Origin of the sequence: Bradyrhizobium sp. CCGB01 (assembly GCF_024199795.1) — a bacterium.
Taxonomy (GTDB): Bacteria; Pseudomonadota; Alphaproteobacteria; order Rhizobiales; family Xanthobacteraceae; genus Bradyrhizobium.
In genome coordinates this window covers 6,119,112-6,175,095 of the sequence record NZ_JANADK010000001.1, presented here as the reverse complement: position 1 = coordinate 6,175,095, position 55,984 = coordinate 6,119,112, and the positions used below count along the sequence as shown (strand labels likewise).

The window sequence follows — 55,984 nt, the reverse complement described above, 5'->3', positions numbered from 1 at the left end:
GGAACCAGCTCGAGGCGGCCTCGGGCACGATGCCGCGCTGGGAGAACACGAAGCCGAACCGTGCGGCGTCCGAAGCAATGCGGATGTCCATCGCGAGCTGCATGGTGACGCCGATGCCCACGGCAGGGCCGTTGATCGCGGCGATCACGGGCTTCAGGCATTTGAAGATACGCAGGGTCACCTGGCCGCCGCCGTCGCGCACCTGCGGATCGCTGTAGTCGACCTTGCCGTCGGCGAAGCGCTTTACGGGCCCGCGCCGCGCGTCGCGGTCGAACGTATCGGCGCCCGACGACAAATCGGCGCCCGCGCAAAAACCGCGGCCAGCGCCTGTCACGATGATGGCGCGCACGTTGTCGTCCTTGTCGGCTGCGTCGAACGCGTCGATCAGCTCGGTCTGCATCTGCGCATTGAAGGCGTTGAGCTTGTCGGGCCGATTCAGCGTGATGGTGAGGATCTGCTCGGCGACCTCGTATTTGATCGTCTCATACGCCATGGGGTTTCCTTCCTTCTTGAACGCAGTCTCGTTGAAGACGTCATGCATGCACGCCGCCGTCCGTCTTGCGCGGACTGGGCATGTCGTCTCTCCTGAGTATCCAAACGACAATGGCCGGGGCAAGCCCGGCCATGTCGCAGTCTGATGGAATTGAAGCGGTCAGTGTGCCGGCGGGCTCGGCCAGGGCCGCTGCAGGGCGCGCAGGCCCTCGAACGCCTTGGCCATGCCGAGCACGCCGGTATCGTCGAAGCGGCGGCCGACGATCTGCACGCCGATCGGAAAACCTTTGGCATCGAAGCCGCCATTGAGGGAGACGGCGGGGTTCTCCGACATATTCCATGGCACGGTATAGGCGATGTGCTCGAACGGCTTCATGGGATCGTTGGTCGGCGAGGCCCAGTCCGCGGGGTAGTTCACGTTCGGAGCGGTCGGCGAAATCACATAGTCGAGCTCGCAGAACAGCTTTGAAGCGGCCGCGCGGATCGCCATGGTCTGGTTGAAACCGCGGATGACGTCGAGGCCGGAGAGTTTCGCACCGGACTCGCCCCATGCGAAAATGTAGGGCAGCACCTTTGCCTGTTCCGCCGGCGTCAGCTTCGACAGATCGTCCCACATCCGCGCGCGCCAGAAATTGTCGAGGCCGTCGAGCATCTCGCGCGTCAGGATGCCGTCGACCTCGGTGACGACGGCGCCGGCGGATTCGAAGGCTTTGGCCGCCTTCACCGCGACCTCGCGCACCGGTTTCTCCAGCGCCAGGCCGGTGCCGGGATCGAGCATCAGGCCGATGCGCAGTTTGCGCGGCGACTTCTCCAGCCCCTTCCAGTTGAGCGGCTCGGCGGGCAGGCTCATGCCGTCGCGGCGGTCGGGCTTTGCGATCACGCTCATCATCAGCGCGCAATCGTCGACGGTGCGGGTCATGGGACCCGCGACGCGGCCGACATAGACGGGATCGATCGGCACGCGGCCGAAGCTCGGCTTCAGCCCGACGAGGCCGCACCAGCCCGCGGGCAGGCGCACCGAGCCGCCGATATCGGTGCCGAGATGCAGCGGACCGTAGCCGGCCGCCGCAGCAGCACCGGCACCCGCGCTGGAGCCGCCGGGATTCTTGGAGAGGTCCCAGGGGTTGCGCGCCAGCGCGTGAAAGCTGGAGAGCCCCGAGGACAGCATGCCGTAATCGGGCATGGTGGTTTTGGCGAAGATGACGGCGCCGGCCTCGCGCAGCCGCGCAGCGGGCGGGGCGTCCTTCTCGGCCGGAACGAGCTTGACGCTGGCGGCGCCCAGCGGCACCGGCACGCCCTTGGTCGCGATGTTGTCCTTCACCGTGACAGGCACGCCGTCGAGCGCGCCTGACGGTTCGCCCCCGGTCCAGCGCGCGGTCGAGGCCTTGGCGGCCTCGCGCGCGCTGTCGGGATCGTACGCATAGAGCGCCTTCAGATGCGGTTCCCACGCAGCGACATGCGCAAGCACGTCCTCCAGCACCTCGCTCGGCGAGAATTGCTTGGCCCGATAGCCCGCGATCAGATCGACCGCGGAGAGATCGTGCAGCGAGGTGACCGCCTCTTCGACGCTCTTTTTCTGCATTGCTAGCCCACCGGCATGCGCGTTTCGATGATCCGGGCGAACATGCTGGCGCCGATCGGCAGGATCTTGTCGTCGAGCACGAAGCCGGGATTGTGCACGGGCACGGAGCCGTCATGGCCGACCCAGAAATAGGCGCCGGGAATGGTCTCCAGCATGTCGGCGAAGTCCTCGCTGCCCATCTTCGGCTGGGCGCGGGTGATCACCTTGGCGGGATCGACGATGGTGCGCGCGACGTCCTCGACCACCTTGGACTGCTCGACCTGGTTGACCAGCACGTTGAAGGTGTCGCGGATGTCGACGTCGATCACGCACTGATAGGCGCTCGCGATGCCGGCGCAGATCGTGCGGATGCGTTCGCTGATCAGGGTGCGGACTTCCTTCGAGAAGGTGCGGATGGTGCCGCAGAGATGCGCGTCGCCGGGGATGACGTTGTAGGCGGAGCCGGCATGGATCTGGGTGATCGAGATGACGGCGGCCTGGAGCGGCTCGACGTTGCGGCTGACGATGGTCTGGATCGCCTGCGCCAGCGTTGTCGCGATGATCACCGCGTCCTTGGAACGCTCGGGCATCGCGCCGTGCGCGCCGTAGCCGGTGATGCGGAGGTCGAAGAAGTCGGCGCTGGCCATCGCAGGGCCGGGCAGGATCGCGATCTCGCCGTGGTTGAGGTCGGGCGCGTTGTGCAGGCCGTAGAGCTCGTCGCAGGGAAATTTCTCGAACAGCCCGTCCTTGATCATCGCCCGGGCGCCGCCGAGGCCTTCCTCGGCCGGCTGGAAGATCAGATGCACGGTGCCGTCGAAGTTCTTGGTCTCGGCGAGGTAGCGCGCGGTGCCGAGCAGCATGGTGGTGTGGCCGTCATGGCCGCAGCCGTGGAAGCGGCCGGGGATTTTCGAGCTCCATTTGAGATTGGTGTTCTCTTCCATCGGCAGCGCGTCCATGTCGGCGCGCAGCCCGATGCGCTTGCCGCTCGTACCCTTGCCCTTGATGACGCCGATCACGCCGGTGCCGCCGAGACCGCGATGCACCTCGATGCCCCAGCTCTTCAGCTTGTCGGCGACGATGCCGGAGGTGCGCACTTCCTCGAAACCGATCTCGGGATGGGCGTGGAGGTCGCGGCGGATGGCGGTGAGTTCGTCGGCGTAGCCGTCGATGCGCTCGATCGTGGGCATGTGTTCCTGTCCGGTTAGCGTGAAGGGGGATTGAAAACGGGGCCGTTCGGCTTGATGCGGATGCCCGGCCGCAGGCGCGTCCAGGGCAGGGTGGCGGTGTCGGCCGGCATCGCGCCCGGCGCGGCGCAGATCATCAGCTTTTCCGCGATCGGCTCGAAATCGGCGCGGAAGTGCACCGAGCTCTTGTTGACCAGGATCTTCTGCGCGGTCGGCTCGATGCCGACATAGCGATACATCGCTTGATCGGCGAGCTGGGCCTTGTGCGAGCTCACGACCACGCGGACGTCGCCGATGCGCAGGCAGGCGGAGGGGCCCATCTCCATCTCGCGGCCGCCATAATAGGGGCCCGGCGCGATGAAGCGGCCGTCGGAGAGCTTTTCGACGACGAACGTCTCGCGATAGGGCTCGTCGCCGGGAATGCCGGACTTGCCGCCGAGCGACAGCGTCACGGTGGCACCGACGCCGGCCGCATGCGCGGCCTTAGCCGACACCGGATCGTAGATCGCGCCGGTCGCGGCGCTCGCCTTGTTGCGCACCAGCGCGCGCAGCATGCCGGTGGTGTCGGAATCGCCGCCGGCGCCGGGATTGTCCTGGGTGTCGGCGATGATGATCGGCTTGCTCGCGCTCTTCGAAAGTTCCATCGCATGGCGCACGCCGTCGTCGGGCGTCCAGATCTTGCCGTCGAAATCGTCTTCATGGCTTTCGATCAGCTTGACGATCGCATCGGCCGCGCGGTCGGCATCGGCTTGCGTCTTGCCATAGGCGAACACGCTCGGCCCGCAATCGCGGAAATCGGCGGCGGGGAAACCGGGCGCAAAGGACAGCGTCGGAACCGCGTCGCTCTCCAGCGCGGCGAGCTTCTCGTAGATGCCCTTGGTGGGATAGTCGTTGGTGCATTGCCAGCTGATTGCGATCAGGAACGGCAATTGGCGGAACGACTTCGCGAAACGCTGCCTGGTCTTCAGAAGCAAAGCGAGGTGCCTTGCGGAGGCGCGGCCGGTCTCGGCCATGTCGACGTGGGGGTAGGTGCGGTAGGCGATCAGCGCGTCCGCCTGTTCCATCATCTCCGGCGTGACGTTGGCGTGCAGGTCGAGGCTCGCAACCAGTGGAACGTCCTTGCCGATGACGCGGCGCACGCGCGCCAAAATCTCGCCTTCGCCATCGTCGAGATGCTCGGTCACCATCGCACCATGCAGATCGAGATAGACCGCATCGAGCGGGCCGGCGGCTGCGATGCCGTCGACCATGACCTTCACGATGCGCTCGAAGGCATCTTTGGTCACGTGCGCCGACGGGCTCGCACCGCAGGCGATGGTCGGAATGAGTTCCCAGCCGTTGGCTTCGGCGCTGTCGACGAAGCCGGCGAGGCCGACATTGATGCGGCGCATCACCTTCAGCACGTCGGCACCTTCAGTCATCGCCGGCCAGCCGCCGCCATGCTGGAAGTCCGCAAATGTCGCCTTCGTGGGAGCGAAGGTGTTGGTCTCGTGCAGGAAGCCGCCGACGGCGATACGTGTCATCAACTCAAGTCCAGGCGATTGAAAGTGCGCGACGTTAGCCCTGTGCTTGCGGCGAGAGCAAGCCGGGAAGCAATCGCGCCGTGCATAGGCTCAAGCTGTTTTGGGAATGCTGCGGATGCGGTGGGTGTAGTGAGCGCTCCGCCAACCACGCTCTCGGTGTCGTCCCCGCGAACGCGGGGACCCATAACCCCGGGGAGGAGTTTGGCGAAGATTGGTCGCTCGGGACTCGTACCACGCGCTATCGATAGATTCCGCGGTATGGGTCCCCGCGTTCGCGGGGACGACAGCGGAGGATGTCGTTACGCCGTGGCCGCCACGCCCTCCGACACCGGCCGGAAGTTCGCAAAGTCCCAGTTACGCCCCGGAGCCGCATCCAAAAGCGCCTTGGTGTAGGCCTCCTTCGGATGCGTCAGGACTTCGGCGGCCGGACCCTGTTCGACGACGCGGCCGTGCTGCATCACCACGACCTCGTCGCAGATTTGCGCTGCGACACGCAGATCGTGGGTGATGAACAGGATCGCGATGCCGAGCCGCTTCTGGATCTCGTCGAGCAGTTCCAGCACCTGCGCCTGCACCGAGACGTCGAGTGCCGAGACCGCTTCATCCGCGACCAGCACGTCGGGGTCGAGCGCGAGCGCACGCGCAATGGCGATGCGCTGGCGCTGGCCGCCGGAGAACTGGTGCGGATAGCGCGACACCGCGTCGGCCGGCAGGCCGACCAGCTCGAGCAGCTCGCGCGCCCGCTTCATCGCCTCGGCATGCGGTGTGCCGTAGTTGATCGGACCTTCAGCGATGCTCTCGCCGACCGTGATGCGCGGGTTGAGCGAGCGGTAAGGATCCTGGAACACGATCTGGATCTTCTGCCGGTGCGGCTGGAGCAGGCGGCGCGAGATGTCGGCGATCTCGCGGCCGGCAAGGCGCACGCCGCCGGAGGTCGGATCGATCAGGCGCACGATGCAGCGTGCCACCGTCGACTTGCCCGAGCCGCTCTCGCCGACGATGCCGAGCGTGCGGCCCTTGCGCAGCGTCAGCGTGACCTTGTCGGCGGCGACGACCTCGCGGCCTTTGCCGAAGAACGCGCGCTCCTTATAGACCTTGCTGAGGTCGTTGGCCTCCAGCACCACCGGTTCCTTGCTTTCCTCACGCGGAGCGCGGGGCACCAGGCTCGGCACCGACGCCAGCAAATTGCGGGTGTACTCCATGGTCGGATTGCGCAGCACCGTTTCGAGCGGACCGGTCTCGACCAGCCGGCCCTGCCGCATGACGGCGACACGGTCGGCGATCTCGGCCACCACGCCCATGTCATGGGTGATGAACAGCACGGCGGTGCCGTGATCGCGTTGGAGCTCGCGGATCAGGGACAGGATCTGCTTCTGCGTGGTGACGTCGAGCGCGGTGGTCGGCTCGTCCGCGATCAGCAGCTTCGGCTCGAGCACGAGGGCCATCGCGATCATGATGCGCTGGCGCTGGCCGCCGGAGAGGCGATGCGGGTAGGAGGCGAAGATGCGTTCGACCTGGGGCAGGTGGACCTGTTCCATCATGTCGAGGATGCGCTTTCTCCGCGCCCTGGCGTCGAGCTTGGTATGGGCGCGCAGGACTTCGTCGATCTGGCGGCCGACCGGCACCACCGGATTGAGCGCGGTCATCGGCTCCTGGAAGATCATCGCCATCTGCGTCGCGCGAAGCTGGCGCAGGCGGCGATCGGTCGCGGTGAGGATCTCCTCGCCGACCAGCTTGACGCTGCCGCCGGTGGGCACCAGCGTGCCCTTCGGCAAGAGGCCCATCGTGGTGAGCGAGGTCACCGACTTGCCCGAGCCGCTTTCGCCGACGAGACACAGCGTCTCGCGCTCGCGCACCTGGATCGAGATGCCGTCGATGATGTTCGCGGCCTTCGGCTTCTTGCCGACGGACACGACGAGGTTGTTGATGTCGAGAATGGTGTTAGTCATCACTTGATCGGTCATTATTTGCCTTCCCGCTGCTTCATGCGGGGATCGAGGGCGTCGCGGGCAGCGTCGCCGATCAGGTTGATGCTGAGGATGGCGATCGAGAGCAGCAGGCCCGGCCAGAAGATCAGCATCGGCTTGAGCTGAAAATACTGGCGGCCCTCGGCCATGATGTTGCCCCAGGTCGGCGTCTCCGGCGAGATGCCGGCGCCGAGGAAGGACAGGATGGCCTCGGTGAGGATCGCAGACGCGCAGACATAGGTGCCCTGGACGATCAGCGGCGCGATCGTGTTCGGCATCAAATGCCGCCACATGATCTTCGGCAGCGACGAGCCGACCGAGATCGCCGCCTCGACGTAAGGCTCTTCGCGCGCGGATAGCACCACCGAACGCACCAGGCGCGCCACGCGCGGAATTTCCGGGATGGTGATCGCGACCAGCACGGTCCAGATGCTGGCGCCGGACAGCGAGACCACGGCAATCGCGAGCAGGATGCTCGGCATCGCCATCAGGCCGTCCATGACGCGCATCAGGACCGCATCGACCAGCTTGAAGAAGCCGGAGACGAGGCCGATCGCAAGGCCGATGACGATCGACAGGATCGCCGAGCCGATGCCGATCAGGAGCGAGATGCGGCCGCCATAGATGACGCGCGACAACAGGTCACGGCCATAGGCGTCGGTGCCGAGCAGGAACTGCGCCGAGGCCGGCTTCAGCCGCTGCGAGGGCGCAAGCTGGACGGGGTCGTGCGGCGCGATCAGCGGCGCCAGGATCGAGACCAGCACGATCAAGGTGAGCAGGACCGTGGCCGCCGCGATGATCGGCGTCGAGGTCAGGAATCCGAAGCGCGGCCGCAGTGGCGACGTAATCGGAATGGAGGACTGGGGAAGGGTATCGACCGACATGGGTGTTCTTAATCCTTAGCCCTAGTACCGGATCCGGGGATCGAGCAGCGTATAAGCGACGTCGATCAGGAGATTGACGACGACATAGATCAGCGACGTCAGCAGGATCATCGCCTGGATCACCGGATAGTCGCGCGCCAGCACGGCGTCCACGGTGAGGCGGCCGATGCCCGGGATGTTGAACACGCTCTCGGTGACGACGACGCCGGAGATCAGCAGCGCAAAGCCGGTGCCGATCACGGTGATGACGGGCACCGCGGCGTTGCGCAGCGCATGGCGCATCATCACCGCGACCTCATTGATGCCTTTTGCGCGCGCGGTGCGGACGTAATCCTCGCCGAGCACGTCGAGCATCGCCGCGCGCGTCATGCGCGCGATCAGCGCGATGTAGATGAAGGAGAGTGCGCAGGTCGGCAGGATGATGCGTTCGAAGAACGGGCCAAAACCGTTCGAAATGCTACGGAAGCCCTGCACCGGCACCCAGCGCAGGTCGATCGCGAAGATCTCGATCAGGACATAGCCGACCACGAACACCGGCACCGAGAAGCCGAGCACGGAAAGGCCCATCACGAAGCGGTCGATCCACGTGCCGTGCTTCCACGCCGCGATCACGCCGAGGGGGACGGCGACGACGACGGCCAGGACGATGGTCGACAGCGCGATCGAGATCGACGGCTCGACCCGCTGGCCGATCATCTTCATCACCGGCAGGTTGGAGATCAGCGAGGTGCCGAGATCGCCGTGCAGCAGCTTGTTCACCCAGGTGACGAACTGCACGATCAGGGGCTCGTTGAGGCCGAGCGAGGCGCGGATGCGTTCCAGCCGTTCGGGCGTGGCGTTGTCGCCGGCGAGAATCGCGGCGGGATCGCCGGGCGTCAGCCGCAGCAGCAGGAACACGAACAGCGCGACGACGCCCATTACGGGCACGGCGGCGAAAATTCGGCGAACGAGATATCCGAGCAAGTTGGATCCGTCAGTTTAGAGTCAAATCGTGGCAACACCTTCAACAGGTTGCCATCAGCCTAACATTTCAGCAATTCCCATGCCATCCGGGCCACAGATTTTGCAGTGCGGCCCCCTTGGTTTTGGTGACGTGGCTCGCCTCACTCCAGCGTCGCCAGCAGCCCCGCCATCAGGCGGCCGCGTTCCACCAGGCTTTCGACCTCGATATACTCTTCAAGCGTGTGGCCATTGGCTCCACGCACGCCCAGGCCGTCGAGAGTCGGGATTCCCATTGCGCCGGTAAAGTTGCCGTCGGAGCCGCCGCCGGAACTCGCATGCGGCAGCTCGGCGCCGAGCGATTTTGCGATGCTGCGCGCCTTTTCGTACAGCGCCATGGTGCCGGCATCCGGCTCCCAGACCGGACGCGTGACGCCACGCGTCACCTTGAAGGCGACATCATTGGTTGTGCCCGACAGCGCCAGCATCCGCTCGACGCCGCGGTCGAGATCGGCCTGGCGCTTGGCCATGGACAGCGCCTCGCCGGTCGCGGTCGTTGCAACGCAATTGACCCATTGTCCGCCATGCACGACGCCGACCGAGAAGGTGCAATCCTCCGTCGTCATCGCGTCGATGGCGAGGATCTGCCGCGCCATCTCGCGGATCGCCGAGCGTCCCGCCGACAATGTCGCGCCGGCATGGCTCGGCCGTCCCGTCGCCTCCAGATTGAAGCGTGCGATGGCGTAACGTCCGGTGGTGACGCCGTTGTCCGCGCGGCCGGGCTCGGGCACCAGCACATATTTATTGCGCGCGGCTTCCGCTTCGATGATGTCGCGCGTCGAGGGGGTGCCGACTTCCTCGTCCGGGGTGAACAGCACGGTGATCGGCAGGGGCGTGGTGAAGGACGCGCGCGCCAGCTGCCGGATCGCTTCGAGCGAGAGGTAGTTGCCACCCTTCATGTCGTAGATGCCGGGGCCGTAGCACTTGTTGCCCTCGCGCCGCCATTTCAGCTTCTCGATGGTGCCGACCGGGTGGACGGTATCCATGTGTCCGGCGATCAGGATGCCCGGCTCCCCCTGCTTCGGATGCGGGAAGCGCGCGCGGATCACGCCGCCGAAGCCTTGCCGGCCGGCGATGCGTTCGATCGTCGCACCCATGATCGCCATATCCCGCGCTGCGAAATCGAGCATGCGGTTGACCGCATTTGCGTCCCAGGTCGGGCTCTCGCATTCCACCCAGGTGCGCAGGCCCTGGAGCATCGCCTCGGAATCGAAGGGAAGATTGGCTGGATTCATCTGAATGTCTCTCAAGCTGCGAAAGATGGAACGCGCATTGCATCGGCACGGCAGGACTGGTGGAGAGCGTTGTAGAGCCAAACCGAGCTTTGTGGAGCCCGTGCGTGCGCCGCGAGGGGCTGCAGCGAAACCGGATTGACGCGCTCAACGCTGTCTGCAAGTCTCGAAAGATGAAGGCATTGCATGAGGTTAGTTCGCCTAAAGAACGAACCTGATGCTTAATCAATAACCTGCCTTTGAACAGTTTCACGTCAGGAGAAGTTTTTATGTTGAGCTTGATGCGCCGGGGGCGTCGCGCGTTCGCCTCCAAACTTGCGCTGTCGGTCGTTGCGCTATCCACGGCGATGGCCTCGCCGGTATTTGCGGCCGGCAAGACCATCACCGCGGTGATGCATTCGGATCTGCGCATCATCGATCCGATCTTCACCACCGCCTACATCACGCGTGACCATGGCTACATGATCTACGACACGCTGATCGCGACGGATTCGAACTTCAAGATCCAGCCCCAGATGGCGGACTGGAAGATCTCCGACGACAAGCTCACTTACACCTTCACGCTGCGTGACGGCCTGAAGTGGCACGACGGTGCGCCGGTGACGGCGGAAGACTGCGTCGCTTCGCTGAAGCGCTGGGCCGCCGTCGACGGCATGGGCCAGCAGATGATGACCTTCACAGCCAGCCTCGAGGCGACCGACCCCAAGACCATCACGCTGAAGCTGAAGGAGCCCTACGGCCTCGTGCTCGAGTCGATCGGCAAGCCGTCCTCGCGCGTGGCCTTCATGATGCCGAAGCGTCTCGCCGAGACGCCGGCGGACAAGCAGATCCCGGAGCAGATCGGCTCGGGTCCCTTCAAGTTCGTGCAGTCGGAATTCCAGCCGGGCGTGAAGGCGGTCTACGTCAAGAATACCGATTACGTGCCGCGCAAGGAGCCGGCGAGCTGGACCTCGGGCGGCAAGGTGGCGAAGGTCGACCGCGTCGAATGGATCACCATGCCGGACTCGCAGACCGCCGTGAACGCGCTTCAGTCGGGCGACATCGACTTCATGGAAAACCTGCCGTACGACATGCTGCCGTTGCTGGAGGCGAACAAGGAGATCACGATCGAGGTCTCGAACAAGTTCGGCTTCCAGACGCTCGGCCGGATGAACTTCCTCTATCCGCCGTTCGACAACGTGAAAGTGCGCCGTGCGGCGTTTCTGGCGATGAACCAGAAGGACGTTCTCGACGCGCTCGTCGGCAACGCCAAATATCAGAAGATCTGTGGCGCGTTCTTCGTATGCGATACGCCGCTCGCGACCGAGGTCGGCGCCGAGACCCTGGTCAAGGGCAACGGCATGGCGGAAGCCAAGAAGGCGCTCGCCGAATCCGGCTATGACGGCACCCCCGTGGTGGTCATGGCGCCCGGCGACGTCACGACGCTCAAGGCGCAGCCGATCGTCGCGGCCCAGTTGCTGCGCGAGGCCGGCTTCAAGGTCGACCTGCAAGCGACCGATTGGCAGACGGTGGTGAGCCGCCGCGCCAGCCAGAAGCCGCCAAAGGAGGGCGGCTGGAACATGTTCTTCACCAATTGGGTCGCGGCCGACGTCTCCAACCCGATCGCCAATCTCTCGATCGGCGGCCAGGGCAAGAAGGGCTGGTTCGGCTGGGCGGAAAACGCCAAGATCGAGCAGCTCAAGGACACCTTCGTCCGCGCGTCCTCGATCGACGAGCAGAAGAAGATCGCCGCCGAGATCCAGAAGGAAGCCTATGAGCAGGTGATCTACATTCCGCTCGGGCAGTACCTGCTGCCGAGCGGCTGGCGCAAATCGCTGAGCGGCGTGCTCGACGGCCCGGCAACGCCGCTGTTCTGGAACGTCGACAAGTCGGAGTAAGGAGAGGGCGCATTCCTGCACCTCTTATCCCGATCAATCACGCGGCGCCGCTGCCATCAGCGGCGCCGCTCGCCAGGAGAAACTTCCCAAGGATTTTCAAGAAACGTTCCAGGAGAACTTCAGTGTTCCAACTCATGCGGCGCCGGACGTTCGTTTCCACATTTGCAATTTCAGCTTTGTCGCTTTCAGTCCTGGGGCTTTCGGTACTTGCCTCGCCGGTTCTTGCCGCAGGCAAGACCATTACCGCGGTGATGCATTCGGATCTGCGCATCCTCGATCCGATCTTCACCAGCGCCTATATCTCGCGCGATCATGGCTACATGGTCTACGACACGCTGATCGCGACGGATTCGAACTTCAAGATCCAGCCGCAGATGGCGGACTGGAAGATCTCCGACGACAAGCTGACCTACACCTTCACGCTGCGCGACGGCCTGAAGTGGCATGACGGTACGCCGGTCACCGCGGAAGATTGCGTTGCCTCGCTGAAGCGCTGGGCCGCTGTCGATGGCATGGGGCAGCAGATGATGCTGTTCACCGCGAGCATCGAGGCGACCGATGCCAAGACCATCACGCTGAAGCTGAAGGAGCCGTACGGGCTCGTGCTGGAATCGATCGGCAAGCCGTCTTCACGGGTCGCTTTCATGATGCCGAAGCGTCTCGCCGAGACACCGGTGGACAAGCAGATCCCCGAGCAGATCGGCTCCGGTCCCTTCAAGTTCGTGCAGGCTGAATTCCAGCCCGGGGTGAAGGCGATCTATGTCAAGAACACCGATTACCTGCCGCGCAAGGAGCCGTCGAGCTGGACCGCCGGCGGCAAGGTGGTGAAGGTCGACCGCGTCGAATGGATTACGATGCCGGACGCTCAGACGGCGTTGAACGCGCTTCAGTCGGGCGACATCGATTTCATGGAAAGTCCCGCCATCGAGATGTTGCCCGCCATCGAAGCCGACAAGGCGCTCAAAATCGAAATTCTGAACAAGTTCGGATTCCAGACGGGTGCACGGATGAACTTCCTTCATCCGCCCTTCGATAACGTCAAGGTCCGCCGCGCAGCATTCCTGGCGATCAAACAGAAGGACGTGCTCGATGCGCTGATCGGCGATCCCAAGTACTACAAGACTTGCGCCGCGGCCTTCATCTGCGACACGCCGTTCGCGACAGAAGTCGGCGGTGAGACCCTGGCGAAGGGGGGCGACATGGCTGCGGCCAGGAAGGCGCTGGCCGAGTCCGGTTACGACGGGACACCCATCGTGCTGATGGCGCCGGGCGACGTGCTGTTGCTGAAGGCTCAACCGATCGTGGTGGCCCAGCAGCTGCGCGAAGCCGGTTTCAAGGTCGACCTCCAGGCCACCGACTGGCAGACGGTGGTTAGCCGGCGCGCCAGCCAGAAGCCCCCGAAGGAGGGCGGCTGGAACATGTTCATCACAAACTGGGTCAGCGCCGACGTGGACAACCCGATCTCCAACGTCGCCGTCGGCGGGCAGGGCAAGAAGGGCGGCTGGTTCGGCTGGGCGGAGGACGCCAGGATCGAGCAGCTCAAGGACGGCTTCGTTCGTGCCGCCTCGCTCGACGAGCGGAAGAAGATCGCGGCCGAGATCCAGCAGGAGGCCTACGATCAGGTGCTCTACATGCCGCTCGGCCAGTATCAGGCACCGAGCGCCTGGCGCAAGTCGCTCTCCGGCGTGATCGACGGCCCGGCGACGCCGGTGTTCTGGAACGTCGACAAATCCGAGTAAGGTGAGGGCGCGCCTCGCGCCTTCAGTCCCGGTCAATCAATCGGCGCCGCTGTCACCAGCGGCGCCGTTTTTCGTTTTGTCAGCCTCGCGTCAGCTTTGAACCCTTCCAGTTTCCAATTGTTGCTATTTGTTTCTATCCTGAAATAGATGTGCGCAGCTCGCACATCACTTGCCGTCTTTCATTTTGATTCCCTTGCCGATCGATTTTGCATTCCAGGCGATGGCCGAACGGTCCGATCGCGCTCCGGCAGGGTGGCGCCGGCCTTTCCTGCGCTGGCTCGATGGTGTCGAGGCGGGCTGGGCCGCACCGCTTCTCATCGCGTGCTTCGTTGCGATCTGGACGCTCTATCTCGCCATCGCCTATGCCGGCGGCGGCCTGCATCCCGATACGCTCGAAGCCTGGACGCTGGGACGGAATTTCGCCTGGGGCTATCACAAGCACCCGCCACTGATGGGCTGGATTGCGGCCGGCTGGACCTCGGTTTTTCCGCTCAGCGACTGGTCGCTGCAATTGATGGCGATGGCCAATGCGGGGCTTGCGCTGTTCTTCGTCGACCTGATCGCGCGGCGCTTCGTGACGGGGCACAAGCGCATCCTCGTGCTGCTGCTTTTGATGCTGACGCCGGCCTATCAATTCCACGCCCAGCGCTTCAATGCCAATGCGGTGCTGCTCGCGGTCTGGCCACTGGCGACTTATTGCTTCCTGCGCGCGTTCGAGACCCGCAGCCCGCGGTGGGCGGTCGCGGTGGGATGCACGACGGCGCTGGCGATGGTCGGCAAGTATTATTCGATCTTCCTCGTCGCGAGTCTTGCTTTTGCCGCGCTGGCGCATCCGGCGCGGCGCGCCTATTTCACCTCGGCTTCGCCCTGGATTTCGATTGTCGTCGGGCTCGCGGTGCTGTCGCCGCATATCTACTGGCTCGCGACCACGGGCGCCTCGACCTTCACTTATGCAATGAACCACGCCAACGGAAACGCCGTCAGCTCGCTCGGTGAGGTCAAGAATTTTCTGTTGGGGCTGGCGGCAGCGATGAGCGTATCGGCCGTGCTGTGGGTGTTCATCGCCGGCACGCGGCTGAAGCAGTTTCCGGCCGATTTCGTCGCGATGAGCCCGGGCCTGCGGCTTCTCTTCTATGTTGCGATCGGCACGATCGCGCTGCCGATCATCACCTCGCTCGCGATGGGCACGGATCTGCCGTCGCTCTGGGCGTTGCAGGGGCTGTTCCTGTTCGCGGTTCTCGTGGTCTGCGGCACGCGCTATCCGATCGAGCGCTTCTACACCGTCAACCTCACGGCGATTGCGGCCGGCGTCGCGCTCGCCGCCGTCCTCGTCGCCGCGCCGATCCATGCCGTCTATCGCAACAATCACGGTTACGAAGAGGGCCGGAATTTCTATGCCCAGGCGGCGAACGAACTGACGCGCGAATGGCGTGAGCTGACCGGCAGGCCGCTCAGCGCCGTGAGCGGCGATGATTCGCTGGCCTTCGCGACGGCGTTTTACAGCCCGGACCACCCGCATTATGCGCGACCGCTCGAGTACCAGTACACCTGGGGCCTGCCGCGCAAGACGACGCTGGACCGCGGCTGGGCCGCGCTCTGTTTCCGGGGCCAGGACCATTGCAATCAATGGATGGAATCGGTGTCCGGGCGCGCGGGATATTCCGTCAAGCATGAGTTCACGGTGCAGGCGACGCTGTGGGGTCGCGCCGGTGTCACGCGGGACGTGGTCGTGCTGATGGTTCCGCCACGCGGAAACAGCGCGGCGCCCGAGAGCGCTGCGGACGATTTCAGCGCAAGCAGACGTAAGATGGACTAGGCTTTGCACTCAGCAATTGCTGTCGCGCAGTCCTTCGAGCCCTTCGCTTGCGAAAGGCGCGGTGAACGCGTCCTGGTCGGTGTTCGGCACTGATGGCTCCGTCGCGGGCCGATCCGAGGCAGGTTGGTCTTCGCGGTGTTCCGGTTCCATAGAGCGGCCTTTCGAATTGCTGCAGTACAACATCGAAGTCGCCGCTATGTTCCTCACGCGATGGCGCGATGATGCGGCTTGAACAGCCGTCCCTTTTCCACCACCAGCACGATCGCCAGCGCCACCAGCGTCGACAGGAAGAAGCCGACCGAGAACGGCAGCAGCGTGCCGTCGAAACTCTGCCCGATCGCCATGCCGACGACGATGCCGATCAGCGTCGTGATCGAGCCGTAGAGCGAAGAGGCCGTGCCGGCGATGTGGCCCTGCGGCTCCATGGCGAGCGCAGTGAAGTTCGCGACCATCATGCCGAACGAGAACATCATCAGGGCCGAGAGCACCATGAACAGGGAGAGCGGCAGCATGCCGAGGCTTTCCGTCAGCAGCATCACGCCCGCGACCGCGGTGTAGAGCGTCAGTGCGCCGTGCGAGATCACGCGCATGCCGAGGGTCCCGACAAACCTTGCGTTGAGGAAGCCGGCAATGGCGGTGCCGGCCGCGATCGCGGCAAAGGCGAGCGGGAAATAACGGCCAAGGTGATAGATGCCGACAAAAACCTGCTGCGCCGAGAACACGTAGGCGAACAGTGCGCCCATGACGCTGCCGGCGGCTGCCGCATAGCCGATGGTCTGGCGATTGCTCACGGTCTGCCAGTAGGCCGCGAGCACGTCACGCGGCGCGAGCGACCTGCGTTCGCTTTCCGGCAAGGTTTCCGGCAGCCGCAGTACGGACCATGCGAGCGCGAGCAGGCCGTAGAGCATCAGCACGACGAAGATGCCGCGCCATTGCGTCACCAGCAGCACCGCCTGTCCGAAGGAGGGCGCGACCACGGGGACGGCGATGAAGATCATCATCGCAAGCGACATCACGCTCGCCATGCGGCGGCCGACGTAACAGTCGCGCACGATCGACGTGGCGATGACGCGCGTCGCCGAGGTGCCGAAGCCCTGGAACGCGCGCGCCAGCAGCAGCGTCTCGAACGACGGCGCGGCAATCGCCAGCACGCTCGCCACGGCGTAGACGGTCATCCCGCCGAGCAGCACGGGGCGCCGGCCAAAGCGATCCGACAGCGGCCCCATGATGAACTGACCCGCGCCGAACCCGATCAGGAAGGTCGACAGCACGAGCTGAAGATGATTGGCGTTGGGAATGTTGAAGGCCGCCCCGATATTGGGCAGAGCCGGCAGCATCATGTCCATCGCAAGCGGATTCAGCGCCATGATGGACGCGATCACGATGACGAATTCTGGAAAACCCATGGGGCGGTGTCCCGAGGACACCCAATCGTCGGCATTGACGTCGGACAAGAAGCTCACCTCTGAAATCTGAGGCTTTTCTAGCGCTTATGCTGCGCCGCACAACCCATGTTTCGGGATGGCTGGCAGGCGGGCGGACAAGAATTGGTGAAGTGGCCGCGGGTCGCTGCTGCGTCGAAGGCGGGCGGCCGGTTCATCGGACCCGGGCCGCAGTCAACAACCAGGGATTCACCATAAGACCGGGCGCGGTGCCTCGGGGAGATGAATCCGCAACCCATCCTGTCCATTGTGGTCGGACCGGCGCCCGCGCAGCGCGCCAGAGGAAATTTAGGAATTGAACCCCGACGACAGGTATTTCGCGGTGTCCGACGCTACCGATGCAGCACGATGGGTGGGCCCCTCAGCCGGCATGGCTGGGCGGCGGAACACCTGGCTTGCCTGCCTGATCGCGCTGATTGCGCTGCTGGTGCTCGGCAATCTCGCCAACGACGCCGCGCTCGACGTGAAATATGGCTGGGACGTTCGCGTCAATTGCGCGGCGGTCGATGCGCATGCCGACGGGCTCGATCCCTATTTCGTCAAGAACCTGAAGGGCACCAGGCTCTCTTATCCCTATTTGCCGGTGACGCTCGACGTCTTCCGTCCGCTGTGCGGCGGCACCTTTCTGGTCGATCATTACAGAGGCATCTTTCTCGCTCTCGCCGTGCTCTGCGCGCTTCTGCTGCCCGCTCTCGGCCGAGCGCGCACGAGCGTGCGCGATGTTGCGCTGAGGGTGCTTTGCGCGCTCGGCGCGTTCGTCGGGTTCGAGTGGGTGCAGGCGTCGGGCAATTTCGCGATCCTGAGTGGCCTGTTCACTGCAATCGCGCTGGCGCTCCTGCTTGGTCCACCCGCATCCGGAGCGTGGCACGACCGTAGCTTTCCCTTACGGCTTGCCGGTGCAGCGCTGCTCGGCCTCGTGACCTCGTTCAAGCTGGTGTTTTTTCCGGTGCTGGCTGCGCTCTATTTCCTGCCGCTGCCGCGCGGCCGCAAGCTGGTGCTGATCGCGGCGGCGACGTTCGCATTCGCATTGCCAATTCTGGTATCGAGCCTGTTCTACCCCGATCTGTTCGGGAGCTGGCGGCTTGCGATCGCGGGGCAGATCCCCAACCAGCACGCCGTCGATCTCGTGGAGATCAATCCGTCGCTGCTGCTGCTGGCGCGGAGCCTGATGGAACATGCCGGCCTGGGTGACAGCAAGCTGGCGATGTTCGCGACCTATGCGCTCGCGGCGTCCGCGCTCGTGCTCGTGCCGTTCGCCTTGTCCGTCCTGCGCGTGGTCGCGAGCCAGCCGGCGCGGGAAGGGGGATCGTTCTTGACGCGGCTGGATCGCTGGCTGATGCAACATCCCCGCGCGGCCATGCGCATCACGGTGCTTGCCATGTTTGCGCTCTATCTCAGCTCGCCCCGCCTCAAGGAGTATGCCTTCTTCGAGCTCGCGGTCTACGCCGCGATCCTCGTCGTCGATCTTCCGGCGCTGGCACTTGCCGCATTTCTCTCCGTCGGTGTCCTTGTTCCTGCACTGATCTCGCTTGTCGGAACGCCGCTCGAGGGCAGTTTCATGCTCCTCATCGTCGCGCTGATATGCTTCTGGATCCTGCTGCTCGACTTCCGCGCCGAGCCGAAACGCCTCGAGATGGAGCTCGCGCAACCATGACGGATATCGCCGCGTCCGCAGATGCCGGAGCAGAACGGACCTTGATCGCCGAAGCGCCGGGGAGGAGCTGGATGACCCGTTTCATCCTGGCCCTGGCGGTGCTCGTCGCCACGGCCGTCGCCATCGACATGGGCATGGACGACACATTTGGCTGGGATGCGCGCGTGAACTGCGCAGCGGTCGACGCCCATATCGCGGAGCTCGATCCCTATTTCGTCAAGAACCTGAAGGACACCAAGCTCTCCTATCCCTATCTGCCTGTTACCCTCGATGCCTTCCGACCGCTTTGCGCCGGCGGCTTTCTCGTCGCGCATTACAAGCCGATCTTCCTCGTCCTTGCGCTGCTCTGCGCGCTGCTGTTGCCGGGTCTCGGCAAGACCCGTCCGGCCTCGCGGGACGTCGTGCTGCGCGGCGTGTTCGCGCTCGGAGGTCTGCTCGGTTTTGAATGGATCGTGGCGACCGGGAACTTTGCGATCCTGAGCGGGCTGCTGACGGCCGCATCGCTTGCGCTGCTGCTGCGTCCCGCCCGGCCGGCGAGCTACGTGCCGCAGCTCGCCGGTGCGGCCGTGCTCGGCCTCGTCGCCTCGTTCAAGCTGGTGTTCGTCCCGGTTCTAGCGGCGCTGTATTTCCTGCCGCAGCCGCGACGTCGCAAGCTCGTTCTGGTCGCGGTGGCGGCCGGCATGTTCGCACTGCCGATCCTGGCGTCGATGGCGTTCTACCCCGATCTGTCCAGGAGCTGGCTGAGCGCGATCCTCGGCCAGATTCCCGGACAGCATGCGCCGGGGAACGAGGTCAATCCGTCGCTGCTGTTCCTCTCGCTCACACTTGCGGACAGCGTTGGGCTCGCCGGCAGCAAGCCAATCGTTGTCGCGCTCTATGGGGTCATCGCGATCGCACTGGTGCTCGCGCCGTTCACGATCTCCGTGTGGCGCATGATCCAGGCGCAGCGCCCGGCTCGCAGGGGCTTGCGGCTTCGGGTGCTCGACGACTGGCTCATGGAGCACCCTGATGCCGCGATGCGCATCACCGTGCTCACGATGTACGCGATCTATCTCTGTGCGCCCAGGCTGAAGGAATATGCCTTCTTCGAAGTGGCGCTCTACGCGGCCGTTCTCATCGTCAACCTGCCTGCGGCGACGATGGCGGCGGTGCTGACGGTCGGGGTCGCCATCCCGACCCTGGCATCGATCTCGGGCATCACGTTCAGGGGCGGGTTCGGCCAGCTCACGTTCGCGCTGATCTGCTTCTGGCTGCTGCTCCCACGGGAGTCTTCAGGCCGCCTGGCGCCGCAGCAGACTTGATCCTCTACCGGGAAGCGGCCGGTTGCCTGGTGTAGAGGCTCACATAGGCTCCGGTATATTGCTCGCTCCAGCCCCTCTCGTGGACGAGGAACTGCCTCAGCTGCTCGTGCCCTCTGACCCAGAGCACTGCGTCGATCTTGTATTTGCTGATCACCTTGTCCCAAGTGGTCTCGTCGATTTCCCATCGAACCAGCTTGAGATAGTCGTGCAACAGCTCGTCCGGATAGGCGGTCGCCGCGCGGCCGTCCACGAACAGCGGCACCGAGCCCTGCGTCCGGAAGATCAGGAGCCCGCCGATATTCCAGTGGTTCAGCAGGCGGGCATGCGCAGCATGCGCCTTGAGATAATTGGCGTCGTCTTCCGAGAGCATGTCGGGCAATGCCAGCGCCGGTCTCGCCTGCATGAACGTGAGCGGCAGCAACAGCACGCCGACGACGCCGGCTGCCAGCATCGCGCGCTGGACCTCGAACTTCGCAAGCCGTTCGGGCAACAGCCGGTCGATGTGGAGCGCCATCGGAACGCTCGAGAAGATGAAGAAGAACGCGGCGTACCTGAACTGATAGAGCCCCAGGAACAGGAACAGCCACGCCAGCAGGCGCGCCTCCGGCGGAACCCGCGTTGAGCTTCGGTACCACAGCTCGAGCACGACGAACGTCAATGCATAGGCGATGCCGGGAATGCTCCCGGGCATGACCATGTTGTGGAAGTAGGGACGCCACTCGCCGATGTCGGCCTGGACGAAATGACCCAGCGTCGCCCTGACGCCGTCATAGACATGCCATCCGAGCGGATTGACGAAGATCGCGATGAAACACCCGACGCCCGCGAGGAGGTAGTTCCGGAAGTTCACCCAGTCCCGTCGCAGCAGGGCGACGCCGCAGAAGACGCCGATGATGGGAAAGGCCAGCATGAAGCCGCCATGCAGATTGACCCAGAGCACCATCATCGGCGGCAACAGGAACCATGCGCGCCGTCGCAAACATTCGCCGTAGAAGACGACTGCGAACAGCATCGTCGCGATGTTCGGCGACGCCGCCAGATACATGTTCGGCGAGGCTTCGTAGCAGGGATAGAGCAGACACGCCGCGAAGACCGCGATGCAGACCGCGGGCGCGGATGCGCCGCTGCTCAAGCCGCAGAAGGCGAGGTATCCGGCAATGGTCGCGCCGGAGGCGACGACCATCAGGACGATGCCGGCGAAGCCCGCGTGCTGAAAGACCACGCTGGCAATCACGTCCCAAAGCCACGACAGATTATACCAGCGCTTGTCGCCCAGGGTGAACGCCCAGGGGTCCTGAAAGGGGACTTCGCCCCGCTCCCTGATCAGGTCTCCGGCGGCGAGGTGCCAGCCCAGATCGTAGTGGCCGAGCAGAAGCGGCCCGTTCGACAAATAGAACACGCCGAGGAAAGCGATCAGGAAGACGTAGACTTCGAAGCCGTGCAGGCGATGTCCCGACGCCGCGGACGCTTCGCCAATCCCCGACCGGGACCAATTCTCGCGCGCGTCCATTGGAGCTCTCACCATCGCAGCCAGCCGCTCCAGGCCCTGCATGTTCTTGGTCTGCGTCGATCGGCGGCAGACATCGTTCGCTTTAGGGGAAGACGGCCTAAAGCCGGGTAAAGGCCGGCTGCGCCACGCCGGTTCCGGGCGGGCAGGGGCGGGTTGGTGAACGAATGATTGCGTTGAGCGGCGCTGGCATGGACCGGCCAACGATCTTCTCCGATACAAGTTGACAAATAAATCATTTTTTGTCAAAGTATGTTCGGATAGCACGCAGCCCATGACCAGCAAACTCACCCCGAACGAAGCAGAAGCGCGTCGCCACAAGATCCTGGTGGCCGCGCGCTGGTGCTTCCTCAACTTCGGCTTCTCCAAGACTTCGCTCGACGACATCGCGAAGCGCGCGGCGATTTCGCGCACGCTCCTCTATCGGACGTTCAAGGATAAGGAGGACATCTTCACTGCTGTATTTGCTGATTGGCTCATCTCTCGACATCCGGCGGCGAAGCAGGCGGCGGCGGGCACCAAACCGCCGCGCGAGCTTCTCGTCGATGTGTGCAGGCTCATGGTGATCCAGCCCTGGGCCGACATGGTCGGTGCGCCGATGGCAGGTGAGTTCTTTGACGTCTGCGAACGCATAGATCCCGAAATCGAAGCACTACATCGCGGTGTGGCGGCGGAATGCGTTGCGGCAATTCTTGACGGTGACGAATCCGCCGCTGAGGTTTTCCTGCTCGCGCTCGATGGACTGCTCAGCGATGAGCCCACCCCAGCGGTGCTGGAGCAGCGCGTTCAGCTTCTCGCAACGCGGTTCGCACCGTCTGCCAACAAACGAAAGTAGCGAGTATGAGTAAAGCGTGGACGGTGAAGGATATTCCTTCGCAAGCGGGAAAGCGCATCATCGTGACCGGTGCCAACAGCGGCATCGGCTGGCATGCGGCGTTGGAGCTGGCGCGCGCGGAAGCAGAAGTGACAATCGCTTCTCGCAACGAAGCCAAGGCCGCTGAAGCGGCTCGCCGCATCCTCGCCATCGCGCCAAACGCCAAGCTGAAGACCGGTAAACTTGACCTCTCGGATCCGGCGTCGGTGAAGGCCTTTGCAGAAAGCCAACTGGTGCTATCCGGGCCGATCGACGTGCTGGTCAACAATGCAGGTGTCATGGCGCTGCCTGATCGCCGGGAAAGCGTAGACGGTCACGAGATGCAGTTTGCGACGAATGTCCTGGGCCCATACCGGCTGACGGCTTTACTGCTTCCTGCACTGCTTCGATCTGCTGCACCACGTCTCGTTACGGTGGCATCCGGTACCCACGCGATGGGTGGTCCGGTCCCCATTGCAGACCTCGACTCCAGGCAGGGCTACAAGCCCATTAAAGCCTACGCGAAAACGAAACTGGCAAACGTGCTGGTCGCGAGGGAGTTGCAACGGCGCGCCGGGGACCGGTTGCTGTCGGTTATCTGCCACCCGGGTGCATCAAAAACGAACCTGTTCGGCGACACCAGCGCGCTGATGCTGCTGGCGGCGTTTGCCATCTATCCGCTGATTCAGAATGCTGCCATGGGGGCGGAGCCGACGCTCATGGCCGCAACCTCGAAGGATGTGAAGCCGGGTGGCTATTATGGTCCCGGCGGCTTCATGCGACTGCGTGGGCATCCCGCCGAAGATAAGACCGCCTCCCTTGCGGACGATGCGGAGGCCGGTCGCATTCTCGTTGAGGAGCTCGAACGCATGTCGGGAATTCGCTTCGAGTTCTGACATCGACAATCGGAGGCCTGATATGACCGCTACGACATGCAACGATTTCGTTGGCTTTTTTCGCGCGTGGATTGCCAATCCGAGGCGAGTCTCCGCCATCGCGCCCTCCGGCCAAAGCCTGGCTCGCCTCATGACCGGTGAGATCAAGCCCGGCGACGGACCCGTGATCGAGCTGGGACCGGGCACCGGCGTCTTTACCAAGGCGCTTCTCCGTCAGGGCATCGCAGAGTCGGATCTGCTGCTGATCGAATATGGCTCTGATTTCATGCGGCTGCTGCAGCAGCGTTTTCCGAACGCGCGGGTGCTTTGGATGGATGCTTCCCAGCTGAGCCAGTATGCACCGTTTGTCGCGCCGGCCGGCGCTGTTGTGAGCGGCCTTCCGTTGCTCTCGATGACGCCGCGCAAGGTGATGGCGATCCTGGCGGGAGCCTTCCGCCACATGCGGGAAGGCGGCACCTTCTACCAATTCACCTATGGCATGAGCTGCCCGATCCCTCGGCCGATTCTCGACCGCCTTGGACTGAAGGCGAGCCTGGTCGGCCGACCGCGCTCAATGTCCCGCCTGCGTCGGTCTACCGTATCCGTCGTCGCCAGCCGATCGCCTGCACCGCTGAATACAGTTGGGACCAATCATGAAAAAACTTGCTGCTCCACCGTCAGCTCCGATGGTGCGGGCAGCCGGGGTCGAACCGGCACAGCGCTTGCGCGCCGAGGGATTTTAAGTCCCTTGCGTCTACCAATTCCGCCATGCCCGCTTGATCCAACGAGATCAAACACTTAAGTCCCATCCCGGCGGTCTGGAATTGGTGCTTTGCAGGCCGGGTGGGCGGTTCTTCCTTAAGCGAGCCGGCCGCGCAAGGCAAAGCCTCAATCCGGACATCTGTTGTTGCTTTAGGCATTCTCAATCCACGGGGACTATTCATCCGGCATGGCTGTTTCGTTTTCCTACCGCCCGCGCGGCTCGGCCGCGCTTCTGGCTCTGCTCGCGGCGGGCGCTGTGCTGTCCGGCTGCGCCGGCATGAGCGAGACGATCGCTCCGGCCTTTGCCGATCCCGGCGCCTATGAATTGTACGACTGCAAGCAGCTGGAGACCGAGCGCAAGTCGCTCGCCGCCCGGACCGCCGATTTGCAGAAGCTGATGGACAAGGCGGAGACCGGAGCCGGCGGTGCCGTCGTGTCCGAGCTCGCTTATCGCAACGATTACGTCGCGGTACGCGGCCGGGCGCAGCTCGCCGAAGACGCCTGGCGCCGCAACAGGTGCCGGGAGACGCCGCCGGGTGCGCCGACGCCGGCCTCTGCGCCGCAGCGGCCGGACATCAAGCCCGCCCCAAAATCAGGCGGCACCAATCGGTAAGTCGACGCGGCTGCGTCCGTCTCAAACGCGCCAGCCGTAGATCCAGTCCTGCCGCGCCAGCATGCGCTCCGGGCCGAGCGCGCGGATCGCAACATCCCGCGCGAGCGCGAGCGGCCCATTGAGATGATAGATGCGGCCCTGCTGCCGCGCCGTCCGCTGCACCCGCCGCACCCGCGCCTGCCGCGCGCGGCCATATTGCTTCAGCGCCGCGGTGACGCCGGCCGCGCTCTCGGCGGCCTCAGGGCTCAGATGCTGCGCGAGCACGGCGGCATCCTCGATCGCCATGCCGGCCCCCTGGGCCGCGAACGGCAGCATCGCGTGCACGGCGTCACCGAGCAGGCCGACCGGTCCCTGGCTCCAGGGGCAGCCGTCAGGCACGCCGAACAGCGCCCATTTGCGCCAATTGTCGACCGCGGTGAGCATCATCCTGGCCGGCGGTGGCCAGCGCGGCGCCGCGAAGGCATCCATCACCTCGAAGGGGTCGCCCGGCGTGCTCCAGCCGGGCCTGTTCCAGGTCCCGGGCAGGACCGCGACAACGTTGATCTGGCGCCCGCCGGCGATCGGATAAGCCACGAGATGGGCGTTCGGACCCATCCAGAGCTGCACCCGCCGCGCGGTAAACTCCTTCGGCAGTTGCGTGGCATCGAGCGTGCCGCGCCAGGCGATCAGGCCGGAGAAGCGCGGCTGCACCTCGGGAAACAGATGCTGGCGGACCGTCGACCAGATGCCGTCGGCGCCGATCAGCGCGCTGGCGAGATCGCTGCGGCGGATCGTGCCGCTGCGATGGACCACCGTCAGGCCCTTGGCGTGGGGCGCAACGTCCTCGAAGGTCGCCCCCAGCTTCAGGTCGATATCGGGATGGTCGGAGACCGCACCGGCCAGCGCGGATTGCAGGTCCGCGCGGTGCACCACCCAATAGGGGGCGCCGGCCCGCGCGGACGCGGCGTCGCCGAGCGGCATGCGCAGCAGTTCGCCGCCGGCCCGCGCGCTCATGACGCAGAGCGCCTCAGGCGTGACGGCGCGCAGCTTGAGCCGATCGGTGAGGCCGAGCTCGACCAGCACGCGGCTGGCATTGGGGGAGAGTTGCAGGCCGGCGCCGACTTCCTCGAGCCGCTCGGCCTTCTCCAGCACGACGATGCGGAAGCCGCGGGCGGCGAGCGCAAGCGCAGCCGTCAGTCCACCGATGCCGGCACCGGCGATGACAATCGTTCGGGAGAGCGCCACCCCTGACCGATGGGAACGGTCAGGCCACCTTGTCCTTCAGCACGCATTCCGGCGGACGGGCTTCGCCCGGCTTCAGGTCTGCGGCGAAACGGTACAGCGTCGAGCAATAGGGGCAGATGATCTCGTTGTCGTTGCCGAGGTCCAGGAACACGTGCGGATGATCGAACGGAGGATTGGCGCCGACGCACATGAACTCTTGCGAGCCGATCTCGATGACGGGGACACCGGCATCGTTATGGAAGTGCGGGACGACATGGTCGGACATCGTAGTTCATCCTGGAGTGGCAATGGCGGCAGACACAATCAAGAACTGACGCGGCATATTTGAGGCGCCGCGGACCATACTGGTGGGTGCTGATGATTGCTAGTCCAGCGGAACCGAAAGGTTCGCAATTGCCCCATGCTCATTTGCTCATGCAAATTCGACACAATCTTGCGGCCAGAGAGAAGCCCTTCTTTCGTCGGGGACGTTGTGTCGCAATTTTGGCATACTATGTCTGTGGACGCGCGGAATTGCGACGAAATGCGAACCATCAGGCGCAGATGATCTCGAGACAGATCTTTGGACCGTCCAGGCTCTTGGCATGAAGTGGCTGCGAATCAGCACGGCGTTGACCGGTATCGCGGCCTGCAGCTTCATGCTCGCGCAGGTAGCGCCGCATGCCCGCGAGGCCGGCGCGATCCTCTCGGCCCAGGACGATCCGGCGGCGCTCTCCGAGCTCAAGCTCGATGCGTTGCTGCGGCAGAACGACCACCTGGTTCAGGACAATATCGAGGCCGCGCTCGCCACGGGCGATGTCGATCTCGCCGACAGCTTTGTCGCGCTGGCGCGTGAGCGCAACATCGCGCTGCCCGACGACCTCCTCAACCGCGTGAGCGATGCGGTCAAGGAAGAAAATTCCACCGGGCATTTCGCCAAACGGTTCGCCACCGGCCTCGTCACCGGCAACGCCGACGATGTCGCGAGCCTGTCCGGGACGGTGGCCGGCGATCTCTTCGTGATCGGCGACATCAGGGACGTCGTGCGCGAGGGCAAGCATCTCGCCATGGGCGAGGACACCGATCGCCTGGTGTTGGGACTTGCGACCGCAGGCCTTGCGGTGACGGCCGTGACCTACGTCTCCGTTGGCGGTGCCGCGCCCGTTCGTGCCGGGCTGACGCTGGTGAAGGATGCCCGCAAGGTTGGACGGCTCGGCGAGGGGCTTGCCGCATGGGCCGGCCGGTCGGCGCGTGAGGTGGTCGATGGGCCGATGCTCCAGAACGCGGTCGCCAAGGGTTCGGTGTTCCGCCCCGGCGAGACCGTCAGCGCGATCAAGGCTGCGTTCCGTGCCGAGAAGGCCGGTGCGCTGGTTCGCCTCGGCAAGGACGTCACCCGCGTTGCCGAAAAGACCGGCGCGCGCGGCGCCATGGATAGCTTGCGCATCGCCGAAGGCCCGAAGGACGTCGCGCGCGCGGCGCGGCTCGCTGAAGCGCAAGGGAGCAAGACCCGCGCGATCATGAAGCTGCTCGGCCGCGGCGCGCTGCTGCTCGTTGGCGGCATGTTCGATCTGGCGCTCTGGCTGTTCGGCGCGGCGCTGACGCTGTTCGGCCTGTTGTCATCCATCAAGGCGACGACGGAGCGCCTGACCCAGGCCTGGTGCGATCGCAAACGGGCGCGGCGGCTCCGCCGTGCCCAGGTCGCTGCCCAGGCCGCTGCCGAGGCCGCTCTGGCGAACGAAGCCGTCTCGGCTTAAGATCAACCTTCCCCCCTCAAGACTGCGGAACTGCTGATGCCGAGCTTTCACAACGGCGCCGTTGAAATTGCCTATCTCGACGAAGGCGAGGGCGATCCGATCATCCTGGTGCACGGCTTTGCCTCGAGCAAGAACGTGAACTGGGTCTATCCGACCTGGGTCTCGGAACTGCGCAAGAACGGCCGCCGGGCCATCGCGCTCGACAATCGCGGCCATGGCGAAAGCGCAAAACTCTACGAGCCCGCGCAGTACTCGATCCCGACCATGGCCGGCGACGTGCTCGCGCTGATGGATCACCTCGCGATCCCGCAGGCCGACATCATGGGCTATTCGATGGGCGGGCGGATGACGGCCTGGCTTTCCCTCAACGAGCCGCAGCGCCTGCGCTCGGCGATCCTGGGGGGCATCGGCATTGGCGGCCTGATCGAGGGCACCGGGCCCGGCGAGAACGTGGCGAAGGCGCTGGAGGCGCCCTCGCTCGATGACGTCACCGATCCGGTCGGCCGCACGTTTCGTGCGTTTGCAGACCAAACCCGTTCCGACCGCCGTGCGCTCGCCGCCTGCCTGCGCGGCACGCGCGACCTCATGACGAAGGAGGAGGCCGCGCGCATCGACGTGCCCGTGCTGATCGCGGTCGGCAGCACCGACGACGTTGCGGGATCCGCCAGCGCGCTCGGCGCGATCATTCCCGGCTCGGAAGTGCTCGACATCCCGGGCCGCGACCACATGCGCGCGGTCGGCGACAAGGTCTACAAGACCGGCGTGCTCGACTTCCTGTCACGCCGCGGCTGAGGTTTCGTCCGCGTCGTCGCCGAACGACCGGAACAGCGCCATCAGCACCACGAAGGTCGCGACCCACACCATCCGCGCGCCGTAGCGGTCGTGCGGGCCCGAGATCACGCCGCAGATGAAGGCGTTGCCGAGCAGCGCCAGCGTGACGGTCGCCGCCAGCAGCGTCAGATCGTCGAGCCTGCGGTTCGCCAGCGCCTGCGCGAGCAGCACGACCAGCGCCAGCATCGAGGCCAGCGCGACGGGGACGTGCAGCCAGTTGACGTAGTTGAAATTGAGCTCCCAATTCTGCTGGCGCGCCGCGCGCATGTGCGCGACTTGCGCCGGGATGTAGCGCTCGATGATGCCGTAGGTGTGTCCGATCCAGACGCTGGCGCCTTCGCCGGTGGCCACATGCAGCAATTGCTGGCCCATCGCCCGCAGCGCCGCGCCGGCCTGCCAGGCCGGATAGTCGGCGAGCGAATGCACGACGATGATGCCCATCTCGTCGTTCATGCCTTCGAAGCGGCCGAGCGTGTTGAACATGCTCTTGCCCCACAGGAACTCGTCGGCGGTCGCTGGCAGTTCGTTGCGATAGGGACAGAGCTTGTAGTGCTCGCGGGGGCAGTGGTCGTTGAGAAAGCGCGCAACGATGCCGTCCTGCATCATGCGGCCGAACGCGACGCCGTAGCCGCCGGGCGTCCAGGCCCATTTCCCTGATAGCGCATGGTTCGCCGACACCAGCATCAGGCCGCCCGCGACGATGGTCAGGCTCGCCTGCGCCAGGCCGGCAACCGGGAGACGACGCCCCAGGAATGGCCGCGCCATCCAGCCGACGATGCAGAGCCCGAGCAGCACGCCGAGCGTGGCGCTGTGGGTCGCGGCGGCAAAGGCCGTGAAGACGAACAGCGAGATCTTTTCGAGCGTCGAGATTCTGCTTGCACCAACGATCAGCAGGAACAGCGACAGGATCGAGAGCCCGGCAAAGATGTCGGTGAGCAGCATGCTCGCGAGCCAGGGCAGCGCGGTCGACACAATCAGCAGCAGGCTGATCGCAACGAAGCGGAAGGTCTGCATCAGGCCAAGTACGCGCAGGGTGAGCTGCAACAGCCATAGCGTCGCCAGCGACTGGACCGCGAGGTTGATCCAGAAACCAAAATTCTCGCCGTAATGCAGATAGAGGCCGAACACGGTGGAGCGGCTCGGGACCAGATAGCCTTCGTACCAGCGCGCCAGATAGCCGCCGGTATCCCATTGCAACAGCGGATAGCGGTTCCAGAATGCCGGCGCGATCAGGAGGAGGGGCAGGGCCCCCGCCGCCAGCCGCAGCCAAAACGAGCCCGCGGCGCGCGCGCGCAATTGTTCGGTGGTGATGCTCAAAACCGCTCCGTCTCGTCCGGACCATGCCCGCAATAGCCGGTGCGACGGAATTCACCAATAGTTTGACGCCACCGGCTTGAATTTGGCGAAACTCTGACCACTTTGAAGCGACCTTGCCGCCTGGGGGCGTCCTGAGAAATTGTTGTGTTTCAAGGCGTTGGCGTGCTTTCGCGGGGCAAGGCACTGTTCACTCTCAGGCAAGCCCGTCGGGACTTTGTCACCTAGACTGTGTTATAGAGCCAGCAAAACGAGCCAATTCGAAAGAGCAGATCCTATGGCAGTGCATCAGGTCAATCCGGGAGGAAAGCTCGCAACGCTCGATCCGATCTGGGATCGGATCCGCGGCGAGGCGGAAGACATCGTCCATCGCGAGCCGGAGCTTGCGACCTTCATCTACTCGACGGTGCTGCATCACAGTCGCCTGGAAGATTCGGTGATCCATCGTCTCGCCGACCGGCTCGATCATTCCGCACTGTCGGGCGATCTCGTTCGCCAGACCTATGACGAGGCGCTGCGCGAGGCCCCCGATCTCGGCAACGCCTTCCGCGCCGATCTCGTCGCCGTCTACGACCGCGATCCCGCGACCTCGCGCTTCATCGACCCCTTGCTCTACTTCAAGGGCTTTCACGCCATCCAGACCCATCGCCTCGCGCACTGGCTCTATCTGAAGGGCCGCAAGGACTTTGCGTATTATCTCCAGAGCCGCGCGTCGGCGGTGTTCCAGACCGACATCAATCCCGCCGCGCGCATCGGCCGCGGCATCTTCCTCGACCACGCCACCGGCTTCGTCTGCGGTGAGACCGCGGTGATCGAGGACGACGTCTCGATCCTGCACGGCGTCACGCTCGGCGGCACCGGCAAGGAGAACGAGGACCGCCATCCGAAAATCCGTCACGGCGTCCTGATCGGCGCCGGCGCAAAAATCCTCGGCAACATCGAGATCGGCCATTGCGCGCGCATCGCCGCCGGCTCGGTCGTGGTCAAGCCGGTGCCGCACAACGTCACCGTTGCCGGCGTGCCCGCCAAGATCGTCGGCGAAGCCGGCTGCGCCGAGCCGTCGCGCACCATGGATCAGATGATCAACGCGATGGGGCTTTGAGCTCGCGCGAAGGGCCGGATTCTCCGGCCCTTTTCGTCCCCAAATTCTTTGGCAATTCATGCTGGCGGTTCGTCGCGTCTCGTCCTAAAACCCCGCCAACCCAGATTTCGATTGGAGACTTGCCGTGGACGTCAAGGAAGTAAGGAAGCTCGACGCGTATCTGAAGCGCGTATTCGGCAATCCCAAGATCCGCGTCGTGCCGCGGCCGAAGAAGGATGATTCCGCCGAGGTCTATATCGGCGAGGAATTCATCGGCGTGCTCTTCGTCGACGACGAGGATGATGATCGCTCGTTCCAGTTCCAGATGGCGATCCTCGAGGACGATCTCGTCGATCAGGAATAGTCTCGCGCCCGACGGCGTCGCGCGCGTCGCGACGCTGTATCTATTTCTTTGACAGAATGCGCAGCCGCGCCGTGGCATCAGCGACAGTGATGCCCTTCGTATCGATGAGCTCGGCTTGCACGACCATGTCGCGCTCCGTCTGCTCCATCACCCGCGCCCGTGCCGTGATGGGTCCAACCGCTGCAGGCTTGAGGAATCTTGTGTCGAGGCTCTTGGTGACCACAGTCAGGTCAGGTGAGAGTTTTGCGAGCGCGCAAATCCCGGTCGCGGAGTCCAGCATCGCCGCCAGGAAGCCACCCTGGACAGTCCCGTGCCTGTTGGTGAAGGCGACCTGAGCCTGGAAGCGGATCAGAGCGATCTGGCCCGTCTCGTCGAAGCCCAGCCACTCGCGCCCCAGCAATTGGGCACCGGGTGGGAGATGTGTTGCCGCATCGTTCAAGTCGATCGCCCCATCATGACACCATACCCCTGTTTTGCCCGACGGGTCAAATTGACTTCGAAAAATACGAAGTCATGACAGGCGCTTGGCTACTGTGCATGGGGTTGTTTTCGATGTTTTTGTCGGGAGGCTGCGGCCCGTCCCCGCAAGCCGCTCTCGCGGCGGGGCGGAGAGGCGCCGCTCAGCCCTTTGGCCCGCGCAGCTGCGCCGTCAGGCGGTCCATCGCGTCCGCCGCATCGCGCCACTGCGACAGCCAGCTGCGCGGAAAGCGGAAGGTGAGGTCGGCGCCGCCGACGCGGCGTTCGGAGAGGCACATGCCGGGCGTCGCCGCATCGCGCGTGCAGCGCGCGCTCAGCGTGGGGTTTGCAGCGGAATAGAAGTCCTCGCTGCCATAGGGCGTATCGCTGCGGAACGTCCGCATCGTCAGCCCGTCCTGCGGCATGGTCGCGGCCTGATCGAGATAGCGCGGATAGATCGTGGCCGTTCGCTGCTCGGGCGCGAGCGCATCGCGATGCGCCGCGATCGACAGGAAGATGCGGTCGATCGGCTGCATCGCCTCTTCGACGGTGTCGGCGGTGACGTGTTTTGGCGCGCCCGGCGGCTCCAGGGACGGATAGAGGAAGTCGAGATCGATGCGCTCCTGCGGCCCGGAGTGCCGCTGGATCTTCATCCGGATCGCCGACGTCGGCACGTTGAACAGAGTGCCGCCGACGCTCACCGGCAGCCTGTCCGGAGCGTTCGCGCCGCCCGAGCCCCAGGTCGGCCACAGCAGGTAGGCGACGAACGCGACCGCGGCCACCGCAGCAACGCCGCCGAGCACGATCGGGACGACATGCGCCCATGCGCGGGTCCTGCGGGACCGGGGGGAGACTGCTGAAAACATCGTCATGAGCTTGCGCAAGTCGAGCCGGGAGGTCGGCCGATGGCCGACGAATCAGCCGCGAATATGCCACGTGGCGGCGAATTCGCGCAGCGGTCCCGGCTGCCGGGATGAGGGAGGGCCCTGCGCGGACCGGCTGGCGATGTTAACCTTCCCTTAAGGATAATGTAGCGTTAACCGGCACTCTTTGTCACAGGAAGGCTCCGGCGTTGCGTAAGGGCGGACCGTTCCGATGACACCTGAGGCTTTCAATTCTCTCTTCTCGATCTGCATCGGATTCGCGCTCGCGGGCGCGCTCGTGAGCGGATATCAGGCGGTCGCGCAGCGCCCCGCCGGCTTCGGCTTGTTGCAGGACGGCGTGGCGCCGAGGACTTTTGCGGCGGTGCCGTTCCTGGTGTTCGCGGCGCCCTTCATCATCATGCGCAACACCCTGCGCGGCATGCGGCTGGAAAGCCGCCGCTTCGAGTTCGTGATGATGGCGACCGTCATCGCCGGCTTCTGGAGCATGATGAGCGGCACCTTCTTCCTGATGACGCTGCGCGCGACCGGCGTCCTGGGCTGACGCTCTGCAGGGCTGCGTGGCGCGGCGGGCCTTTGCCTCCGCGCCGCCGTTTCGCTATGGCTGGGGTTGACGCGACAGGAGAACCCCATGGCGATCTACGAGCTCGACGGACAGGCACCCGATCTTCCCGCCGATGGGAACTACTTCATCGCCGAGACCGCGACCGTGATCGGCCGCGTGCGCCTGAAGCCGGGCGCGAGCGTCTGGTTCGGCGCCGTGCTGCGCGGCGACAATGAATGGATCGAGATCGGCGAGGGCGCCAATGTGCAGGACGGCTCGACCTGTCACACCGATCTCGGCTTTCCCATGGTCATCGGCAGGAACTGCACCGTCGGCCACAACGTCATCCTGCACGGCTGCACGATCGAGGAGGGCGCGCTGATCGGGATGGGATCGATCGTGATGAACGGCGCGAAGATCGGCCGCAACAGCATCGTCGGCGCGGGCTCGGTGATCACCGAGGGCAAGGAATTTCCCGAACGCTCCCTGATCATCGGCTCGCCCGCGCGCGTGATCCGCACGCTCGATGATGCCCAGGTGCAGAAGATGGGGAGCGCGGCCAGGTTCTACGTGGCCAACGGCCCGCGCTTCAAGAAAGGCCTGAAGCGCATCGGTTGAGAAGGGCTGTGGGCCGCCTCCGGTCCGCGCACCATTGAGCCGGCGGCCTGCGAGATCGCCATGAACTCGCGCGGCGCGTCAGCTTCCCTCGGATTCGCGAGCTTCGCTTGCGCCCGCGACCTTCTCGTGGCCTGCCGACCACAGCGCATGCTCGTCGCTGCCGTCCGAGTAGGGGTTGGCTTCGGCCGGGATGTTTTCGCGCGCGGCGCGTTCGCCCTCTGCAAAAGGATCGCGATCGGTCATCGTGATTTTGCCTTTCTGGCTTTGGAACGCGCAGCCGGCTTGGCAGGGTCCTTGTTGGCGCTGATCGCGCCTTCATCCTCGCTTTCAAGCTGATGTGACGGGATTTGTTCCGGAACGGGTCCTGGTCGGGGCCGTTGACAGCCAAAGGAGCATTCCGATGGCCACATCGCCTCCAACCATTTCAATGAAGACGTTGATGGTGATCCTCAGTCTTGCGGCGATGCCGGCCGTGTCGTTCGCGCAAGCGACCGGCGGCGCAACCGGCTCCAGCGGATCGACCGGATCGACCGGAGGCGTCGCCAACGCTCCGGCTCCGCCACCCGGCACCAACAGCCTGGGGACGGCCCAATCATCCGGCGCGAACACCGGCTCCGGAGTCACCACCGGCACCGGCACAGGTGAGGCGGCTGATGCCGCCGTCAACACCGAGAACCGGTTGCTCGACAAGAAGATGAAGAGCATCTGCCGCGGCTGCTGATGGCTCGCGCGGAAGTGAGACAGTGAGGCTGTCAGGAAAGCGCGGGTGGCGTTAGCTTGGTCCTGCTTTGAAGCGTGGAACGTCTCCACGCGGAGGATCGAGTGATGTTACGCAAGATGATGATGGCGGCCGTGGCCGTTGCGGCGGTGGCGCTGTCGGCACCGCAGGCGGCCCAGGCGAGGGGCGGTTTTGGACATGGCGGAGGCGGCTGGGGCCACGGTGGCGGCTGGGGTCATGGCGGCCACTGGCGAGGCGGCGGCTTCTGGCCGGGCGTCGCGATCGGAGCGGGCCTCGCAGGCGGCGGCTATTACGGCTACGGTTACCCCTATTACGGCAATCCCTATTACTATGGTACCGGCTACGACGATGGCGGTTATGGTGGATGCTATGTCGCGCGGAAGCGCGTCATGACGCCGTCGGGCTGGCGTGTCCGCCGCGTGGATGTCTGCGAATAACGTCCACAACGCCAGATCAGGCTACCAAGCCAGACCTGCCAAAACCTGGACCACTAAAAGAACAAGGCCGTTGACGCAGTATACCGTCAACGACCTTGCCAGCCCCGGACATTGAAATCGGCTCACGCCATCCGGTACCGGAGAGCATGAAGCGGAATCATACGGGGGAATGTGATCCAGTTCACAAGTCAGAAAATTTAAAGCGCCGGCCGTGACCCGGCTAGCCGCGCGAGCGCTTGCGGGCGCTGGCGTGGACACGGTGCCGCGCCGGTTTCCTGCGGGTAACCGAGGGGGTCTCGGCCTCCGTAGCCCGGGCGCTGGCAAAGGACTGCCGCAGATTGTCGATGGACTCGTTCAGTGTCGTGACCTGCTCGGACAGGCGCTTGGTGTCGGCTTGCTGCGCCGCCATCAGTCGCTTCATGGTCTGGAGCTGGTCCTGCACGAGCTGGAGCTGGTCGATCGATTCCTGCTGGGTCGCCTCCAGCCCCTTGGTCTTCTCGACGAGTTGCTCGGACGCCTGGGCCGTGCGGGCCTGGAGCTGCCGCGATGCCACGACCCGGTCGGCCTCGGGAGCTGAGCCGGTATAGGCGCGCCAGATCGCGATCGAGGTCACGCCGGCGACCAGCAAGAGAAGGGCAGCGGCGGTCAGCGCGATAGGCTGGGCGCCCAAGCGAAGGAGGGGATTGGACGGCGTGTCCCGTGCGAGATCGATCATCGCTGACAAAACCCAAATTGAAACTTGGTGCGTGGCGAAGACCGGCTACCTATGGGCGGCCGGGGGTCCCGAAAACGTTAGATTTCGGCAAGGAATGGGACCAAAAAGAGGCTAAGGGCAAAAAATCCAGCAATCAGCTGGCCTTGAGGCCTCCAGAAGGCCCCAAAGAGGACGTGATCAGGGCTGAAACGGCGAAAACGGCCCGGAATAGGTCTTCGCGCGCGGCGCCGCGTAGGGCCCGAGCCGGGACGTCTTCAGCCCCAGCCGCACGGCTGATTCTGCCAGCGTGACCGCCGCGGCGACGCCGTCGACCACGGGCAGGCCGTGTGTGGCGGAAAGCTCGGCGGCGAGGTCGGCCATGCCGGCGCAGCCGAGCACGATGGCCTCGGCACGGTCGTCGCGGATTGCCGCCGTGATCTCGGCGGAGATCTTGTTGAGCGCATCAGTGTTGCGCTCCTCGAGCGCGAGCACCGGCACCTCGGCGGCGCGGACGCGGGCGCAGCGCTCGGCGAGACCGTATTTCCGCAAATTATGTTCGATCGGCACGATGGAGACACCGAGCGTCGTGACCACGGCAAAGCGCGCCGCGATCAGACTCGCCATGTGGAAGCCGGCTTCGCCGATGCCGATCACCGGCGCTTTCGCAGCGGCGCGCGCGGCATCCAGGCCGGTGTCGTCGAAGCAGGCGATGATGTGCGCGTCAGCGCCGTCGCGGTCGGCGTCGCGGATGCAGCCGAGCATACCGGGGACGGCGAAGGCCTCGTCGTAAAATCCCTCGATCGAGACCGGGCCCATGCTGGGCTGACGTGCATCGATCACGGTGTCGGGGAGCGCAACCGCTCGCGCGGCGGCAGCGATCTTCGCCGTCATCGACGCGGTTGTGTTGGGATTGACGACGTGAAGTCGCATCGGATCAGACGAGTCCTTGGCCGGCGTCCGAGCCCTTGGCCGCCTGCCGCTTGTTGAGCACGTGGATGGTGCCGAGCGCAAGCGTGATCACCGTGAACGAGACCGCCGAGATCACGGTGCCGAGCGCATAGATGTCGGGGTTCGTCACGGTGGTGGTGAGGCCCTGGAGATCGAGCGGCAATGTATTCACCGCCCCGATCGCCTGGCTGGAGCGGGCAAGCTCGTCCCAGGACAGCGTGAAGCCGAACAGGCCAATGCCGATCACCGAAGGCAGGATGATCGGCAGCACGACATGGCGGAAGGCCTGCCATGGCGTCGCGCCGAGATCGCGCGCGGCTTCCTCGAGGCGCGGATCGAAGCGGTTGAAGATCGCGAACATGATGAGCAGGCCGAACGGCAGCGTCCAGGTGAGGTGTGCACCTAAGCCTGACGTGAGCAGGCCCATCGAGGTCTCGAAGTTCTCGTTCCAATGCGCCTTGATCAGGTCGTCGATGATGCGGAATTCAAGCGAGATGCCGAGCGAGGTGATGATCGAGGGCACGATCAGGCTCGCGATCGCCGAATAGAACAGGATGCCCTGCGCCTTGAACTTGCGGCGGAAGGCCATGCCGGCAGCGACCGACAGCACGACGGTGACGATCATCACGATAATGCCGAGCAGCAGCGAGCGGCGGAAGGCCGCGCCAAGATCGACGATGCCGGTGCCCTGGAACAGTTTTGCGATCCAGAAGGTCGACACGCCGTTCATCGGGAAGGTGAGGCCGCCCTGCGGCCCCTGGAACGACAGCACGTAGATCGCGATCATCGGGCCATAGAGGAACAGTACATAGGCCGCGAAGAAGGTCGCGAGCACGTAGAACGAGCGCGGGCGTCCTTCCTTCATGCTCTAGAGCTCCTTCTTGATGTCGACGATGCGCGACATCATGGTGATGATCAGGAAGGTGATCGCGAGCAGGATCACGGCGTTGGCCGCTGCCGCGGGGAATTGCAGCGCGTTGACCCGCGTCTCGATGATCTTGCCCGCAGCGGCGATCTGCTGGCCGCCCATCACGCCGATGGTGATGAAGTCGCCCATCACGATGGTGATGACGAAGATCGAGCCGATCACGATGCCCGGCTTGGCGAGCGGAATGATGACGTTGACCAGCGTCTGGAAGCCGGTGGCGCCGGCGTCATAGGCCGCCTCGATCAGCGCCTTGTCGATGCGTATCATCGAGTTGAAGATCGGCACCACCATGAAGAACGTGAAGAGGTGGACCAGCGCCAGCACCACGGAGAATTCGGAGAACAGCAGCCATTCGATCGGGTGGTTGATCAGCCCCGCTTTGACGAGGCCGGAGTTCACCAGCCCGTTGCGGCCGAGGAGGGGAATCCACGCGATCATGCGGATCACGTTGGAGGTCCAGAACGGGATCGTGCAGAGCAGCGACAGCCCCATCTGCCAGGTCTTGGACTTGACGTGGAAGGCCAGGAAGTAGGCGACCCAGAAGCCGATGAAGAGCGTGATGACCCAGACCAGGAAGCACAGCTTCAGCGTCTTCAGATAGGTCTTGGCGATGGTGCAGAGATCGGGGAGCTGCGCGATGCAGCCTTCGAACGTGTCGGTGTAGCCACGGCCGGAGAAGGCCGGCAGCAACTGGTATTCATTGTAGTCCCAGAACGAGACGATGACGACGAACACCAGCGGGATCAGGAAGAAGGCGAGAAACACCAGCATCATCGGCCCGGCCTGAAGCCAGGAGATGAAGGAGGGCGACAGGCGCGTCACTTTCGCGGCGCGCGCTGTGCCCGACCCCGGGATCAAGCCCGGGGACGCCTGTTGCAGGATGTCCTCTGACGTGTCCATCAAATTACGCCGCGATGAACTCGTTCCACTTGCGGACCATGTAGTCGTTCTCGTCCATCACGGCGTTCCAGCAGGCGACGCCGCCCATGCGGTCCTCGTAGGAGCCGCCGTCGCGCACCGCACCGGCCTTCTCGAGCAGCGAGCCGTCTGGCGCCTTGATGTCCTTCTCGGCCGCCTTGCCTTCCATCCAGTACGCCCACTCGTACGGCTCCATGTGCGCCTTCGCGGTGGAGAGCACGGCAGAGTAGTAGCCCTGGCGGTTGAGATAGGCGCCGGCATAGCCGGACAGGAACCAGTTGACGAACTCATAGGCCCATTCGAGCTTGGCACCCGAGACGCCCTTGGAGACGCAGAAGCCCGAGGCCCAGGAGCGATAGCCTTCCTTCAGCGGCTGGAAGGTGCAGGGGATGCCCATCGAGCGCACCTTCGTCACCGCCGGCGACCACATCGACTGGATCACCGTTTCACCTGAAGCCATCAGGTTGACGCTCTCGTTGAAGTCCTTCCAGAAGGCGCGGAACTGACCGGCCTTCTTGGCCTCGGTCATCACCTTCATGGTGAGATCGATCTCTTCCTTGGTCATGTTGCCCTTGTCGGCATATTTGTACTTGCCGGTGGCTTCCACGACCATGGCGGCATCCATGATGCCGATCGAAGGGATGTTGAGGATCGAGGCCTTGCCCTTGAACTCAGGATTGAGCAGCTCGGACCACGAGCTGATCGGCCGCTTGATCAGGTCGGGGCGGATGCCGAGCGTGTCGGCGTTGTAGACGGTCGGGATCAGCGTGACGAATTCGGTCGCCGAGGTCGCGAACTTCTTGGAGTCCTTGCCTTCGAGATAGAGCACCTTCCAGGGCGCCGTGCCCTGGCCGCCGATCTTCTTGCCGCCGGGGGTCTCGCCCTTGGTGAAGACCGGCGTGATGTTGTCGAACTCCTTGATCTTCCTGGCGTCGAGCGCAAGGATGTTGCCCGACGGCACGATCTTCTTCAGCGAGAAATATTCGGTGTCCAGCACGTCGAAGGAGTTCGGCTGGGTCATCACGCGCTTGGTGACGTCGTCGGTGGTCGCGGTGATGTATTCGATCTTGATGCCGGTGTCCTTCAGGCACTGCTTGGAGATGTCGTCGCCCTCGTTCACGGCGGTGCCGAGATAGCGCAGCACCTTGGTCTCTGCCGACTTCACATAGGGAAAGCCGGTGATGGCGCCGGAGCCGGCGGCGAGGCCCGCGATACCAGCGCTGCCCTTGAGCAGGGTGCGGCGGCTGAGGCCCTTCTTGGTCGTCTCGGTCATATCAGTCACTCCTCTGTTGCGCATTCCACTGATCGATCGGCGCTATTGCAGACGCTGCGCCTTGGCGGGATCCCAGGTGGCCAGCACGCGATCGCCCGGACGGAACGGGTGGACGTCGAAGGCGGCCTCGGGAAGGTGGGAGAACAGGGCGGTGCCGTCGTCGAGCGTGAGCGAGACGGCGATGTAGGAGCCCTGGTACTCGGTCTGGGTCAGCAGCGCCGGCGCGCCGAACGCGCCCTCTGCGAACGGTACGATGCCGAGCTGATCGGCGCGCACGGCGATGCGGTTTCCGGCGTCGGTGAGGACGTTGTGGCCGCCGATGAAGCGCGCCACGAATTCGGTGCGGGGGTGGTGGAAGATGTCGCGCGCGGTGCCCTGCTGCTCGATCCTGCCCTGGTTCATCACCACGATGTGGTCGGCGAGCGCCATCGCTTCTTCCTGGCCGTGGGTGACCTGGATGAAGCTGATGCCGAGCTCGCGCTGAAGCCGCTTCAACTCGCCGCGCATCTTCACCCGCAGGAACGGATCGAGCGCGGAGAGCGGCTCGTCGAGCAGCAGGATCTGCGGCTCGGTGATCAGTGCGCGAGCCAGCGCCACGCGCTGCTGCTGGCCGCCGGAGAGCTGTGCCGGGAGACGGCCCGCATAGGGTGTCATTGCCACCAGCTCCAGCAATTCGCCGGCGCGCTTGTGCCTGATGGCGCGGTCGACGCCGCGCATCTTGAGGGCAAACGCCACGTTGTCGAGCACGGTCAGATGCGGAAACAGCGCGTAGGACTGGAACATCATCGCCGTGCCGCGCTTGGCGGGCTCGAGCTCGGTCACGTTCTGCGCACCGAGGATGATGTCGCCTTCGCTGACCGCCTCGTGGCCCGCGATCATCCGCAGGGTCGAGGTCTTGCCGCAGCCGGAGGGGCCGAGCAGGCAGCAATAGGTGCCGGCCGGGATCTTCAGGTTGACGTTATCGACCGCCAGCGTCGTGTCGTAGCGCTTGCTGACGGCGACCAGTTCGATAGCGGCGGGAGTGGCCATGGCGTGTCCGAGGGAGGGGCGATGCTCCCGTCTCTCCGCAAGGTCCGTGCCAACCGCCCTTGGCCGGCAAAATTCCCAAACTGTGCAGCGGTGTCAGATTGTTAGAGCGAATCCGGCGCATTCTGGATGCCCGCCGCGTTCGCGGTCATATGCACACAAAATGTGCGCGGATTGTATAAAGTTTCGCCTGTGATTGGATACAGCTCCTCGACTAACATTCCAAGCCGAACGTCGCCGATCGAGCCCTCACACCCATGGCCGCCAAGTCCCGTCCGAAATCCGATGCGCCAGATGCGAGCGATCGCGTCAGCCGTATCAGGGAGGGCGTGACCGCCGCGATCCTCGAGCATCGCCTGCTGCCCGGCACGAAGCTCGGCGAGGACGAGATCGGCGAGATCTACGGCGCCAGCCGCACCCTGGTCCGCACGGCGCTCCAGCAGCTTGCGCATGAAGGCATCGTCAACATCGAGAAAAACCGCGGCGCCTTCGTCGCGCGTCCGACGCCCGCCGACGCCCGCGAGGTGTTCGAGGCGCGCCGCCTGATCGAGCCAACCATCGTCGATCGCGCCATCGATGCGGTGTCGCCGGCGTGGCTCGGCCGTCTCGGCCAGCATCTCTCCGAGGAGCGCGAGGCGGAGCTGCGCGGCGACGCGCGCGCCTCGGTCCGGCTCTCGGGCGAGTTTCATCGTCTCGTCGCCGAGATGAGCGGTCACAGCATCTATCTCGGTTTCCTGAAGGAGCTGATCGCGCGCTCCTCGCTCATCATCCTGCTCTATCGCCGTCACGACACGCCGGCCTGCGGCACCGACCACCACGCCGGCATCGTCGCCGCGATCCGCAAGCGCGACAGAGAGGCCGCGCGCGCGCAGATGCTGTCGCATCTGAACGAGATCGAGGCCGAGCTGTTCCTGAAGGATCCCGCCGCCGACGAGTTGCGACTCGCCGACGTGCTCGGTGCGTGAGCGAGACGCGCGTGCCGGTCAGGCCAGCGGCGGTCCCTGGTTTCGCCTGACGATCTTCAGCACCAGCAGAACGGCGCCGAGCGCAAGAAACAGCACGCCCAAAATCGTCGTGCCGGTAGATTCGTATGTCACGCCGACGGCGGTCAGCAGGCATCCGAAGATGATTGCAAGGAGCCCGCCGAGCTTCTTGGTCAGCAGAATATGTCCGTCACTCGTCTGTGCCACCATGTTGCGCCTCGTTCACTTGTGTCAGTCTGCTTCGATGCTTCCTCGCGCCCCATGCCCACGTGTCGCAGAACGGCCGAGATCGTACTCTTGTTGAGAGTCGTTGCAATCTGTCGTTGACGTTGGCTTCGAAGCGATGTCCGCCTTTTGATTTGAGTTCGATGCAAGCGGGACAGCAACACTTACGTGGTTGCTGAAAATTCCTGACTATTTGTCGCAGCCCTCCGCACTCTCCTGAAGTCGTATGGCTGGGCTGCAGAATCTCCCTATGGTTGCAAATTGACTCCGCCTGGGCGCCAGCATCAACTGACGCATAAGCGTCGAGTTCTAGAACGGAGCCGACATGCGTTGAATCCGTTCTGCGGAGTGGTGCCATGGCGCGACCTCTGGCTGACGAACGAGAGACGGCTTACGTCTCGACCGGCCACTTGCCCGGCCCGGAGATCGTGCAGTCGCTGGTGAACGAAGCGCAGCGACGGTTTCAATCAAATCGCGACGGAAGCAACTCGCAGGTCTATCCCGCGCTCGTGCGCGTGCCGAGCGAGCTGTTCGGCGTCTGTGTCGTCGCAACCAGCGGGCAGGTCTATGGCGCCGGCGAGGTCGACTACGAATTCTCCATCATGAGCGTGTCAAAACCGTTCCTGTTCGCACTGGTTTGCGAGACCATCGGGCCGGAGGAGGCACGCGCAAAGCTCGGCGCGAACGCCACCGGGCTCCCGTTCAACTCGCTCGCCGCGATCGAGCAGGGCAGCGGCCGTACTAATCCGATGGTGAATGCCGGTGCGATCGCCACGACCAGCCTCGCGCCGGGCGCCACCGCCGCGGACAGATGGGCATTTATCCATGACGGGCTGTCGCGCTTTGCCGGCCGCAAGCTGCCGCTCAACGAAGAGGTCTACGCATCGGCCTCGGAGACCAATTTTCGCAATCGCAGCATCGCGCGACTGCTGGAGAGCTACGACCGCATCTATTGCGATGCAAAGGAGGCGACCGATCTCTACACGCGGCAATGCTCGCTCAATGTGAGCGCCCGCGATCTCGCCGTGATGGGTGCGACGCTGGCCGACGGCGGCGTCAATCCGGTGACGAAGCAGCGCGTGGTCGATGCGTCGGTCTGTCACTACGCGCTCGCCGTCATGATCACGGCCGGCCTCTACGAGACCTCGGGCGACTGGCTCTACGACATCGGGCTGCCCGGGAAGAGCGGGATCGGCGGCGGCATCGTCGCGGTGTCGCCGGGCAAGGGCGGCTTCGGCACCTTCGCGCCGCCGCTCGATGCCGCCGGCAACAGCGTGCGGGGGCAGCTTGCCGCAAAGTTCCTGTCGCAGCGGCTGGGGATGGATCTGTTCGTGTCGCAACCGGAGCAATGAATGCCCGAGAGGTCGGTGGGCCGGGCGGCCTAGCCGATCGCAACACCGATCAAGCCGGAGGACGTCATGGTCACGCAAACAATGTCGATCGGCGGTATTCACCAGGAGGAGCGCGCGTCATGGGTTCCCATGATCGCAATCGCACTCGGCCAGATGATCATGTCATTCAATGTGGCATCCTTGCCGGTGGCGATGGGCGGCATGGTTGCGAGCTTCGGCGTGGCGCCGACCACGGTCGCAACCGGAATTGTCGCTTACTCGATGCTGGTCGCGGGCTTCGTGATGCTCGGCGCCAAGCTCGCGCAGCGTTTTGGCGCGTTGCAGGTGTTCCGCGGCGCCGTGGTGCTGTTCTTCGTGTCGCAGCTCATGATGACGTTCAGCCCCTCGGCCACGGTCATGATTTCGGCGCAGGCACTCTGCGGCGCAGCCGGCGCGGTGATCGTGCCATCGCTCGTGGCGCTGATCGCCGAGAACTATGCCGGCCGGCAGCAGGCGACCGCACTGGGCGCGCTCGGTTCGGCACGCGCAGCCGCGGGCGTTTTGGCCTTCGTCATCGGCGGCGTGCTGGGAACCTACATCGGCTGGCGGCCGGCCTTCGGCGTCCTGATCGCGGCCTCCGCCATCGTTTTCCTGATGAGCTTCCGCCTCAAGCCCGACCGCGGCCGGCCCGACGTGCAGATCGATCTCGTCGGCGTGATGCTTGCCGCAAGCGCGATCATTCTGATCAGCTTCGGCTTCAACAATCTGAACGGCTGGGGCCTCGCGGTGGCGACGGCGAACGCGCCGTTCGATCTGCTCGGTCTCTCACCCGCGCCGGTCATGATCGTGCTCGGCATCGTGCTTGGCCAGGCGTTCCTGATGTGGACCCACCGGCGCCAGGCCGCAGGCAAGACGCCGCTCCTGGCACTCGCGGTGATCGACTCGGTTGAGGAACGCTGCGCGGTCTATGCGCTGTTCGCGGTGGTCGCGCTCGAGGCCGCCTTGAACTTCACCGTGCCGCTCTACATCCAGATCGTGCAGGGACGGACGCCGCTTGCGACTGCGATTGCGATGATGCCGTTCAACCTCACGGTCTTCTTCTCGGCAATGCTGATCGTCAATGTCTACGAGCGGCTGACGCCTCGCCAGATCGGCCGCTACGGTTTCGCGTTCTGCACAGTCGGCTTGGTCTGGCTTGCTTTCGTCGTGCGTAACGACTGGAGCGAGGTTCCCGTGCTGTTCGGGCTCGTCCTGTTCGGCATCGGCCAGGGTTCGCTGGTGACGCTGCTGTTCAACGTCCTGGTGACGTCGTCGCCGAAGACGCTCGCCGGCGACGTCGGCTCCTTGCGTGGCACGACGCAGAATCTGGCCTCGGCGGTCGGAACGGCGGTGGCGGGCGCGCTCATGGTCGGCCTGCTCAGCACCATCGCGCTCGGCAAGATCACGGCGAGCCCTGTGCTGACGCCGGAGCTTCAGGCCCAGGTCGATCTCGACAACATCACCTTCGTCAGCAACGACCGCCTGCGCAGCGTGCTGGAAGGCACCAGCGGATCGCCGCAGCAGGTCGCGGAGGCCGTGCGGGTCAACACCGAGGCGCGGCTGCGCGCGCTGAAGATCGGGCTGCTCATCATGGCGGGTCTCGCGCTGATCGCGATCATCCCGGCGGGACGGCTTCCCGGCTATCTGCCGGGTGAGATTCCCAGCGATGAGCCAGCTGCGAAAACCTGAATTGAAGAAAAGGGCGCGGACTTCGTGAGGGAGAGCTGTGGCTGCCGTTGGAGATAAAAGGAGGAGGATATCATGACGACATACGACCATAGTTCGCCGATGGGCGCGACCGGCTTGCCGCAACCGCGGCGCTGGGTGTGCGTGCTGCTGGGCCTGTTCATGGTCTTCGCGGGACTGATGGTGCTGGGCGACATCGCGCTCTTCACGGTGGTCAGCGCGCTGTTCATCGGCTGGATGGCGATCGCCGCGGGCGCCTTCGAGATCTTCCACGCGTTCTGGACCAAAGGTTGGGGCGGCTTGGTCTGGCAGATCATACTCGGCGCCCTCTACATCGCCTTCGGCATCATTCTCGTCAGCCAGCCGCTGACCGGCGCCCTCCTGCTCACCTATGTGCTGGGCATCGCGCTGCTGGTCTCCGGTGTCGTGCGTGTGCTGGTCGGCATCGGCCGCTGGCAGCAGGGCGGCGGCATCATGGTCGCGTCCGGCCTGTTCGGCGTTGTCGCGGGTCTCATCATCCTCACGGGCTTTCCGATGACGGGACTCTGGGTGCTGGGATTGCTGCTTGGCATCGACCTTCTGTCCCACGGCATCGGGTGGCTGACCTTCGCCTGGCTACCCGCAGCAAAACCCGCATAGCGCGGCGGAGATTTCATATGTCAGGTTGGAGTACGCCGCTGGCGCTCGTGCGAGCCGCCACGTTGCTTGGTTTCGCTGGAGCGGTCTTCGGTCTCTCTTTGCCGGCATTGGCGCAGCAGGACTCCACGGTCCTGTTCCGCAACATCAGGATATTCGACGGCAAGTCAGCTTCACTCTCCGCACCGTCCAGTGTTCTTGTCCGGAACAAGATCATCGAGAAGATCTCGGCTGGCGACATGACCGCCGCCGCGCAAGTGATCGACGGCGGCGGACGCGTGCTGATGCCGGGGCTGATCGACGCGCATTGGCACGCGATGCTGGTGCGCCCCACGCCGATGGCCGCGCTCGCAGGCGATGTCGGCTACAACAATCTGCTCGCCGCGGCCGAGGCGACGGCGACGCTGATGCGCGGCTTCACCACCGTGCGCGACATGGGGGGACCTTCCTTCGGGTTAAAGCAGGCCATCGACGAGGATCTCGTCGCCGGTCCCCGCATCTATCCCTCCGGCGCGATGATCACCATCACCAGCGGCCATGGCGACTTCCGTCAGCTCTCTGATCTGCCGCGCACGATCGGGGGAATGCTGAGCCGCATGGAGCAGATCGGCGGCAGCATGGTCGCCGACAGTCCGGACGAAGTCCGGGTTCGCGCGCGCGAGCAATTGATGCGGGGTGCTTCGCAGGTCAAGCTCACGGCGGGCGGCGGCGTCGCATCGCCGTTCAGTCCGCTCGATGTCTCCACCTTCACCGAGCCCGAGTTGCGCGCGGCGGTCGAAGCCGCCGACAATTGGGGCACCTATGTCGCGACCCACGCCTACACGCCGGTCGCGATCCAGCGCTCGGTCGCAGCCGGCGTCAGATGCATCGAGCATGGCCATCTCATGGACGAGGCGAGCGCCCGGCTGATGGCGGAGAAGGGAATCTGGCTCAGCACGCAACCATTCCTCGATCTCGCCGGAGCTGCCGCGCTTGGACCTGCAGAGCAGGACAAGATGCGGCAGGTGGTTGCCGGCACCGACCGGGTCTATGGGCTGGCGAAAAAGTACGGCATCAAGACCGCGTTCGGCACCGACGTCCTGTTCTCGAAGGCGCTGGCGGACAAGCAGGGCTCAATGCTGGCCGCGCTGACGCGCTGGTACACGCCGGCCGAAGCGCTCGCCATGGCGACATCGACGAATGCCGAACTGCTGAACCTCTCCGGCCTGCGCAATCCCTATCCCGGCAAGCTCGGCGTGGTGGTCGAGGGCGCGCTCGCGGATCTCCTGCTGGTCGACGGCAATCCGCTCGACAACATCAAGCTGGTCGAGGATCCCGCCAAAAATTTTCTGGTGATCATGAAGGACGGCAAGGTCTACAAGAACACGCTCGCGCACTGACGCACCGGCCCGTCCCTGGATCGTTTCTAGTCCCGTTCGCCCGCAATCGGATTTTTGCGCCGTGAATCGGACTCGGCCTCCGGAACCGCAGCCGGCTGCGCACGGTTCGTCACGATGCGGCTTGTCACAATTTCGGGGCTGTCATCGTCCGCGTGACTTCTAAGCGTCTCCAAAACCAGAAAGAATTTTTCGGCTAGCATGAGTCAAGCTCGCTGACGCGTTCATCTCGGTTTCGAACAATGCGAGATTCGCTATCAATTCGATCACTTGCTGTACGCCGCGGCAATTTAATTCGTGACGCCAAGCGAATTATGACAGTCCTCTTCGATGTCCGGCGTGCGCCATGTGCATGTGGACCATGATGTGCTGCGACGTAACGTGACTATTCCTCGCGGGCCTGACCGGCTATATGCTGGTGCTCTGTCATAGAACTGTCATGTCACCGGAAATGCTGAAATCAGACACTACGCCGGCTCGCAAAGCGATGAGCGCGCCGGACGGGAATCCTGTCCCAAAGGATAGTAAGAGAACGCAAATCGTCGCCGGCTTCCTCAGGCCGCGTGAACCGGCCGAGCCCCGCACGGAACCTGCGATCGAGGGTGCTGTGATGGATCAGACGCCATCGCAAGAGGTGACGCCCGCACCGGAGCCACCCCAGTCGAACGCTGCCGCGCGTCCGGTCGGTGAAATCGAGCTCAAGCTTGTCGTCGATGGCGATCGCATGGCGCATTTCAACGCTGCGCCGGTCATCGCGGCGAACGCGCGCAACAAGGGCACGCGCAAGCATCTCAAGTCGGTCTATTACGACACGCCCGAACGGCTGCTTCGGCGCAACGGCCTGAGCCTGCGCGTCCGCCAAAGCGGCGCGCGCTTCGTGCAGACCGTGAAGACGGACGCTGTGGACGATCCGTTGCGCCGCGGCGAATGGGAGGCGAGCGTGCCCTCGCTCGCGCCCGATCTCGCCCTGGCAATGCCTTTCATTCCGGAGAAGCTTCGCAGTCGCCTTGAAGTGCAGCCGCTCGAAGCCGTCTTCACCGCCGATATCCATCGTCATGCGCGGGTGATCGACCTGCCGTCCGGCTCGGTCGAAATCGCCTTCGATCAAGGTGAGCTGACGGCCGGCGACCGCGCGATGCCGGTCAGCGAGATCGAGCTTGAGCTGAAGAGCGGCAGCGCCGGCGCGATCTACGAGGTCGCATTGCGGCTCGCCGAGCAGGGGGCGGTGAAGCCGTCCATCCGTACCAAGTCGGCGCGCGGTTTTGATCTTGCCGCCGACGAGCCGCCGGCGGCGCGCCGCCCGCGAAAGCTTCGCCTCGATGCGTCGGTCACGCTAGATGAGGCCTTTTCGACGATCCTGCGGTCATGCTTCCTTCATCTGCTTCAGTCGCTGCCGGCGGCCGAGGACGGCCGCAATCCGGAAGGCGTGCATCAGCTTCGCGTCTCGCTGCGCCGGCTGCGATCGGCGCTCGACCTGATGCGGTCGGTCGGCGCGCTCAGCAATCTCGACGCGCTGCGCTCGGAAGCAAAATGGCTGGCGCAAGACCTGTCGGCCGCGCGCGACTGGGATGTGTTCCAGCTCGAGACCTTGCCGACGATCGCGAAGGCCTGTCCGTCGATCGCCGGCTTCGATGCGCTGGGCCGGGCTGCGGCCGAGCGCCAGTCGGACGCCTATCGCAAGGCGCATGATGCGCTCGACGATCGCCGCTGCGCCGTGTTTCTGATCGGCCTCGGAAACTGGATCGAGACGCGGGGCTGGCGCAACGACGTTGCCGCCGAAGATCTCGGCCAGCTCGCCGATCCCGCCGTCAACTTCGCGCAGCGCATCCTGTCGGAGCAATATGCCAAGGTGCTCAAGCGCGGCCGCCGCTTCAAGTCGCTTCCCGCCGAGCAGCTGCACCGGGTGCGTCTTGCGACCAAGCGGCTGCGCTATCTCAGCGAGTTCCTGCTGCCGTTGTTCGAGGATCGCAAGTCCGCCAGAAAATTCTCGCGCAGGCTCGCCGGTCTGCAGGAGGAGCTCGGCGCCTTCAACGACATGGCCGTTACGGCATCGCTGCTCGACGGGCTCGGTGCCGAGCCCGACAGCGCCATCGCCGCGGCCGCGATCGCCGGCTGGCAGGCCCGCGCATCGGTCGGCGTGCAGCCGGCCCTGCAAGCCACGTGGCGCGATTTCACCGCCGCGCGCGTGCCCTGGTCGCGGCAAGCTCAGCAGGATTGATCGCCTCTCGAAGCCCCAAAAAAGTTGCGGCCAGCCATTGGGGGATGGCTGGCCGCGCGCGAACCGGTCTGGGACGGGGAGGGGTGGGGATGTGACCGGGTCGCGTAACTCGTTTTCCTGACTGCTAGTTCTTGGCGCTGGCGGTGGAGACCGCCGGCTTGGTGTCGCCGAGCGAGACCCAGATATTGGGATCGCTCTGTGACTGGCGCTTGACGAAGCGGTAGCCGGTCTCCGTCCAGGCAACGACGTTCTCGTTCTGATTGTCGAGAACGAACTCGCCCTTGTCGGTCTTCACCGTCAGCACCGCGTGTCCTTCGCCCTTCTTGTCACGCACGACGGTGATGAGCAGGGCCTCGCGCGGCCATCCGGCATCGATCAGCATCTTGCGCTTCAGCAGCACGTAGTCTTCACAGTCGCCGTAACCATCGGTCGGCAGCGACCACTTCTCGATCACGCCCCAGTGCTCCTGGTCGGTCAAAGGCTTGACGGTCTCGTTGACCCAGCGATTGACCTTGACGAGGTCGCGCCATGCGGCCTGCGACATCACGATGTCGCGCGGTTGCGTCGGCGCGCCCTGGCACTGGGCGGCATTATCCGCACAGAACTCGACCCAGCCGATCGGCGCACGCGTGGTGTCGCCGAGGCTCGCGTAGAGCAGACGGCCTTCGCCGGCCTGCGCTGCCGCGCTGATCCCGAAGAGCATGGCGGCCAGCGCCAGTCCCTTCCCCTGTCCCCTGAAATCAAACATTGCGGCCCCCGTTTCTTGTTGGGACCACGTTTCGCACGGAGCTTTTGAGTTGCCGCTAAGTCGGCCAAGTCAAGTCGAGACGAATGCAAGTAAAAGGCGCAGCGAATTCGATCTATACTTGAAGAAAATTTGAGTAAAATCTGAGAATACTGCAATTGATTCAAACTTTATCGATTAACGCGGAAACACTGGCGGAACCGCCGTTTCCACGTGCAAAGAGCTCTCGCGTTAACCCGCGCGCGACCGACCAAAACGCATGAAAAAGGCGGCGTCCGCATCGCGGAGGCCGCCTTCAGGGCTGGAAATACAGTGGTTTTGACGCCGTCGCGCTTTACCGCGCGGTAACGCTCTCTTCGAGTGTCTCGATCGGCTGCTCGTGCATGAACTCCAGCGCGAAGCCGTCTTCAAGGTTTCGGACCACACGGCCCTGGACCCGGCCGAGCAGAACCGTCGATTTCAGCGGCGGCCGGTTCTCCGCGGCGATGGCCGCGCCTGATAGCGACAGGTCGATGATGCGGCAGGTCATCTTGGTGCCGTCCTCGAGCGTCAGCACCGCGATCGGGTTGCGCGGCACGATACGGTCGTGGCGGCGGTCTTCCGGCAAATTGAGGATGTCGCGGTTGGCGAGCCAGGTCAGCTGGGCCGCGAGCTTGTCGCGCTTGCGCGGCGTCGCACCGACCGTCATGGCGAAACCATTGTCGATGATGCGGGTGATCTTGCCCTCGACGCGACCGATATGGTCGAGATAGGCGACCACGCGGTCGCCGACATTGCCGATGCCCGGAGCGAGCAGCGCGAGCCCGCCCGGCGACATGTTGATCACCTGGCAGGGGAATTCACGGCGATCCGGCAGCATGTAACGGCCGAGCAGGTGGACCTTCACCCGCTGGAAACGCCGACGTTCCTCGGCGGCCGGAAGAAATTTTTTGTTCGCCAACGCCATTTTCACAACCCGACTCCCCGCCTGGCGGAGTCCGCGACGACCCTAAGGTGCACAGGGTTAACGCCGCGTTAGGATTGGGCGCGCCGGTCACGGACAGACACAATGCGCTCGAAAAGCCACATCAGGGGCGGGCAGGCCAGCACCGTCAGCGCGCCGAGGTCGAGCGCGACCGCGGCGGTCCCGGCCGATTTGGCGAGCCGGCCCGCCACCGCCGGCCCCAGCATCATCGCGGCATAGAAGACAGTGTAGAACACGCCCATCCCGATCGCCCGCGTCTCCGGCGCGAGCACCCGGGCGGCCAGGCTCATGATCGGGCCGGCCGGGTGGCCGCCGATCAGGCCAATCAGGACGAGGATCGTGATGACGGCGTCCGACCTCGGCAGCCAGGCCAGCAGCAGGGCGACGACGAGGCTGGCCGCGATCGCCAGTATAAAGGGTCGCTTGAAGCGATCGGCGAGATAGCCGCCCGCGGGCACCGAGATCACCGAGAGCCACATCACGACGCTGATCGCCGAGCCTGCGGCGGCGATGCTCCAGCCGCGCTCGGCGAGCAGCGACGGGCCGAACGAGAAGATCATGGCGAAGCCGACATTATAGAGGCCCCAGATCAGGCCCGCGACGATCACCGCCGACAGCGCAAGCGGATCGAGCCGGCCTGAGCCGGCCGCGCTGACCGTGGCGCCCGGCGGCGGCTGGTAGAATGCGATCAGCAAAACGCCGATCGCGGTCAGCGCGGCTGCGGCAAGGAATACGCTGCTTGCGCCATAGGCAGTGCCGAGCGCCGGCAATAGCAGCAGAGAGATCCCAACGCCGGCCGGCCAGGAATTGACGAAGATCGCCATCGCGGTGGCGATCTCCTTACCCGCAAACCAGTCGGTGGCCATCTTGGTGAGTTGGACCGTGAGCAGCACGCCGCCGGCGCCGGAGGTAAGCCGGCCTGCCATCTGCCAGCCCCAGATGTCGGTCGAGGCCATGACGAGGCTGCCTGCCGTCATCAGCAGCAACGCGGCGATCGTCGTCGGCTTGTCGCCGAGAAATCGGCCGATTGCGCCGCCTGGCAGCGCCAGGACGATACCGGGAGTGAAGTAGAGCCCGATCAGGATGCCGATATCGGCGATGCCGACGCCAAAGCTCTGTTGCAGCAGCGGCGCGACCGCGGCCACGCTTTGGAATTGGAACGCGATGGTGAGGCGAACCAGGAACAGGATCGCAAGAATGCCCCAGCGATTGCGCAACGGCTCATCTCCCCAGGCCCTCAGCCGAGGGTGCGGTCGGGAGAGGCCGGAGTCAACCGGCTGCCTTCCTCGTCGCGCGCCCATGGAGAACACACAGCAGCGCCAGCAGCACCGCTGCCGAAAGCCCGAGCGACCAGTGAATGCCGATCGCCGCGCCGAACAAGCCGACGGTGATGCCGCTGAAGGCCCGCATCCCGAGCCCGGCCATGTTGTAGAGGCCGACGACCCGGCCGCGAATGTCGGACGGCGCGTTCAACTGCACCAGTGCCTGCGCCATGGTGTTGAAGGACAGCTCGAAGAAGCCGGCAAAGAACAACAGCACGATCGCAACCGGATAGATCCGCACCACGGCGAAGCCGAGCAGCGCCACGCTCCAGAGCATCGCGAGCGTGATCGCGATGCGCGGCGTGCCCTTGAGCCGTCCCCAGGATTCCAGCGCGATGCCGGCGAGCAGTGCGCCGGCCGCATCGGCCGCGAGCAGCACGCTGTAGGACACGCCGGGATCGCCATGGCCGAGATCACCGGCAAAGCCCGGCATCTGCGCGTGATACGCGTTGCCAATCATGAAGGAGGTGAGGCCGGCGAGCCATGTCATCGCGGTCAGCACCGGCTGCGTGCCGATGGCACGCATCGTCAGCATGATGTCGGCAAAACCGCGCACGGCGAAGCGCCGCACGGCGACACTCGTGTCGCGGACCGGCGCCCGGAACAGCCAGAGCAGCATCGGCAGATAGAACAGCGTGTTGAAGATGATGCCATGCGAGGTGCCGAGCGTCAGCATGATAATTCCGCCGACGGCGGGGCCGACCAGGATGCCGAGATAGCGCGCCATCGCGTTCAGCCGAACGGCGCTCGGCAGGTCGGCCGGACCGACGAGGTCGTAGAGCAGCAGCTGGTTCGGCGTCTGCCACAGCACGCCGGCGCAGCCGTGGATCACCAGCAGCAGCATCGCGTGCCACATCTGGATCGTGTCGGTGATGAAGAAGTAGCCCCAGCCGCTTGATGCCACGATGAACAGCAGCATGCCGCACTGGATGATGCGGCGCGGATCGAACCGGTCGGCGAGCCCGCCGACGGCGACCGAGAACAGCAGGAACGGCAGCCAGTGCGACAGCACGGCGAAACCCGCCAGCGCCGGCGAATGGAATTTCTGGAACACCACCCAGTAGCTGATCACATGCTCGATATTGTCGGCCATCATCGCCAGCACGTAAGCCACGAACTGGAGGCGGTACGGCACGGACTTCATCGCCGCGAACGATCCGGACGCGGCCACGGGATTTTGGGGGAGGGGGTTCAAGGGATCACCTGGGTAGGACCCTTGCGGCCTTACACGGTCGCTGCGGGCGGCTCAAGACAATTGGAGGTGTGGGCGAGGGCTCCCGTAGCCCGGATGAGCGAAGCGATATCCGGGGTCTTTGTGGACGGAGTTTTCCCGCATGTCGCTTCGCTTATGCGGGCTACGAAGCGGCACGTCACCCAACCACTGTTTCAAGAAACGACCTGACCACCGCCGCAAACTCTTCCGGCCTGTCATACGGCAGCCCATGGCCGGCGTTCGCAATCAGCTCAAAGCGAAGGCGTGGATTGAGCCCCTGCAGCTCCCGCGCCGTCTCGACGGAGACAACGCCATTGTCCCCTATGACAAGCAGGTTCGGGACCGCGATGGCTTTGACCAGCGAGCGATAATCCGGGTTCGGCGGTGTGAGAACTTCGAAAGCGCTGATGCCGGTCCGCAGCCTCGCATCGACGATCAGCTCGAGTAGCTCGGGCGAACGGTGCGGTTGCCGCGCCTTCGTCTCGGTCAGCACCTCATCTTTGTTACGACCGCGCAGCCGGCGATGCTGCTCGGCAACGTCGCTCTCGTAGACTTCGCGCTGGCGCTCGGGGCTCAGGAACGTCGGGTCAGCCAGGATGACACCACGAATGGCCGTGTCCACCTCGCTAGCAACCACTGCCGCCGTCATGCCGCCCATGGAATGGCCGAGCAGCACTGGCGCGACAAGCCCGAGCGCTTCGATGAGGCCGATGACGTCGCTCGCGAAGTCACCATACAGATATCCGCCTGATGGCGCGCTCGACGCGCCATGTCCTCTCGCGTCGGGCATGATCACGTCGTAGCGATCTTCAAGCGCGCGCGCCAACGGCGTCCAGCAGGCGCCGCTTCCGGTCAATCCATGCAGAGCAATCAACGGCGGCTTGTCTCTGCCGGTTCGGAGATAATGGATGTCGATGCCGTTGGCTTGGATATTGCCGTGAATCCAGTTTGTCATTTGAGCCGACCGCCAAAGAGGGAGCGCGATTAGACGAACGCCAGTCCGGCCGCGACCAGCACCATCAATCCGAGTGTAACGTTGAGCACGCGCTCGCCGTTTGGCGACAGCATCAGTCCTCGCAGGAAGACCCCGACATAGAGCCAGACGATGTCCACCACGATCATCACCACGACCAGCAGGAACCATTTCGCGAGGGTGTCGTGCTGCGCGCTTTCCTTGATCAGGGTGTATGACGCGAGCAGGGACGCAAATGCCAGATAGGCCTTCGGATTCGTCATACCCAGGAGAAATCCGGCCGCCGGGGAGGCGTGCGCGCCGTTGCTTCCCTTGGCGGTGTCACCGACCGGGGACGACGCAATCTTCCAGGCGAGATAGACGAGGTAAACCGTGGCGGCGATCGTCATGACGCGCATGGCCGACGGAAATGTCGTCAGCAGCGAAAACAGTCCCGCGGCGGTGACGCCTGCGGCGATGGCCAGACCCAGTTGAAGTCCGAGAAAATACGGCAGCCCGCCAACGAAGCCCCGGGCGCGACCGACCGCGATGAGCGCCGCGATCGCCGGCCCCGGCGATCCCAGCAATCCGACGGCCGCAGTCAGGAATATACCGAGTGCGACCATGCCCATTGCGAAGCCCCCTCCGACTCTGTCTATTTTTCCGACGGGTCATCCCCTACAATCGCCTGATGGAAAAGAACAGTCTTTACGATCGCCCCGACTTGTATGACTTGATGGCGCCGCGAGACCCGATCCTCGAACGCTTTTACGTCGAGACGGCGCGCGAGCGAGGCGGTCGCGTTCTCGATCTTGCGTGTGGCAGCGGTCGCCTGACCATTCCGCTGGCGCAGGCGGGGCTTGAGGTCGTTGGCGGTGATCTTTCGGCGGAGATGCTGGAGCGCGCGCGGAGCCACGCTAGAGCGCAGGTGGTCGAAGTCGATCTCGTTCGACTGGACATGCGGGATTTCGATCTCAAGGGCCGGACCTTCGATACGGTCATCGTCGCCATGAATTCGATCCTGCACCTGCACAGCCTCGATGACTTCAGAGGCTTCTTCCGATCTGTCGGCAGACATCTGACGCAGCAGGGCAGGCTGGTATTTGACGCGTTTCTGCCGAATATCGCCATCCTGAACTCAGATCCCGAGAGGCGCGAATTGATCGGCGCGGTCGTTCATCATGTGCTTGGCGCGATCACTGTCGAGGAGTCCGCACGCTACGATCCGCTTACCCAAATCAGGCATGTGGATTGGTACTGGTCTAGCGAGACGGAGAAGGACTTTTGGAAGGTCCCTTTGCGGATGCGCAGCATCTTTCCGCAGGAGATGCCTTTGCTCGTGGCTTCGGGCGGCTTGAGCCTCGTAGAGCGCTTCGGCGACTTCGATCGCAGCCCGCTGACCGCGGGAAGCATGCGGCAGATATGCCTCTGCGCTTCTACCCCAGCGTCTTGACGTAAACCGCGTAGGGCACGCCCAGAATATCCGGCGCATCGCGAACCCGCGTAAACCCCATGCGCAGATACATCGGCAGCGCGACCGTCATGATCGGCGTCGTATGCAGCGCGATGACCGGCGAGCGGTCGCGTTCGGCGCGTCGAAGGCATTCTTCCGTGAGTTGCAGGCCGATGCCCTTGCCGCGCGCGAGAGGATCGACCACCAGCATGCGGATGACCGGCCAGGCCGGATCGAAGAACGCTGCCTTCGGCCGCTGCGGCCCGACATAGGCGACGGCGCCGACGACATGGCCATCGTCTTCGGCAACGATCATCTCGCCGGTTTCGCCTGCTCCGGCATCTTCGCGACATTGGCGTTAAACAGCGGCCAGTCGGAAAAGTGCGGCTCGAATTCCGCGAATGCGGCGAGCGCCACGCGCACGACCGCTTCGGCATCCTTTGCCTGATAGTCACGCAGCATCGGCGTCGCCCTCGATTGTAATCCGGATGGAGCGGAGTGCAATCCGGGATCACCGATTCCGTATCCACTGCTCCTCGTAGGGGACGGGC

The 55,984-nt window shown here is 64.5% G+C and carries 54 protein-coding genes, 1 tRNA gene and 1 pseudogene (1 of these 56 running past the window's edge); 24 read left to right on the top strand and 32 right to left on the bottom strand.

Translation table 11 applies throughout. The features are described 5' to 3' along the window. From NLM25_RS28800 to NLM25_RS28765, 8 genes are all read right to left on the bottom strand, one after another. On the bottom strand, window positions 1–493 hold the 5' portion of the coding sequence (locus NLM25_RS28800; RefSeq protein WP_254141284.1) for a crotonase/enoyl-CoA hydratase family protein. Its footprint begins 398 nt before the window's first position; only the first 493 of its 891 coding nucleotides appear in the window; its start codon is at window positions 491–493; its stop codon lies off the left edge, out of view. A gap of 159 nt (window positions 494–652) precedes the next feature. After that, window positions 653–2,074, bottom strand: coding sequence for an amidase (locus NLM25_RS28795; RefSeq protein ID WP_254139243.1), 1,422 nt, complete (start codon window positions 2,072–2,074; stop codon window positions 653–655). A gap of 2 nt (window positions 2,075–2,076) precedes the next feature. After that, complete coding sequence (locus NLM25_RS28790; protein WP_254139242.1) at window positions 2,077–3,240, bottom strand: M20 aminoacylase family protein; 1,164 nt, start codon at window positions 3,238–3,240, stop codon at window positions 2,077–2,079. A gap of 14 nt (window positions 3,241–3,254) precedes the next feature. Further along, window positions 3,255–4,760, bottom strand: coding sequence for a M81 family metallopeptidase (locus tag NLM25_RS28785; protein ID WP_254139241.1), 1,506 nt, complete (start codon window positions 4,758–4,760; stop codon window positions 3,255–3,257). Between the two features lie 299 nt (window positions 4,761–5,059). Then, window positions 5,060–6,709, bottom strand: a complete 1,650-nt coding sequence (locus NLM25_RS28780; RefSeq protein WP_254124461.1) for an ABC transporter ATP-binding protein — start codon at window positions 6,707–6,709, stop codon at window positions 5,060–5,062. 14 nt (window positions 6,710–6,723) lie between these two features. Next, window positions 6,724–7,611 (bottom strand): ABC transporter permease, encoded by an 888-nt coding sequence (locus NLM25_RS28775; protein ID WP_254120878.1) that lies wholly within the window; start codon window positions 7,609–7,611, stop codon window positions 6,724–6,726. 21 nt (window positions 7,612–7,632) lie between these two features. Next, complete coding sequence (locus NLM25_RS28770; RefSeq protein WP_254120876.1) at window positions 7,633–8,574, bottom strand: ABC transporter permease; 942 nt, start codon at window positions 8,572–8,574, stop codon at window positions 7,633–7,635. A 140-nt stretch (window positions 8,575–8,714) separates the two neighbouring features. Next, window positions 8,715–9,845 carry a M20/M25/M40 family metallo-hydrolase gene (locus tag NLM25_RS28765; protein WP_254139240.1) on the bottom strand — a complete coding sequence of 377 codons (1,131 nt, stop codon included), beginning with the start codon at window positions 9,843–9,845 and terminating at the stop codon, window positions 8,715–8,717. Window positions 9,846–10,111: 266 nt separating this feature from the next. Here NLM25_RS28765 and NLM25_RS28760 point away from each other — a divergent pair, with 266 nt between their 5' ends. The 3 genes from NLM25_RS28760 to NLM25_RS28750 all read left to right on the top strand — a co-directional run bounded on the left by NLM25_RS28760 (window position 10,112) and on the right by NLM25_RS28750 (window position 15,274). After that, a complete protein-coding gene (locus NLM25_RS28760) occupies window positions 10,112–11,719 on the top strand; it encodes an ABC transporter substrate-binding protein (protein ID WP_254139239.1) in 1,608 nt (535 codons plus the stop codon). Between the two features lie 122 nt (window positions 11,720–11,841). Continuing rightward, window positions 11,842–13,458 carry an ABC transporter substrate-binding protein gene (locus NLM25_RS28755; RefSeq protein ID WP_254139238.1) on the top strand — a complete coding sequence of 539 codons (1,617 nt, stop codon included), beginning with the start codon at window positions 11,842–11,844 and terminating at the stop codon, window positions 13,456–13,458. 220 nt (window positions 13,459–13,678) lie between these two features. Next, a complete protein-coding gene (locus NLM25_RS28750) occupies window positions 13,679–15,274 on the top strand; it encodes a glycosyltransferase family 39 protein (RefSeq protein WP_254139237.1) in 1,596 nt (531 codons plus the stop codon). 203 nt (window positions 15,275–15,477) lie between these two features. Here NLM25_RS28750 and NLM25_RS28745 read toward each other — a convergent pair whose 3' ends face one another. Then, a complete protein-coding gene (locus NLM25_RS28745) occupies window positions 15,478–16,680 on the bottom strand; it encodes a multidrug effflux MFS transporter (protein ID WP_375167848.1) in 1,203 nt (400 codons plus the stop codon). Between the two features lie 331 nt (window positions 16,681–17,011). On the opposite strand from NLM25_RS28745, the gene NLM25_RS28740 reads away from it, so the two are divergent. Then, a complete protein-coding gene (locus tag NLM25_RS28740) occupies window positions 17,012–18,370 on the top strand; it encodes a hypothetical protein (protein ID WP_254139235.1) in 1,359 nt (452 codons plus the stop codon). Between the two features lie 71 nt (window positions 18,371–18,441). Next, window positions 18,442–19,671 (top strand): hypothetical protein, encoded by a 1,230-nt coding sequence (locus NLM25_RS28735; protein WP_254139234.1) that lies wholly within the window; start codon window positions 18,442–18,444, stop codon window positions 19,669–19,671. Between the two features lie 4 nt (window positions 19,672–19,675). Here NLM25_RS28735 and NLM25_RS28730 read toward each other — a convergent pair whose 3' ends face one another. Continuing rightward, window positions 19,676–21,181 carry a hypothetical protein gene (locus NLM25_RS28730; RefSeq protein WP_254139233.1) on the bottom strand — a complete coding sequence of 502 codons (1,506 nt, stop codon included), beginning with the start codon at window positions 21,179–21,181 and terminating at the stop codon, window positions 19,676–19,678. A gap of 271 nt (window positions 21,182–21,452) precedes the next feature. Here NLM25_RS28730 and NLM25_RS28725 point away from each other — a divergent pair, with 271 nt between their 5' ends. The 3 genes and pseudogenes from NLM25_RS28725 (at window position 21,453) to NLM25_RS28715 (ending at window position 23,563) form a co-directional block, all read left to right on the top strand. Beyond that, window positions 21,453–22,013: a TetR/AcrR family transcriptional regulator gene (locus tag NLM25_RS28725; protein WP_254139232.1), complete on the top strand. Its 561-nt coding sequence runs from the start codon at window positions 21,453–21,455 to the stop codon at window positions 22,011–22,013. A gap of 5 nt (window positions 22,014–22,018) precedes the next feature. Beyond that, on the top strand, window positions 22,019–22,927 hold the full coding sequence (locus tag NLM25_RS28720) for an oxidoreductase (RefSeq protein ID WP_254139231.1): 909 nt from the start codon (window positions 22,019–22,021) through the stop codon (window positions 22,925–22,927). A gap of 22 nt (window positions 22,928–22,949) precedes the next feature. Next, window positions 22,950–23,563 (top strand): annotated as a pseudogene (locus tag NLM25_RS28715) (class I SAM-dependent methyltransferase). A gap of 30 nt (window positions 23,564–23,593) precedes the next feature. On the opposite strand, the gene NLM25_RS28710 reads toward NLM25_RS28715, so the two are convergent. Next, a tRNA-Leu gene (locus NLM25_RS28710) sits at window positions 23,594–23,682 on the bottom strand. A gap of 173 nt (window positions 23,683–23,855) precedes the next feature. Between NLM25_RS28710 and NLM25_RS28705 the strand changes: the two genes are divergently transcribed. Next, window positions 23,856–24,281, top strand: a complete 426-nt coding sequence (locus NLM25_RS28705) for a twin-arginine translocation pathway signal (RefSeq protein ID WP_254139230.1) — start codon at window positions 23,856–23,858, stop codon at window positions 24,279–24,281. A 21-nt stretch (window positions 24,282–24,302) separates the two neighbouring features. On the opposite strand, the gene NLM25_RS28700 is transcribed toward NLM25_RS28705, so the two are convergent. After that, window positions 24,303–25,505, bottom strand: coding sequence for an FAD-dependent monooxygenase (locus NLM25_RS28700; RefSeq protein ID WP_254139229.1), 1,203 nt, complete (start codon window positions 25,503–25,505; stop codon window positions 24,303–24,305). A 19-nt stretch (window positions 25,506–25,524) separates the two neighbouring features. After that, window positions 25,525–25,770, bottom strand: a complete 246-nt coding sequence (locus NLM25_RS28695; RefSeq protein WP_008562814.1) for a zinc-finger domain-containing protein — start codon at window positions 25,768–25,770, stop codon at window positions 25,525–25,527. Window positions 25,771–26,089: 319 nt separating this feature from the next. Between NLM25_RS28695 and NLM25_RS28690 the strand changes: the two genes are divergently transcribed. Both NLM25_RS28690 and NLM25_RS28685 read left to right on the top strand, forming a co-directional pair. Next, window positions 26,090–27,238: a hypothetical protein gene (locus NLM25_RS28690; RefSeq protein WP_254139228.1), complete on the top strand. Its 1,149-nt coding sequence runs from the start codon at window positions 26,090–26,092 to the stop codon at window positions 27,236–27,238. Between the two features lie 36 nt (window positions 27,239–27,274). After that, the gene (locus NLM25_RS28685) at window positions 27,275–28,030 is read left to right on the top strand and encodes an alpha/beta fold hydrolase (protein WP_254139227.1); all 756 of its coding nucleotides are present in this window, start codon (window positions 27,275–27,277) and stop codon (window positions 28,028–28,030) included. Here the strand turns inward: NLM25_RS28685 and NLM25_RS28680 are convergent. Beyond that, entirely contained in the window at window positions 28,016–29,386 is a 1,371-nt protein-coding gene (locus NLM25_RS28680; RefSeq protein WP_254139226.1) for a hypothetical protein, read from the bottom strand. The two genes, NLM25_RS28685 and NLM25_RS28680, sit on opposite strands and share 15 nt — an antisense overlap. A 274-nt stretch (window positions 29,387–29,660) precedes the next feature. Here NLM25_RS28680 and cysE point away from each other — a divergent pair, with 274 nt between their 5' ends. Together cysE and NLM25_RS28670 are read left to right on the top strand one after the other, a co-directional pair. Continuing rightward, window positions 29,661–30,485, top strand: a complete 825-nt coding sequence (gene cysE / locus NLM25_RS28675) for a serine O-acetyltransferase (RefSeq protein WP_254120849.1) — start codon at window positions 29,661–29,663, stop codon at window positions 30,483–30,485. 124 nt (window positions 30,486–30,609) lie between these two features. Beyond that, entirely contained in the window at window positions 30,610–30,828 is a 219-nt protein-coding gene (locus tag NLM25_RS28670) for a DUF3126 family protein (RefSeq protein ID WP_007602550.1), read from the top strand. 40 nt (window positions 30,829–30,868) lie between these two features. On the opposite strand, the gene NLM25_RS28665 is transcribed toward NLM25_RS28670, so the two are convergent. After that, window positions 30,869–31,267: a PaaI family thioesterase gene (locus tag NLM25_RS28665; RefSeq protein WP_254139225.1), complete on the bottom strand. Its 399-nt coding sequence runs from the start codon at window positions 31,265–31,267 to the stop codon at window positions 30,869–30,871. A gap of 181 nt (window positions 31,268–31,448) precedes the next feature. Next, window positions 31,449–32,156 carry a hypothetical protein gene (locus tag NLM25_RS28660; protein ID WP_254139224.1) on the bottom strand — a complete coding sequence of 236 codons (708 nt, stop codon included), beginning with the start codon at window positions 32,154–32,156 and terminating at the stop codon, window positions 31,449–31,451. Between the two features lie 223 nt (window positions 32,157–32,379). Between NLM25_RS28660 and NLM25_RS28655 the strand changes: the two genes are divergently transcribed. After that, a complete protein-coding gene (locus tag NLM25_RS28655; RefSeq protein WP_254120836.1) occupies window positions 32,380–32,709 on the top strand; it encodes a DUF6949 family protein in 330 nt (109 codons plus the stop codon). Window positions 32,710–32,796: 87 nt separating this feature from the next. Further along, window positions 32,797–33,327, top strand: a complete 531-nt coding sequence (locus NLM25_RS28650; protein ID WP_027560089.1) for a gamma carbonic anhydrase family protein — start codon at window positions 32,797–32,799, stop codon at window positions 33,325–33,327. 78 nt (window positions 33,328–33,405) lie between these two features. Here NLM25_RS28650 and NLM25_RS28645 read toward each other — a convergent pair whose 3' ends face one another. After that, window positions 33,406–33,570 (bottom strand): hypothetical protein, encoded by a 165-nt coding sequence (locus tag NLM25_RS28645; protein WP_254120834.1) that lies wholly within the window; start codon window positions 33,568–33,570, stop codon window positions 33,406–33,408. A gap of 157 nt (window positions 33,571–33,727) precedes the next feature. Between NLM25_RS28645 and NLM25_RS28640 the strand changes: the two genes are divergently transcribed. After that, window positions 33,728–34,048, top strand: a complete 321-nt coding sequence (locus NLM25_RS28640; RefSeq protein WP_254139223.1) for a hypothetical protein — start codon at window positions 33,728–33,730, stop codon at window positions 34,046–34,048. 104 nt (window positions 34,049–34,152) lie between these two features. After that, window positions 34,153–34,503 (top strand): hypothetical protein, encoded by a 351-nt coding sequence (locus NLM25_RS28635; RefSeq protein WP_254139222.1) that lies wholly within the window; start codon window positions 34,153–34,155, stop codon window positions 34,501–34,503. 220 nt (window positions 34,504–34,723) lie between these two features. On the opposite strand, the gene NLM25_RS28630 is transcribed toward NLM25_RS28635, so the two are convergent. The 6 genes from NLM25_RS28630 to NLM25_RS28605 form a co-directional block, all read right to left on the bottom strand. Next, window positions 34,724–35,218: a hypothetical protein gene (locus tag NLM25_RS28630; protein WP_254139221.1), complete on the bottom strand. Its 495-nt coding sequence runs from the start codon at window positions 35,216–35,218 to the stop codon at window positions 34,724–34,726. A gap of 177 nt (window positions 35,219–35,395) precedes the next feature. After that, a complete protein-coding gene (locus tag NLM25_RS28625) occupies window positions 35,396–36,127 on the bottom strand; it encodes an aspartate/glutamate racemase family protein (protein ID WP_254139220.1) in 732 nt (243 codons plus the stop codon). Window positions 36,128–36,131: 4 nt separating this feature from the next. After that, window positions 36,132–37,010 carry an ABC transporter permease gene (locus NLM25_RS28620; RefSeq protein ID WP_254139219.1) on the bottom strand — a complete coding sequence of 293 codons (879 nt, stop codon included), beginning with the start codon at window positions 37,008–37,010 and terminating at the stop codon, window positions 36,132–36,134. A gap of 3 nt (window positions 37,011–37,013) precedes the next feature. Further along, window positions 37,014–37,973, bottom strand: coding sequence for an ABC transporter permease (locus NLM25_RS28615; protein ID WP_254139218.1), 960 nt, complete (start codon window positions 37,971–37,973; stop codon window positions 37,014–37,016). Window positions 37,974–37,977: 4 nt separating this feature from the next. Beyond that, window positions 37,978–39,264, bottom strand: coding sequence for a PotD/PotF family extracellular solute-binding protein (locus tag NLM25_RS28610; RefSeq protein ID WP_254139217.1), 1,287 nt, complete (start codon window positions 39,262–39,264; stop codon window positions 37,978–37,980). Between the two features lie 42 nt (window positions 39,265–39,306). Further along, entirely contained in the window at window positions 39,307–40,293 is a 987-nt protein-coding gene (locus NLM25_RS28605; RefSeq protein WP_254120805.1) for an ABC transporter ATP-binding protein, read from the bottom strand. Between the two features lie 254 nt (window positions 40,294–40,547). Between NLM25_RS28605 and NLM25_RS28600 the strand changes: the two genes are divergently transcribed. After that, entirely contained in the window at window positions 40,548–41,255 is a 708-nt protein-coding gene (locus tag NLM25_RS28600; protein WP_254120804.1) for a GntR family transcriptional regulator, read from the top strand. Window positions 41,256–41,273: 18 nt separating this feature from the next. Here NLM25_RS28600 and NLM25_RS28595 read toward each other — a convergent pair whose 3' ends face one another. Beyond that, window positions 41,274–41,483, bottom strand: coding sequence for a hypothetical protein (locus NLM25_RS28595; RefSeq protein ID WP_254120802.1), 210 nt, complete (start codon window positions 41,481–41,483; stop codon window positions 41,274–41,276). Between the two features lie 371 nt (window positions 41,484–41,854). Here NLM25_RS28595 and glsA point away from each other — a divergent pair, with 371 nt between their 5' ends. The 5 genes from glsA to NLM25_RS28570 all read left to right on the top strand — a co-directional run bounded on the left by glsA (window position 41,855) and on the right by NLM25_RS28570 (window position 48,784). Beyond that, a complete protein-coding gene (gene glsA, locus NLM25_RS28590; protein ID WP_254139216.1) occupies window positions 41,855–42,850 on the top strand; it encodes a glutaminase A in 996 nt (331 codons plus the stop codon). Window positions 42,851–42,916: 66 nt separating this feature from the next. Further along, window positions 42,917–44,557 (top strand): MFS transporter, encoded by a 1,641-nt coding sequence (locus tag NLM25_RS28585; RefSeq protein WP_254139215.1) that lies wholly within the window; start codon window positions 42,917–42,919, stop codon window positions 44,555–44,557. Window positions 44,558–44,629: 72 nt separating this feature from the next. Continuing rightward, window positions 44,630–45,193 (top strand): HdeD family acid-resistance protein, encoded by a 564-nt coding sequence (locus NLM25_RS28580; protein ID WP_254139214.1) that lies wholly within the window; start codon window positions 44,630–44,632, stop codon window positions 45,191–45,193. Between the two features lie 17 nt (window positions 45,194–45,210). Then, window positions 45,211–46,569, top strand: a complete 1,359-nt coding sequence (locus NLM25_RS28575) for an amidohydrolase family protein (protein ID WP_254139213.1) — start codon at window positions 45,211–45,213, stop codon at window positions 46,567–46,569. Between the two features lie 448 nt (window positions 46,570–47,017). Beyond that, the gene (locus NLM25_RS28570; RefSeq protein WP_254139212.1) at window positions 47,018–48,784 is read left to right on the top strand and encodes a CYTH and CHAD domain-containing protein; all 1,767 of its coding nucleotides are present in this window, start codon (window positions 47,018–47,020) and stop codon (window positions 48,782–48,784) included. A 124-nt stretch (window positions 48,785–48,908) separates the two neighbouring features. Here the strand turns inward: NLM25_RS28570 and NLM25_RS28565 are convergent, their stop codons facing one another. The 6 genes from NLM25_RS28565 to NLM25_RS28540 all read right to left on the bottom strand — a co-directional run bounded on the left by NLM25_RS28565 (window position 48,909) and on the right by NLM25_RS28540 (window position 54,612). Next, on the bottom strand, window positions 48,909–49,532 hold the full coding sequence (locus NLM25_RS28565; protein ID WP_254139211.1) for a transglutaminase-like cysteine peptidase: 624 nt from the start codon (window positions 49,530–49,532) through the stop codon (window positions 48,909–48,911). Between the two features lie 331 nt (window positions 49,533–49,863). Beyond that, on the bottom strand, window positions 49,864–50,475 hold the full coding sequence (locus NLM25_RS28560) for a PilZ domain-containing protein (protein WP_057744308.1): 612 nt from the start codon (window positions 50,473–50,475) through the stop codon (window positions 49,864–49,866). A 68-nt stretch (window positions 50,476–50,543) separates the two neighbouring features. Then, window positions 50,544–51,710: a CynX/NimT family MFS transporter gene (locus tag NLM25_RS28555; RefSeq protein ID WP_254139210.1), complete on the bottom strand. Its 1,167-nt coding sequence runs from the start codon at window positions 51,708–51,710 to the stop codon at window positions 50,544–50,546. Window positions 51,711–51,762: 52 nt separating this feature from the next. After that, window positions 51,763–53,010, bottom strand: coding sequence for an MFS transporter (locus NLM25_RS28550; RefSeq protein ID WP_256570748.1), 1,248 nt, complete (start codon window positions 53,008–53,010; stop codon window positions 51,763–51,765). Between the two features lie 175 nt (window positions 53,011–53,185). Next, window positions 53,186–53,983 carry an alpha/beta fold hydrolase gene (locus NLM25_RS28545; protein ID WP_254139209.1) on the bottom strand — a complete coding sequence of 266 codons (798 nt, stop codon included), beginning with the start codon at window positions 53,981–53,983 and terminating at the stop codon, window positions 53,186–53,188. 29 nt (window positions 53,984–54,012) lie between these two features. Next, the gene (locus NLM25_RS28540; protein ID WP_254139208.1) at window positions 54,013–54,612 is read right to left on the bottom strand and encodes a LysE family translocator; all 600 of its coding nucleotides are present in this window, start codon (window positions 54,610–54,612) and stop codon (window positions 54,013–54,015) included. A gap of 59 nt (window positions 54,613–54,671) precedes the next feature. On the opposite strand from NLM25_RS28540, the gene NLM25_RS28535 reads away from it, so the two are divergent. Next, on the top strand, window positions 54,672–55,433 hold the full coding sequence (locus tag NLM25_RS28535) for a bifunctional 2-polyprenyl-6-hydroxyphenol methylase/3-demethylubiquinol 3-O-methyltransferase UbiG (RefSeq protein WP_254139207.1): 762 nt from the start codon (window positions 54,672–54,674) through the stop codon (window positions 55,431–55,433). Here NLM25_RS28535 and NLM25_RS28530 read toward each other — a convergent pair. Both NLM25_RS28530 and NLM25_RS28525 read right to left on the bottom strand, forming a co-directional pair. Continuing rightward, a complete protein-coding gene (locus tag NLM25_RS28530) occupies window positions 55,417–55,749 on the bottom strand; it encodes a GNAT family N-acetyltransferase (RefSeq protein WP_254139206.1) in 333 nt (110 codons plus the stop codon). The two genes, NLM25_RS28535 and NLM25_RS28530, sit on opposite strands and share 17 nt — an antisense overlap. After that, window positions 55,746–55,895, bottom strand: a complete 150-nt coding sequence (locus tag NLM25_RS28525) for a hypothetical protein (protein ID WP_254139205.1) — start codon at window positions 55,893–55,895, stop codon at window positions 55,746–55,748. The genes NLM25_RS28530 and NLM25_RS28525 overlap by 4 nt, the downstream gene beginning before the upstream one ends. Window positions 55,896–55,984 lie beyond the last annotated feature (89 nt).

What these genes read in the sequence shown, in the direction of transcription:
- NLM25_RS28795 (WP_254139243.1), bottom strand. Translation starts at nt 2,074, where the DNA reads ATGCAGAAAAAGAGCGTCGAAGAGGCGGTCACCTCGCTGCACGATCTC.
- NLM25_RS28790 (WP_254139242.1), bottom strand. Translation starts at nt 3,240, where the DNA reads ATGCCCACGATCGAGCGCATCGACGGCTACGCCGACGAACTCACCGCC.
- NLM25_RS28785 (WP_254139241.1), bottom strand. Translation starts at nt 4,760, where the DNA reads ATGACACGTATCGCCGTCGGCGGCTTCCTGCACGAGACCAACACCTTC.
- NLM25_RS28780 (WP_254124461.1), bottom strand. Translation starts at nt 6,709, where the DNA reads ATGACTAACACCATTCTCGACATCAACAACCTCGTCGTGTCCGTCGGC.
- NLM25_RS28775 (WP_254120878.1), bottom strand. Translation starts at nt 7,611, where the DNA reads ATGTCGGTCGATACCCTTCCCCAGTCCTCCATTCCGATTACGTCGCCA.
- NLM25_RS28765 (WP_254139240.1), bottom strand. Translation starts at nt 9,845, where the DNA reads ATGAATCCAGCCAATCTTCCCTTCGATTCCGAGGCGATGCTCCAGGGC.
- NLM25_RS28760 (WP_254139239.1), top strand. Translation starts at nt 10,112, where the DNA reads ATGTTGAGCTTGATGCGCCGGGGGCGTCGCGCGTTCGCCTCCAAACTT.
- NLM25_RS28750 (WP_254139237.1), top strand. Translation starts at nt 13,679, where the DNA reads ATGGCCGAACGGTCCGATCGCGCTCCGGCAGGGTGGCGCCGGCCTTTC.
- NLM25_RS28745 (WP_375167848.1), bottom strand. Translation starts at nt 16,680, where the DNA reads ATGGGTTTTCCAGAATTCGTCATCGTGATCGCGTCCATCATGGCGCTG.
- NLM25_RS28735 (WP_254139234.1), top strand. Translation starts at nt 18,442, where the DNA reads ATGACCCGTTTCATCCTGGCCCTGGCGGTGCTCGTCGCCACGGCCGTC.
- NLM25_RS28730 (WP_254139233.1), bottom strand. Translation starts at nt 21,181, where the DNA reads ATGGACGCGCGCGAGAATTGGTCCCGGTCGGGGATTGGCGAAGCGTCC.
- NLM25_RS28725 (WP_254139232.1), top strand. Translation starts at nt 21,453, where the DNA reads ATGACCAGCAAACTCACCCCGAACGAAGCAGAAGCGCGTCGCCACAAG.
- NLM25_RS28720 (WP_254139231.1), top strand. Translation starts at nt 22,019, where the DNA reads ATGAGTAAAGCGTGGACGGTGAAGGATATTCCTTCGCAAGCGGGAAAG.
- NLM25_RS28705 (WP_254139230.1), top strand. Translation starts at nt 23,856, where the DNA reads ATGGCTGTTTCGTTTTCCTACCGCCCGCGCGGCTCGGCCGCGCTTCTG.
- NLM25_RS28695 (WP_008562814.1), bottom strand. Translation starts at nt 25,770, where the DNA reads ATGTCCGACCATGTCGTCCCGCACTTCCATAACGATGCCGGTGTCCCC.
- NLM25_RS28690 (WP_254139228.1), top strand. Translation starts at nt 26,090, where the DNA reads ATGAAGTGGCTGCGAATCAGCACGGCGTTGACCGGTATCGCGGCCTGC.
- NLM25_RS28685 (WP_254139227.1), top strand. Translation starts at nt 27,275, where the DNA reads ATGCCGAGCTTTCACAACGGCGCCGTTGAAATTGCCTATCTCGACGAA.
- cysE (WP_254120849.1), top strand. Translation starts at nt 29,661, where the DNA reads ATGGCAGTGCATCAGGTCAATCCGGGAGGAAAGCTCGCAACGCTCGAT.
- NLM25_RS28660 (WP_254139224.1), bottom strand. Translation starts at nt 32,156, where the DNA reads ATGACGATGTTTTCAGCAGTCTCCCCCCGGTCCCGCAGGACCCGCGCA.
- NLM25_RS28655 (WP_254120836.1), top strand. Translation starts at nt 32,380, where the DNA reads ATGACACCTGAGGCTTTCAATTCTCTCTTCTCGATCTGCATCGGATTC.
- NLM25_RS28650 (WP_027560089.1), top strand. Translation starts at nt 32,797, where the DNA reads ATGGCGATCTACGAGCTCGACGGACAGGCACCCGATCTTCCCGCCGAT.
- NLM25_RS28645 (WP_254120834.1), bottom strand. Translation starts at nt 33,570, where the DNA reads ATGACCGATCGCGATCCTTTTGCAGAGGGCGAACGCGCCGCGCGCGAA.
- NLM25_RS28640 (WP_254139223.1), top strand. Translation starts at nt 33,728, where the DNA reads ATGGCCACATCGCCTCCAACCATTTCAATGAAGACGTTGATGGTGATC.
- NLM25_RS28635 (WP_254139222.1), top strand. Translation starts at nt 34,153, where the DNA reads ATGTTACGCAAGATGATGATGGCGGCCGTGGCCGTTGCGGCGGTGGCG.
- NLM25_RS28630 (WP_254139221.1), bottom strand. Translation starts at nt 35,218, where the DNA reads ATGATCGATCTCGCACGGGACACGCCGTCCAATCCCCTCCTTCGCTTG.
- NLM25_RS28625 (WP_254139220.1), bottom strand. Translation starts at nt 36,127, where the DNA reads ATGCGACTTCACGTCGTCAATCCCAACACAACCGCGTCGATGACGGCG.
- NLM25_RS28620 (WP_254139219.1), bottom strand. Translation starts at nt 37,010, where the DNA reads ATGAAGGAAGGACGCCCGCGCTCGTTCTACGTGCTCGCGACCTTCTTC.
- NLM25_RS28615 (WP_254139218.1), bottom strand. Translation starts at nt 37,973, where the DNA reads ATGGACACGTCAGAGGACATCCTGCAACAGGCGTCCCCGGGCTTGATC.
- NLM25_RS28610 (WP_254139217.1), bottom strand. Translation starts at nt 39,264, where the DNA reads ATGACCGAGACGACCAAGAAGGGCCTCAGCCGCCGCACCCTGCTCAAG.
- NLM25_RS28605 (WP_254120805.1), bottom strand. Translation starts at nt 40,293, where the DNA reads ATGGCCACTCCCGCCGCTATCGAACTGGTCGCCGTCAGCAAGCGCTAC.
- NLM25_RS28600 (WP_254120804.1), top strand. Translation starts at nt 40,548, where the DNA reads ATGGCCGCCAAGTCCCGTCCGAAATCCGATGCGCCAGATGCGAGCGAT.
- NLM25_RS28595 (WP_254120802.1), bottom strand. Translation starts at nt 41,483, where the DNA reads ATGGTGGCACAGACGAGTGACGGACATATTCTGCTGACCAAGAAGCTC.
- glsA (WP_254139216.1), top strand. Translation starts at nt 41,855, where the DNA reads ATGGCGCGACCTCTGGCTGACGAACGAGAGACGGCTTACGTCTCGACC.
- NLM25_RS28585 (WP_254139215.1), top strand. Translation starts at nt 42,917, where the DNA reads ATGGTCACGCAAACAATGTCGATCGGCGGTATTCACCAGGAGGAGCGC.
- NLM25_RS28580 (WP_254139214.1), top strand. Translation starts at nt 44,630, where the DNA reads ATGACGACATACGACCATAGTTCGCCGATGGGCGCGACCGGCTTGCCG.
- NLM25_RS28575 (WP_254139213.1), top strand. Translation starts at nt 45,211, where the DNA reads ATGTCAGGTTGGAGTACGCCGCTGGCGCTCGTGCGAGCCGCCACGTTG.
- NLM25_RS28570 (WP_254139212.1), top strand. Translation starts at nt 47,018, where the DNA reads ATGCTGAAATCAGACACTACGCCGGCTCGCAAAGCGATGAGCGCGCCG.
- NLM25_RS28565 (WP_254139211.1), bottom strand. Translation starts at nt 49,532, where the DNA reads ATGTTTGATTTCAGGGGACAGGGGAAGGGACTGGCGCTGGCCGCCATG.
- NLM25_RS28560 (WP_057744308.1), bottom strand. Translation starts at nt 50,475, where the DNA reads ATGGCGTTGGCGAACAAAAAATTTCTTCCGGCCGCCGAGGAACGTCGG.
- NLM25_RS28545 (WP_254139209.1), bottom strand. Translation starts at nt 53,983, where the DNA reads ATGACAAACTGGATTCACGGCAATATCCAAGCCAACGGCATCGACATC.
- NLM25_RS28540 (WP_254139208.1), bottom strand. Translation starts at nt 54,612, where the DNA reads ATGGGCATGGTCGCACTCGGTATATTCCTGACTGCGGCCGTCGGATTG.
- NLM25_RS28535 (WP_254139207.1), top strand. Translation starts at nt 54,672, where the DNA reads ATGGAAAAGAACAGTCTTTACGATCGCCCCGACTTGTATGACTTGATG.
- NLM25_RS28530 (WP_254139206.1), bottom strand. Translation starts at nt 55,749, where the DNA reads ATGATCGTTGCCGAAGACGATGGCCATGTCGTCGGCGCCGTCGCCTAT.
- NLM25_RS28525 (WP_254139205.1), bottom strand. Translation starts at nt 55,895, where the DNA reads ATGCTGCGTGACTATCAGGCAAAGGATGCCGAAGCGGTCGTGCGCGTG.